The following is a 57671-nucleotide window of genomic DNA, read 5'->3' on the forward strand; positions in this document are numbered from 1 at the left end:
CTGTTTGTAAGCGTTAAACATTCTTGGATTTATAATGAAATGATTCACGATTTCTCACCTCAAACACTCTCTTTGCTTTGGTTTATACCATTGTATTGCCCGCACTACTGATATATGCTACATGTTCACTATTTTTGCGGACTAAGTTAAGAAAAATTACTTTTTTTTGTGAGAAATACGTTAACAGTGACTATTTTGGCGAAAAAAATGACACCTTGTATACAAGGCGTCATTCTTCTCGTTCTAACTCTTCTTCTAACAATTGATGGTGGGGAACCTCTTTCTTACCGGCAATGTAATAATATAAAGTAAATAAAACAAACAATAAAATAATAGCAGTCGACAGAACAAACAAAAATGACACAGTATCCCCTCCTTTTTGTAATATATATTCGAGAATCTCGTCATTTTTCCTTGTTATTGCAACTTTTTTCTCGAAATTGAGTATTTTTATATGGAAATAAAAAAATCAGCTCTCCTAGTGAGAACTGATTTTTTCACTTTCTTATTCTTGTGAAGAAGAACTGTTAGATGATTCTGTAGAACCATTTGTTGATTTTTCTTCTTTCTTCGGTTCTTCTTTTTTGTCACTAGTTGAACCGCTAGTTGATTTCTCATCTTTTTGAGACTTGTCTTCTGTTTTACTTTCTGGTTTCGTGCTCGTTGACTTTTCTTCTTTTTGAGATTTGTCATCAGCTTTTTTACCAGAAGCGTTCGTTGCCTTTGCAGCACCTGCATCAGCTTTAATTTCTGCTACTGACTTATTTAAGTAGCGCTCAGGGTTCACAGCCACATTGTCTTTACGTACTTCAAAGTGAACGTGAGAACCTGCTTCTTTATTCATTGCACTTAGACCGGATTTTCCTAATACTTCACCTTGTACAACTCGTGCACCTTTTTCTACTTTTACACTGCCTAAACTTTGATAAGAAGCTGCTACACCATTTCCGCTATCAACTGTTACAACATAACCAAGAAGTGAATCTTTTTCAGCTTTCGTTACTGTACCACTTAAAGCAGCTGTAACATTAAATTCTTTTCCATTCTTCGCAGCAATGTCAATTCCTTTGTTCGGGGAATATGTGTTGTTATAAAAGACAAGTGCTTTTTCTTGTTCCGCCTCAGTTGCTGCATCTTCATAGAACTTCTTCTGTACAACTACTTCCGCATTAGCAGGAGCTGGCATTTTCACTACTTCTGAAGACTTCGTTACTGGTACTGCTGGATCTTCCGTTTGTGTATACGGCGTTGCTTGATCTTGGTTCGGAGTCTTCTTCGGATTAGCTCCTTGGAACCATAGTGCAACCATTAAAATTACCGCTGCACAAGCAATGTATAGTGCCGGAAATACCCATCTTTTTTGAAATAAATGTACTACCTTTTGCGACTTTTTATTATTTCTTCCTCGCATTCCATCATCACCTCAGCAATCATTTTGAACAATATTCACGCATCCTATACAACCTATAACTAATTACTTTTCGACAAAATCTGTAAAAATATGTATAGGAATTGTAAAATTTCCGAGGAAATGATTGAAAAAAGAAAAAACTGAGCGTTTTGGCTCAGTTTTTAGTCCATTTGTTTCTTTTTGTAAACCACCATACAAAGAATAATGGAAAGGACACACCAAATTATAATATTTATTAAATCACCACTAACAGTTGAAAAACCTTTTCCAGCCAGCATCTTTGGCATTGCATCTGCAAGATGTTTCGTTGGAATAAAATTGATTGCCTTTTTCAAAAAATCACTTTTAATAAATTCTCCTAACATCGGAGCTAGAAGAAAAATAATTAGAACTGGCATACCTATTACCGATGTTGATGCCATTGTTTTAGATATTAATCCAATTGCCGTACCTAGCATAAGGAAGAAAAGTATACTAACAAGTAAAAATAGAACGATTAAAACCATATTTCCCTTTAACACACCTAAAATAGCAAAGTTACTAATACAAATTACAAATGTAATAAGAGCCGTTAATGCACTTTTTCCTAGTAATACTTCTAAAGATGATGCTGGTGATAACATCATCACACGTAGCGTATGCTTTTCTTTTTCTTCCGCAATTAAAGACGCTTGAACAAAACTTCCTACCATCGTTAAAGCCATTAAAGTTAACATACTAGCTATTTGATCTTTCGGCCCATCCATCTGTTGATAAACAAAGGAAAATATAATTGGCATTGCTGCCATTAAGAGCATAGATGAATTTGCTTTAATATCTTGTACCTCTTTGCGAAAAATAGCTGAAAATCTTCTCATTGAAAATGTCATTATAATCCCCTCCCAGTAACTTCAATAAAGATATCGCCTAGCGTTGGTTCGTGTGAATGAATGGATAGTAATTCGCCCTTTTTCATCCATTCTGAAATGCGTTTTGCACCTAATTCATCTTTTTGCACCACTTCTTTTTGCTTATCTTTTAATACGACTTGGATTTGGTCTTTTGCATATTGTAAGCGTAGGTTTTCTGGTGTATCAAGTGCTACAATTTCTCCACCGCATAGAAAGGCGATGCGATTACAGAGCGTCTCTGCTTCTTCCATATTGTGCGTCGTTAAGAAAATTGTCGTTCCTTCTTTATTTAAGTCTTTTAAGATTTTATGAATGTTTTGTACGTTAACTGGATCGAGTGCAGATGTTGGTTCGTCTAAGAAGAGGATATCTGGTTTATGAAGGATTGCTCTTGCTAATGTGACGCGCTGCTTCATTCCTTTTGATAGTTTCTTTACTAATGTTTTTTTATCATCTAATAGATTCACTTGCGCTAGTACTTCTTCGATTCGTTCTTTTTTGCAATCGTATAAGTCACAAAATAATAGTAAGTTATCATAAATGCTAAGTCTTTCATATAAGCCACTATTATCTGTTAAAATACCAATTCGTTTGTAATCGATGCTGCTTGGGTCTGTAATATCTTTTCCTAATACTCTTACCGTTCCGACACTATGAAGTAATTGAGAAGTTAATATTTTTACTGTTGTCGTTTTTCCAGATCCACTCGGTCCGAGGAATCCAAAAATTTCTCCTTGCTTCACCTCAATATTTACATTTCGAAGTGCCGTTTTTTCATTGAAACTTTTCATTACATCTTTCATTTCAATTGCTAATGTCATCTCGTCATCCCCTTTATTTTTTCTTTTATAGATGAAAGTCGCTTTAGCGCTTTTCGTTTATTTGTTTCGCTTTTCTTGACTCAATCATATGAAAAACAAAGGGTTTACGCATTAAAATACCGGTAAAAGGAGTATTTTTACCGGTGAATGAATCGTATTTTGGGCTTATTGGAGCACTTTTTATAGCCCAATCACGCTTTTTAATTCATCCATTCGTCCTTTTGAAAGCGGGATTGAACTTTTTCTTTCATCGTCTAAAATTAAGCTGAAACTGTTACGAGTCCAAGTAATCACTTCTCGCACCCTTTGTAAATTCACAAGGTAAGAGCGATGACATCTAAAGAAACCAAAACCTGTTAATCTCGCTTCTAGTTCACTTAATGTTAATGCGCATACGAAATCACCTTCACGAACGTGAATATGTGTTACTCCGTTTTGTGTTTCAATGAAATGGATTTCCATTGGATCTAATAAAATGATTTTATCGTTTACTTTCGCTGGTATTCTTTCTAACTTCATTTGCGGAATCATTTGAACGACTTTTTCTTCATCGACTTCTTCTGCTTCCTCTTGTTCAATTTCTACTTTTTTCACACCATCATTGTTTAATATGTATACATCTTCTGTTAACGAAAGGGCGTCCGATAGGAAAGATGATGTAATAAAAATCGCCTTTCCTTGCTCTTTCATTTTCATAATTGCTTTTCGAATCATAATCGTACTCTCTGTATCTACATTTTGCTCTGGTTCTTCCAAAATGACTAAATCCGGATTATGAATCATCACTCGCCCAATATGAAGACGACGTTTCTCTGAAAATGATAGTTTTTCTATTTTAACGTTTAATTTATCTAAAAGGCCGACATATTGTACAACTTCTTCTATACTCATATTCGATTCATACAGCCCTATTAAAAAATTAAAGTATTCCTTCACCTTCAAACGATCATATGCTTCATCTTTCAAAAAACAAAAGCCGATGCGAGAATAATTTCTCTTTCCAATCGCTTCACCTTCAAATAGCACATTGCCAGTTGAAGCTTCTTCCTCACCAATAATAATGCGGTGTAACACTTTAGCTGTATGGTTATTACATTGCAAAACAACACATTGCCCCTTCTCAACCTCTAGCTCAATTACCGGTAACTGGTTCGTCTTCCCTAACTGTTTCAACCCCAATAACACCATTTCGTCTCCCCCGAATGCTTTTTATCATATTATACCAAACAATTAATGGAAATTTTTGATATTTTATGAAGTGTCATAAAAAAGAAGGACCGCCCCAACATACCTCTTAGGACGGTCCCTTTTACTCTACTTCTTCACCATCAACTTACCTTCATAATCGTTCATCGTCTTTATTTCAACACCTTTATAGTAATGAGCGACGATATCTGTATATTTCTTGCCTTCTGCTGCCATGCCGTTCGCTCCGTATTGGCTCATACCAACGCCGTGGCCGAAGCCTTTCGTCGTAACGATGATTTTATCCCCTTGTTGTTTCCACGTGAAGTCGGAAGAACGTAAGTCTAACTTTTCACGAACTTCCTTTCCTGTTAATGTTTTCCCTTGAAATGCTACATCCTTTACGCGCTTTCCTTCCGTAAGATCTTTAATATTTCCAACTTTTCCGTCTGCTAGCACTTTCACGCCGAGACGTTTTTGAAAGTCAGCTACGGTAAAGGTTTGCTCGCTCGTAAATTTCGGAGAGGCTTGATCCCACGGGCTATCTACACTCTTTAAGTACGGATAATCATTTCCCCAGTAATCGGCTGCATTTTCTGTCCGGCCATTACTCGTTGAGAAGAATGATGCTGAGATTGGCTTTCCGTCATACGTTAAAACTTGTCCTGCGGTTTTCGAAACAGCTTCTTCGATTTTCTTCAAATTATTTTCGTAGTTATTGCCCCATTGTTTTTTCAATTCTTCTTTGCTTTTGTACACTTGATCTTTCACCGTATCTGTCACGTCCGCATTGTTTTTCTTACCTCCGCTTAGCATACGCTGCACGACAAATGTTCTCGCTGCTAATGCCTGCGCCTTTAGCGCCTCTATTTCAAAACTGGCATTCATCTCAGAAGCTACTACACCGGTCACATACTCCTCCATAGGTAATGACTCTACCTTTTTCTGTTTCTCGCGATATACAGCAACTTGAACCGCTGTATCCACTTTCCCTGGAGCTGGTATACTTTCTATCGCTGGAGGAGTTTTAGAAGCTGCTTTTTCCTCTACTTTTGCTTTCGCAAACGGAATCACAAGAACAGCAGGTACAATGATAACGAGCGCTATGAGAAGCGCTACTGTAATAAAAAGTGGCTTTGAAAATTTCATCTTATTTCCCCCAATATGAAAAAGCTTTACTCCATTCATTCTTATGGAACAACTCTTTCTTTTAGAACATACTTAAGGGGAACCATATAAAACAAAAATTTTCTAAATATTTTTACTGGTACGTGCATAAGTATAGAATTTCTTGACTATAACAGTAATAAGCCCAAAAAAATAGCCTCTATGTCAAAAGACATAGAGACTATTTCAATTAAGCGTGAAGATCAGAAACTTCTTGTTCTTTCACTTCTTCTACTTTTTCGTTTACACGTTCAATAGTTGCACCTAATGCAGCTAATTTCTTATGGAAGTTTACATAGCCACGGTCAAGATGTTTTAACTCAGTTACACGAGTGTAACCTTCTGATACTAAGCCAGCTAAGATTAATGCAGCTGCAGCACGTAAATCAGTTGCTGCTACTTCAGCACCTTGTAAGCTGTTTGGACCGTTCATAATAACAGAACGACCTTCGATTTTAATATCAGCATTCATACGACGGAATTCTTCAACGTGCATAAAGCGGTTTTCAAATACCGTTTCTGTAATCATACTTGTTCCATCAGCTTGTAGTAATAATGCCATCATTTGTGATTGCATGTCTGTTGGGAAACCTGGGTGAGGCATAGTTTTAATATCAACCGCTTTTAACTTATCTGGGCCGATAACACGTACACCTTCATTTTCCTCAATAATTTTAACACCCATTTCTTCCATCTTCGCTGTAATTGAGCGTAAATGTTCAGGCACAGCATTTTCAATTAAGATGTCTCCACCAGTAATTGCCGCTGCAACCATGAATGTTCCCGCTTCAATACGGTCAGGAATAATAGAGTGGTTTGCACCATATAATTTATCAACGCCTTCGATACGAATCGTTCCAGTTCCAGCTCCGCGTACTTTCGCTCCCATCGCATTTAAGAAGTTAGCTAAGTCAACGATTTCTGGTTCTTTCGCTGCGTTTTCAAGGATTGTTGTCCCTTTTGCTAATGTAGCTGCAGACATAATGTTTTCTGTCGCGCCCACGCTTGGGAAGTCTAAATAAATTTTAGCTCCTTTTAGTTCTCCCTCAACGTATGCCTCAACAAAACCGTTACCAACCTGTACTTTTGCTCCCATTGCTTCGAAGCCTTTTAAATGTTGGTCAATTGGACGTGAACCAATTGCACATCCACCAGGAAGTGCAATACGAGCACGACCGTTACGTGCTAATAAAGGTCCCATTACTTGAACAGATGCACGCATTTTACGTACATATTCAAATGGTGCTTCAATGTTTAGCTCTTTAGAAGCATCGATTGTTACTTGGTTATTTTCAAATACGACTTCAGCATTTAAATGACGTAATACCTCATTAATTGTGTATACATCAGACAAAACTGGTACTTCAGATAGTACATTCTTTCCATCACTCGCTAATAGGGCTGCAGCGATTATAGGTAATACAGCATTTTTTGCGCCCTCAACACGCACTGTGCCGTTTAACCGCTTTCCGCCACGGACGATGATCTTTTCCAAATTATTCCCCTCCGTGTCCTTTTTTCAGTATCTATTCACTCAATACTCAGAAGTTATGATCGGTGTGCCAACCACAATTGTATCTTTGTTGTCTGTAGAACGTATTGCTATTTGCACATTTATTTTCTCTCTATTTGTTGAAAGAGCGTCATCCCACTTTTTATTGTATGCGGAGACTGACACAAATGCTCTTTCTTCTATCTGTTCGATCGCTCTTGCTGAAAGATCTTTCAAAACCTGATTGGTTTTATTTTGCAAAACACCTTCAATCTTATCATTCAGTACACCTTGAACACAAGTGTAAATTATAGGTTTTTCACTAAAAATTTTATTCGTTTTCTGAATATACTTCGGGTCCCATTTTGCCCCGCTTACTTCAAAGATAATGAAAGTGTTTTCTTTAGTATTTTCCTTACTCCAAGTTACTACTACTCGTTCTTCATAGGAAGAAAATTTTTTATAGGATGTAGCTTTATATCCATCTGGAGATTGCTCTAATTCCCACTTTTGAATATTCGCCTTATCCTTCACATCGTTTAACAACTTTTGAAACGTATGTATATTAGAAATTGTTTTTGTTTCTCGTGCTAACCATGACCATTTCTCTACTTTAGCATCATTTTTCTCTACAGCTGCGATCATGTTCTCCATCTTCTGTTCATCGCTTATCGGTTTCATCTCTCTATATCCAACCAAAAATAAAACAACACTAAGTGCAACAATAAGAATGGCTTTAAGCTTCAATTTCATCCCCTCCTATCCCCATTGTTAACGGAGATTTGAGGTTCTATACACTTACTTTACTAAATACGTTAAACTCTTTGAATAGCCTAAATAATCAAGGAAAAAGTTACTTACAGATGTCCCAATTGCAATTGTAATTAAGATGAGTAATACTCTCGTCTGCATCACCTTTCCAGGCTTCATTAAACGCTCAATGTGAATACCTTGTAAGGCCCACCACGTAATGGTAATAAACAATAAATGCGAAACGATGGCAATCAGTGCTTGTTGCCCTAAAAGATGTGCCAAAAAACCGACTCCTTTTTACCCAGCTACTACTTACGAAATACTATAAAAACGATACCATAATAAGTAGGAGCCACACTTTTTCAAATACAAATAAGCATCTTACATTTTACATCGTAATTTTCTCTTTAAAAGCGTATACTTATATGCATTTTCAATCGTAGTTCACACAAAATAAAAAGCGCAGAGTAACGACTCCACACCTTTTATTTTCACTATTGTACCACGTTCCCTAAGAAGAAGAAATCTTTCATTAATGGAAAATATTCATAAAAGAAATTGTACCCAACCATCGGCATAATCCCTAGTATTACAATTGAAATTGCGCAAAGGCTCATCACAACCTTTATATTGAGTGGCAAACGAATTTTCTCTTCTACTTCTCCTGTACGGAAAAACATTTGCTGTAAAATACGGAAATAATATACGAATGAAATGACTGTCGTCCCCATCATAATAGAAGCTAGTACGTAATGAGCTGGCTCTACATGAAGGGCCCCTAAAAAGATGTTAATTTTCCCAATGAAACCAGCTGTTCCTGGTATCCCCGCTAGCGATAAAATAAAAATCGTCATCACGATCGCTGTAAATGGCGACCTTTTATATAATCCAGTGAAAATGGTCATATTTTCTTTGTCGCTTTGTAAGATTAAGCCGTGGATAATTGCAAACGCGCCTATATTCATAAGCATATATGCAAGCATGTAAAACCACATGCTATCCATCGTAAATGGCGATAATGCTACAAGCGGTACGAGTAAATATCCTGCATGCGCGATGCCTGAATAAGCAAATAAGCGTTTTACGTTATATTGCTTTAATGCGACTACATTTCCAATAATCATCGTAATACTAGCTAGCACAGCGATGTATATGCTCATACGTCCGTATAAAGATTGCATGTCTCCTTGCACCGATACACTTGCAAAAACCATGAGGAACAGACGGATAATGAGTAAGAACCCAGCAATTTTAGAAATCGTTCCAAGAAAAGCAGTAACAGGTGTAGCCGCTCCCTCATACACATCAGGCGCCCACATATGAAACGGCACTGTAGCAATTTTGAATGAGAGCCCAACGAGTAATAGTAGAAATGCAAGAGCTAGCAATAATTGAATGCCACCAGCCAGTTCCCCAGCAAATACCTTTTGTATATCCACAATATTAGTTGATCCTGTAATGCCGTATAAATAACTCATTCCAAAGAGCGTAATTGCCGTTCCAATTCCTCCATTAATGACATATTTCATTGCTGCCTCATTTGATGCACGGTTCTTTCTTCGTATTCCTACTAAAATGTAGGAAGAAAGTGAAAGCAATTCTAAACCGACGAAAAGTGTAATGAAATCAACGCTAGAAGCCATAAACATCGCCCCAAGAAGCGCCATTAAAAATAAGTAATAATATTCTCCCTTATCTTCAATTGGATTTTTCTTATCATCGCTCATTGCGATACATAAAATGAGGGCCGCCCCGCCTAACAACAACGTTTTAAATCCTTTTGAAAATCCATCTAACACAAATGATCCATTTAAAATATCTCCTGCTGGTTCGCTATATAGCGTAATTAGTGACACGATTGCTAATACGACCGCCGCGATTGCACCAAGTGCTACGTATCTATGGTTCAGCTTAAAAAACAAATCACATATGGAAAGAAGGATGGCAGCCCCGAGAATAATAAATTCTGGCACCATGAGATGCCACGATAAGCTAAGTAACGTATTCATATCCATCCTACTTCACCCCCAATGTTTTCAACGTATTTTGAAGCGGATCCCCTAGTATTTCTGGCATTACGCCAATTGCAATAATGCAGAAGATAAGTAGCAATATAGGAACATACTCCCAACCGTGTATATCTGCTTTCGTTTCCCACTCTTTCTTACCAAATGTTACTTGAAGTGTTGCTCTTAATACGTATACAGCGGTTAAAATGATGCCAAGTACTCCGGCCGCAGCAATAACTGGCTCTCCTTGGAATAAACCGAGAAAGGCAAGAAATTCGCTAACAAATCCGGACATCCCCGGCAATCCAAGCGATGCCATTCCTCCCGCTAAGAAGAATCCGCTAAGTACCGGTACACTTTTTGCAAGTCCGCCAAGTGCTGTAATATCCGACGTTCCAAAGCGCTGTTCTATAACACCAAGTAAAAAAAAGAGTAAAGCTGCAATTAAACCGTGCGAAACAACTTGGAATAGAGCGCCTTGTGTACCTGGTGCATTTAACGCCCCAAGGCCCATTAATACAATACCCATATGTGAAATACTAGAGTAAGCAAGCACCTTCCGGAAGTCCGTTTGAATGAGCGCCAAGAAGGCTCCGTACAATAAATTGATGACTCCTAAAATCGCAATGAGCGTTGCAACCTCGCGAAAGTATTCCGGGAATAGTCCCTGTCCGAAGCGGATTATACCGTATGCTCCAATCTTCAGTAAAACACCTGCATGAAGCATAACAACAGCCGGATGTGCTTCAATATGTACATTGACCATCCAGCGATGTAACGGGAAAACGGGTAGTTTAATCGCAAAAGCGATCATTATGCTAAGAAACAAGCCGAACTGTAAGCTACTTGAGACAGCCATTCCTCCGCCAGTACCTACACTCGTTAATATTTCTTTAAGCTCTGTAATATTGGTTGTACCTGTTTTCGCAAATAAAACCGAGAAAACGATAAGCAAAATAGCGGAGCCAATACCGTTATATATTAAATAACTATAAGCAGCCTTTTCACTCGACAATTTCCCCCACTTCCCAATTAATAAAAACATTGGTGGCAATGTAATTTCAAAGAAGACAAAGAACAACATTAAATTTTGAGCAGCGAAGACACCGAGCATCCCTATTTCTAACGTGAGTAATAGCATATAAAATGCTTTCAAATTCCTTTTAATCGTAAATGCTGCAATTGCTGCAAGCATCGCTAGAAGGGCCGTCAGTACCATCATAACGAGCGATAAACCATCAATACCAAGCTCGTAATAAATGGAAAACCAACTTTTATCCACCGCTGCAAAATCCCCAAATTTAATCCATTTCACTTTTTCATCAAATAGAGACAAACTCTTTCCGGAAGCATATGTACAAGCGAGGACGATAGCCATTCCGAATGGAAGCACCGTTCCAAATAAACCGAGCGCTCGCACTGTACGCGATTCTTTTTTCGGTGTTAATGTAAGTAAGAGAATTCCTAAAAGCGGGGAAAAAATGAAGAACGTTAATAACAAATCATTCATCGTAAATCCCCTCCCGTATAGAGCAAAATAATGAAGAGTACTGCAAGTGAAACAGCTGTTACAGTCCCATACACTTGTACATTTCCGTTTTGGAGTCTAGAGCCAATTGCACTTATCCCTTTCACTAAACTCCCTATTAAAACAGCAATTCCTTCAACTACATACACTTCAAATAGGCGAAGCACATGAGCGATTCCTTTCGTAATAGGAAGCACCGTCATATTGTATAGTTCATCCACATAATATTTTTCTTTCAAAAGTTTATAAAGAGGCGAGTCCTCACCACCAGCCCAATCTCTAGCAATAGATTTCTTGCCATATATGACATATGCAAGAGCAATCCCTGTCAAAGAAACGAGCGTCGCAACAATCATAATCCAAACTGGTCCGTGCACCTCTCGCACTTTAAACGCTACATCTTTCGTAAGCCAATCTCCGAGAAACGTTCCAAACCACGGTGTATTTATATAGCCTGCCACGACTGCGAGAACGCCAAGGACAATCATCGGATACGTCATGATGCGGGGCGATTCATGCACATCTTCCTTCGTCTTCGCTTCCCCCGTAAAGACAAGAAAGTATAGGCGGAACATGTAGAATGCTGTTAAAAACGCTGCAATTACTGCTAATATGAATAAAACGTAATTGCCGTTCATCCAAGCCGCTGCTAAAATTTCATCTTTACTAAAGAAGCCAGAAAGGAGTGGCACACCACTAATTGCAAGTGTACCGATTAAAAATAGTGCACCTGTTACTTTCATCTTCTTCTGTAAACCGCCCATTTTATTAATATTTTGCGTATGCACTGCATGAATGACACTTCCTGCTGCCAAAAATAGTAGCGCTTTAAAAAAGGCATGTGTCGTTAAATGGAACACACCTGCTACATAACCAGCAGATCCTAGTGCAAGCATCATATACCCGAGCTGGCTAACTGTAGAATAAGCAAGTACTCTCTTTATATCCGTTTGTACAAGACCGATGGAAGCTGCAAAGATTGCAGTGAAGGCTCCCACAATTGCTACCGTCTGCATCGCCACCGCACTTGCTGAAAATAACGGAAACATCGTTGCCACTAAATATACGCCAGCTGCTACCATCGTCGCCGCATGAATAAGTGCCGAAACAGGCGTCGGCCCTTCCATCGCATCCGGTAACCACGTATGAAGCGGGAACTGACCTGATTTCCCCATTGCACCAATAAAAATTAATATCGCTGTTATTGTAATCATCGTAGGGGTAAGATCCCCAGTATGAATCGCTCTAAAAATTGCGTCATATTCAAAACTACCTGCATGCCAGAAAATTAAGATCATCCCAATAAATAAACCGACATCGCCAATACGTGTCATAATAAAAGCTTTTTTCGCAGCAGCCTTCGCTTCTTCTTTAAAGAAATAAAAACCGATGAGTAAGAACGAACCAAGGCCGACTAACTCCCAAAATATATAAAGCTGTAATAAATTCGGTGATATAACAAGCCCGAGCATCGCAAATGTAAAGAGCCCTAAATAAGCATAAAAGGTTGGTAATCTTTCCTCACCTTTCATATAACCTTTCGAATACACGTGTACAAGTAAACTCACAAGGGTAACGATAAACAGCATTAAAGCCCCTAATGCTGTCACTTCAAAGCCAAATGATATATCAATATCTCCAGCTCTAAGCCATACCCACTTATGCTTCACTGGTACTGTCGTAAATCTTTCTATTAATACAAGTACCGCAAATATAAAGGAGAGAAAGACGAAGAAAATACTAAGTACACTGCTTCCTTCTCTAATTTTCTTCCCGAATATAATTAATAACAAAAACGAAACAAGCGGGAAAAGCGGTATGAGCCATGCATAATCGATCATTGTTTCCTTCCCCCTTTTCGGTCACAATGTTATCCTTTAAGCGTATCCATTTCATCTACATGAACTGTCGTACGATTACGATATAAAGCAATTAAAATGGCGAGTCCTACCGCCGCCTCCGCTGCTGCTACGGCCATCGTAAACAGAGAGAAAATTTGCCCTGTTAAATTTGGGAACAAACCTAATTTACTAAACGCTACTAAATTTAAATTGGCTGCGTTCAGCATTAATTCAATACAAACTAATACAATCACCGTATTTCGCTTCGTTAAAGCTCCAAACAAACCGATGCAAAATAAAATAATCGCAAGTGTTAAATACGCAGAAGCAGGAACGCTACTCATTGGAATCCTCCTCTTTCTCATCCTTCTTCGCAAGAATAATTGCGCCAACAAGTGCTACAAGTAAAATAACTGAGGTTAGCTCAAATGGAATAATATATTTTGAATAGAGAAGTGTACCGATTTGAAGTGTGTTTTTTTCATGGAGAGGTAAACTTCCTTGTGTGCTTTCATTTGCAAAATCAATATTGTTAACAGCGAAATACATAACTGCCCCAAATGCTACAACCGCAAAGAAGATAATCCATTTTCGAAGAGTAAGACGTGATTCATTTTCTGCATTATGTTTCGTTAACATAATTCCAAAAATCATAATAATGGTGATCGCACCCGAGTAAAGTAAAATTTGTGCAACCCCAATAAATTCAGCTGATAAAAGAAAGTACAAACCTGCAATGCTGAGAAATGTCAGAACGAGAGCTAGCATCATATGCATGACTTTCGTTACATTCAACATAAGAATGCCGCCGATAATTGCAGACAAGGATAGTATGAAGAATGCTATAAACTCGCCATTCATGCTTTATTCTCCTTCCTGACGTTTTCGTCGTTTTCATCGAGCCACTGCAAATTTTTAAATAAGTCATCCCGTGAATATTCCGCGAGTTCAAAGTTATTTGTCATAACGATCGCTTCTGTCGGACAAACTTCTGTACATAAATCACAAAGAATACAAATTTCAAAATTAATATCGTACGTGTCGATAATTTTTCCTTTTTTCGTAGGATCCGGATGTTTTTTCCCCGTTAACTGAATACAGTCTGTCGGACAAATATTGGAGCACTGGTTACAAACGATACACTTTTCTGGATAAAATTTTTGAATCCCTCGAAACCGGTCTGGCAATGGCAACGGTTGATTCGGATAATCATACGTCACTTTCTTTTTACTCAAATTGCTTAATGTATATTTTAGTCCTTTAAATAGTCCTTTCATCTCTTACTGGCACCCCCCTCATAGATTAGAAGAATAACTCCTTAATCAATGCCGTTAAGAAAATATTTGCAAGTGCAATTGGCAATAATACTTTCCAGCCAAACTCCATTAACTGGTCACCTCTTATACGTGGAAACGTAACGCGGAACCAAATTAATAGAAAGACTACACTGCTAAACTTTAAAGCAAACCATACGGCACCTGGGATGAATCCAAGGAACATAACTGGATTCCATCCGCCTAAAAAGAGCACAGTAATTAAAGATGCCATCCCGAAGAAATATACGTACTCTGAAAGCATGAAAAACGCCCAGCGAAACCCTGAGTATTCCGTATGATATCCAGAAACAAGCTCCGACTCAGCTTCTGGTAAATCAAACGGCGTCCTATTTAACTCTGCTACCGCCGCGATTAAAAATACGACGAAACCGATTGGTTGCACGAAAATGTACCAAACATTTTCCTGCGCTGCTACGATTTCATTTAAATTTAGGCTACCAGCTAACAAAACGATCCCAATTACACTCATTACGAGCGGAATTTCATAAGAAATCATTTGCGCCGCCGCACGCATCCCCCCTAAAAGGGAATATTTATTATTCGATGCCCATCCTCCGGTTACGACGCCAATCGTCGTAATGCCAGAAACAGCAATGTAATACAGTAAGCCTACGCCAATATCTGCGAACTGAAATTTATCAGTAAACGGGATGACTGCAAGCACCATAAATGCTGGTGCGAATGCAATGACAGGTGCTAATATAAACAACGGTTTATCTGCCGCCTTCGGAATACTATCTTCTTTCAATAATAGTTTTAAAACATCGGCTACCGTTTGCAACAGACCAAATCGGCCCCCGACTTGGTTTGGCCCAATCCGCCCTTGCATAAAACCCATCACTTTCCGTTCTGCCAAAATACCATATGTAACGAAGCCAAGGACTGCAAATAATAGCAGCACCGCTAATCCGAAAAAAATGAAGAAATTCGCCCAGCTAGAAGGTGATTGTAAGAGCGTTTCAATCATTAGCCATCAACCTCCCCAAGTACAATATCCACTCCGCCTAAAATCGTAATTAAATTGGCGATGTTTTCACCTTTCAATAACTTCGGTAAAATTTGCAAATTGTAAAAAGACGGTCTGCGAAACTTCAAGCGGTATGGCTCTTTCTTTCCGTCACTAGCAATATAGCAACCAATCTCTCCTCGCGGCGACTCTATACGGACGAATGCTTCCCCTTTAGGAACCTTAATAATCTTCGGTACTTTCGCAAGTACTGCTCCTTCTTTCGGGAATTGCTGGACAGCTTGCTCGACAATTTTTAACGACTCCTCAATTTCCTTCATGCGGCAAACGTAGCGATCCCAAGCATCTCCCACGCTCCCAACAGGAATATCGAAATCAAAACGGTCGTAAATGGAGTACGGTTCATCCTTGCGAAGATCCCAATTTACTCCGGTGCACCGCAAATTCGCTCCGCTTAAAGAATACGAAATTGCATCTTCTTCGCTATATATGCCAACGCCTTTTACACGATTTAAGAAAATCTCATTGCCACTAACGAGATCATGGTAACCCGCCAATTGCTCTCTCATATACGGAACAAATTCTTCCACTTTTTCAATCCAACCGTCCGGCGCATCCCACTTTACACCGCCGACTCTCATATAGTTAAAAGTAAGCCGGGCACCGCATAATTCGTTTAATAAATTAATAATCATCTCTCGCTCACGGAACGCGTATAAAAACGGGCTGACCGCTCCTATATCGAGAAGATTTGTCCCCCACCAAACGAGATGACTCGCAATCCTTCCAAGTTCCATTGCAAGTACTCGCAAGTATTCAGCTCGCTCTGGGATTTCAAGCCCCATCATCGTCTCTACAGCGTGGCAAATGACGTAATTATTCGTCATAGCCGATAAATAGTCCATCCGATCTGTATAAGGGATAATTTGCGTATACTGTAAGCTCTCTGCGATCTTTTCGGTCCCGCGATGCAAATATCCAATAACCGGTGTAGCTTCTTTAATAATTTCCCCGTCAATTTTAATAACAAGCCTGAACACACCGTGTGTACTCGGATGCTGAGGACCTACATTCAAAAGCATTTCTTCCGTACGGATCATTTAGCTACACCTCCACATCATACGGTTCATAATCTTTTCTAAGCGGATGTCCTATCCAATCATCGGGCATTAAAATACGCGATAAATTCGGATGTCCCTTAAATACAATGCCGAGCAAATCATACGCTTCCCGCTCTGGCCAGTCTGCCCCTTTCCAAAGCGCTGTCACCGATTCTACTTGCGGCGCTTCCCTATCCAGCTTCACCTTTACCGCTACTGACTGTTTCTTTCCATATGAAAATAAATGAACATACACTTCCATATGTGTCACAAAATCCGTCGCATGTAACTCTGACATATAATCAAATGCAAGTGCCTCATGGGATCGCAGTAACTCCATTACTTCATAATATTTTGATGGCTCCACTACAAGAGTTGGTACATCTTTGGAAAGTTTATTAATGTAGCAATCTACTAAAGCATTCTCTCCTACTTTTCCCTTAATAACTTCAACATACTGATTTAAATACGGTTGATTCACGGATGGCTCTTCCTGCTTCGCTTCCTCTTCCTTCTTATCTTCAGCACCCTTCGTCTTCGCCCTTGCAGCCGCTGCCGCTTTTGCCTTCGCTGCTGCAATTGCCTTCGCCTTTTCATCTCCCGAATCCCCATCACCTTGCGAAGCTTTCTGCTTTGCTAGCGCCGCTGCTTTTGCCTTTGCAGCCGCCACGGCCTTCGCTTTCGCCTTGGCCTTTTCTTCTTCTGTTACTTCTTCCATTCCTTCTCTTTTTTGCTTCGCTAACGCCGCCGCTTTCGCTTTTGCGGCTGCTGCTGCCTTCGCCTTTGCTTTGGCCTTTTCCTCTTCCGGCACTTCTTCCATTCCTTCTCTTTTTTGCTTCGCTAACGCCGCCGCTTTCGCTTTTGCGGCTGCTGCTGCCTTCGCCTTTGCTTTGGCCCTTTCTTCTTCTGTTACTTCTTCCATTCCTTCTCTTTTTTGTTTTGCTAACGCCGCCGCTTTCGCTTTTGCAGCCGCTGCTGCCTTCGCCTTTGCTTTGGCCTTTTCTTCTTCCGTTACCTCTTCTGTTTCTTCCCTTTTTTGCTTCGCTAACGCCGCTGCTTTTGCTTTTGCGGCTGCTGCTGCACGACGTTTCGCTTCTTCCACAGTCATACCATCATTTTTTGGTAGCGCTTTCTCTTTTTCTCGATTTTCTTCTTCAAGTTTACTTATTTCTACATCATGTTTCGCAACGAGACGCTTTCTCGCCTCTTCTTTCGCACGCCTAGCCGCTTCTCTTTTCAAATCCTCTAAATCTTTGTTTGGATCGCTCATTTATTCGTCACCTGCTTCCCAGTCTTTGCCTCGTAACGAATTTTTTCTTTTAATTTATTAATGCCATAAATTAAAGCAGCGGGATTTGGTGGGCAACCAGGGATATACACGTCAACTGGTACAATTTGATCTACACCTTTTACAACAGCATATGAATTTACATACGGGCCCCCTGCTGTCGCACAAGATCCCATTGCAATAACCCATTTTGGTTCAGGCATTTGATCATATAAGCGCCGAACAATAGGAGCCATCTTCTTCGTTACCGTTCCCGATACAATCATAACGTCCGATTGCCTTGGTGAAGTCCGAAAAAATGACCCAAATCGATCTAAATCATAATGTGATGAACCTACTCCCATCATTTCAATTGCGCAACATGCCAGTCCGAATGTCATTGGCCATAAAGAATTACTTCGCGCCCATCCCTTCAACTGTTCCAATGTAGAAAAAAAGATATTTCGTTCTAATTCCGCTCGCTCATTTGGATGTAATTCCTCAAAATTTATAACCATTGTAACACCTTCTTTTTCCAAGCATACGCTAACCCAACTAGCAACATTACAACAAAGATGAGCATTTCAATCAATGCAAATAAACCGAGCTTGTCATATGCAACAGCCCATGGATATAAAAATAAAGTTTCTACATCAAAGATGACAAACAATAAAGCAAAAATATAGTAACGAGCATGAAACCGAATATTTGCATCATGAAAAGGCTCAATCCCACTCTCATACGTCGTCGCTTTCGCTGCACTTGGTTTATTTGGGCGCAGCATCCTTCCTAATGTAAGAGCCACTACCGGAAGCAATATGCCTAATAGCAAGAAAATCAAAACGATCATATAACTATTTTCATATACACTTGCCATTGTGAAACCCTCCCCCCTAAATTAAGAACAAGTTCACTTAGTAAACAATATGTCCTAGTTGCAGCAATTATTATTTTTAAATTTTTCTAAATAATGAAACTATTTTAATCATTATAGCAAACTTCAAATTCCTATGTCGATATGTTGGGGACAGAAACGAGAATTATTAAAATCTATTTTTATAACTGGCTATACCTGTGCAAAATAAGTATAGAAACTATAAAAAATAAAAAGAGGAATTTATATGTATATACCGTGGGTGAGATAAATGAAAAAACAAACACATGTAAGCATTCTTATAAGCATTATATTGTTATCTATAATGATTCATTACGTGACAATGCCTTTTCTATATGAATACTCATTTCCTTTTCAAATATTAATTGGTATGAGTACATTATTCATTGATATTATCGCTTGTAGTTATATACTTTATTTTTCAAACTTGAAAGAAGGGTTACCTCGTTTATTTTGGACCATTTTATGTGTTGGAACCCTCTCTTATTTTATTGGTGATATCGTAGTTGCCTATCAACGTTTAATTTTAAAGGACTACTATACATTCGTTGATCCGTCTGATTTTTTTTATCTACTTTTTTTAATTAGCTTTGCATTTGCCTTTCTGTATGAAATCATTTATAACCGAGATTTATTAGAAAAGCTTTTTATGATATGTGATATTTGCATTATTGTTACAGCACAGTTCACTTTAAGTTACTACTTACTTATTGAACGAACCATTCACGTTTCTTCAACATCCTATATCGACATATTTGTTCAACTTACCTATCCAATGACCGATTTACTCTTTTTTCTCATAGGAATTAACCTTTTATTCAAACCACTTTCCTTATTACCGAAAAAAGTTGGCGCGCTCCTTGGTAGTGCTTTAATTTTGTATGCGACTACAGATGCGATTTATGCTTATATCAAATACTTCACACCCGAATATTCTATGTTTACAATTACTCCTCTCTATCAAGTAACTTTAGTGCTAGTAGCAATCGCCTGTATTCTTCATACAAAAGAACCTGAAAGACAAGAACAAGTGCTATTAACACCTAAACTTGGGGAATCGATCAGATTATCATTACCTTATATTTCTGTCGTAATGCTTATTGTTTTCATATTAGTCGAATATGTTTTCGCGCCTATTGTAGTAATTGGGCTTATGATAACTTTCTCCTTCGTTCTCATACGCCATAGTTTAGTTCGAAAACAAAATAAAATATTATTATTAGCCCAAATGCAATTCAACTCAGAACTCGAAAAACAAATTGAACTGCGTACAGAAGATTTAGTAGAACAAAAAAATGAACTATATCATAACCAACAAATGTTTAAATCTTTATACGAGCATCATCCAGATCCAATCTTCACATTAGATTTATACGGTAATTTTCTTAAAGTGAATAACGCTGGTACGACTTTACTCGGTTATCAAACGAATGAATTATTAAATCAGCCTTACTATTCACTTACGTATGAAGAAGATTTGGAAGAAATCATTAATGCCTTTCATCGCGTAAAAAAGGGGAAATCTATTTCTTTAGAAATACGGGCATATCATAAAAATAGAGATATTTACTACTTGCATGTGACAGCTGTTCCTATCTTTTTAAAGGATCATATTTCTGGAGTGTATTTAATGATTAAAGATATTACGGAAAGCAAACAACAACAAGAACAAATTAACTTTCTAGCATATCATGATACACTAACAGAGCTTGCAAATCGACGTGCATTTCATCAATATGTAGAACAAGCAATTGCGCGATCCAAAATATCAAAAATGCCTTTTGCTGTTATGTTTCTTGACCTAGATCGCTTTAAAGTTATTAACGATACCCTCGGTCATAGGGTAGGAGACCTTCTATTAATTGCAGTAGCAAAAAGACTCGAAAGTATAGCGACACCAAATATGAAGCTTGCCCGATTAGCTGGAGATGAGTTTACAATCCTTATCGAAAATTATAAAAAGAGGCTAGATGTAAAAAAAATAGCTGATACAATTGTAGCAGCCATGAACGAACCATTCGAAATTGAAAATCAACATTTACAAATCTCACCGAGCATCGGGATAGCAATATACCCTGAAGCAGGTGAAGATCCATTATCGATTTTACAGCATGCTGATATGGCCATGTACGAAGCAAAAAATAAAGGAAAAAATGGTAGCTCTCTGTACACGAAAGAATTGTATAAAAAAATGGAACGGAAAGCTCGAATTGAAAAAGATTTACCACTCGCTTTAGTAAACGAAGAATTTTATCTCGTCTATCAACCACAAATTGATATTACGAAGAAAAAGATCATTGGTGCCGAAGCATTGCTACGCTGGAAACATCCACTCCTTGGTGACATTCCGCCATGTGAGTTCATTCCAATTGTAGAGGAGACTCCTCAAGTCATTCCACTTGGTCATTGGGTATTAAATGAATCTTGTCGTCAGCTAAAAATATGGCATACTTTTGGCTACAAAGATTTAAAAATAAGTGTTAACTTATCAGCTAAAGAGTTCCAGCAAAATAATTTAATCGAGAACATTTCACAAATAATAACAGACGTTAAAGTCGATCCAAAAGATGTAACACTTGAATTAACAGAACGAATTGCAATGATCGATGAAAAGGAAACGTTATCCAAGCTAAAACAATTAAAGGAATATGGTATTCAAACGTCCATTGATGACTTCGGAACCGGCTATTCTTCTCTTGCTTATTTATCCATTTTCCCTATTGATACATTAAAAGTACCGAGAGAATTTACACAACTCGCCGATCATCGCCCTGAAGAAAGGGCCATCGTTTCCACTATCCTTTCTCTTGCAAATACGTTAAACCTATCTGTCGTTGCTGAAGGAATTGAAACAGAAAAACAACTTAAGTTTCTACAAAAGAACAACTGTAAATATATGCAAGGTTACTATTTCAGTAAACCACTTACTAGTCATCAATTTATAAAATTTCTACAAAAAACCCCCAGTATGAATCAATAACTCATACTGGGGAGGTTATAAAACGAATCATCCATGTGGGATGCCCCACTTTATAGTGTCGGAATTGTTTTCTCGTAATATTCCTCGGCAATCTCTTCATAAAAGGCTGCTGACGTCGTGTAAAAATATGGAATTAGCCATAAGAATCCAATCCCGAGTGTAATACAACTTAATATAAACCAACCAATAAAGCTCAAACATAAAATGAAATACTCCATCTTATGCCCATCCATCATACGACGGCTTTCTGTAATCGCTTGATTTATAGAATACTCAGGGTGATCATTTATTATAAAGTACGTCATCGCATAAGAAAATGATTTAATAATGCCTGGAATAATAAATAGTAAGAACCATAAGAAAAGATAAATGTTCACTACTATATATAATAAAAATGACTTTATAAACTTACTTCCCTCTGTAAACCATCTGAATATATGCCCAATACGTGCCTCTTTTTCACGAATAATATGCAGCGCTAAACAATAACCACCTAACGTTAGTGGACCTACCATAAAAGTTGTAATAATATCTACTATCGTTGAGTTTTTCGTATCTTCCCAACTAAAAACTTGTGTAAATGAAAAATCAATAATAAAGTTAAAAGCCATTATTAGAACAGAAATAAGTAGTGTAGCCCCAACAGCTAATCCCCATTTCCCTTCTAATGAATCCAGTGCTTCTCCTTTTAAATCACTAATCATCTTTAGCCTCACCTCCTATACACAATAATTCTATTAGTATAGCATACTCCTACTGCAATTCACCCTTTGAAATGTAGCGATAAAAATGCGCTGTCGTTGTACTCACATACGGACTAAGCCATAGAAAACCTATTCCAAGTGTAAAAATCGCTAAAATAGCCCACCCTATAAAGCTTAACCATAAAAGAAATAGATCTAATTTGTGCCCCTTCATCAGATTTTTACTTTCTTTCATTGCCTGCGAAACACTATATTCTGGTTTTTCAACCATCACATAATATGTCATCGAATATGAAAAATACAAAATAGCCATTACAACAAACGAAATAGCTAATAAAACAAAGAAAACGATGATGAATGATGGGTTTGCATTCTCATCAAAGAATCCTAATATCCCACATACAATCGTTCCTAGCATTGGAACCCATGTACCTGTATATAACAAAATTGCAAGCATAGCCCACATTGTTTTCATCATTCTTTTAAAACCACGAAATCCTTCAAATAAATAATCTACTCTAGCATCTTCTCGTTTACTTATTTGTAGAAACAAATTTGTATAACCGTATGAGGTAATGCCATAAGCCGCATAACTTAAAATTATCATAAGGCAGTAAAAAAGCCCAAACGTAATAGCAGCTCCAATTGCCATCGTGTCTTCTTCAATGGAACCAGTTGAAATAGACAATAAAAAAACTATTATAACTACTGGAATTAATAGGATAAGCATTACAGCCATTGAAACGACGTAACTTATAATATGATATAAAATCGTTGATCCAACACCTAGTCCCCATTTTCCTTTTAAAGAGTGCAATGCTTCTCGTTTCATTTCACCGATCATTTCTTCATCCCCTTTATAAATTGTTGTACATTCTCTACTTATACGAGCACTGATGTAATTATACCATTTTTGTAAAATTATCCATAAAAAAACCGTAAAGGCAAAGCCTTTACGGTTTTTTTATTTCATATCGGAAACGTTTAAACGGTTCACAGCACGTTGTAATGCCATTTCTGCACGTTTAAAGTCAACATGTGCTTGTTTATCTTGCAAACGTTGCTCCGCACGACGCTTCGCTTCATTTGCACGATGGATATCGATATGGTTTGCTTCTTCAGCAGATGATGATAATACAGTTACTTTATCTGGACGAACTTCGATAAAGCCACCACTTACTGCTACATAATCAGTGTGTCCACCATTTTTCAGACGAACTGCACTAATTTTTAATGGTGCAACAGTTGGAATGTGACCTGGTAAAATCCCCATTTCCCCACTCTCTGCTTTTACACTTACCATTTCTACTTCTTTTTCGTAAACCGGTCCATCAGGAGTTACAATACTGACTGGAAATGTCTTCATACTTCGTCCCTCCTAAGGCCTTACGCCATCATTTTCTTCGCGTTTTCAATAACTTCTTCAATGCCACCAACTAAGCGGAATGCATCTTCTGGAAGGTCATCATATTTTCCTTCTAGAATTTCTTTGAAACCACGAACTGTGTCTTTTACAGGTACGTAAGAACCTTTTTGACCTGTAAACTGCTCCGCTACGTGGAAGTTTTGAGATAAGAAGAATTGAATACGACGAGCACGATGTACAACTAACTTATCTTCTTCAGATAACTCATCCATACCTAAGATAGCAATGATATCTTGAAGCTCTTTGTAACGTTGTAAAGTTTGCTGTACTTGACGAGCCACTTCATAATGCTCTTCTCCTACGATTTCTGGAGAAAGTGCACGAGATGTAGATGCTAATGGATCTACGGCTGGGTAAATACCCATTTGTGTTAAACGACGCTCTAAGTTTGTTGTTGCATCTAAGTGAGCGAACGTTGTAGCTGGTGCTGGGTCAGTATAGTCATCGGCTGGTACATATACCGCTTGGATAGACGTGATAGACCCTTTATTTGTAGATGTAATACGCTCTTGTAATTGACCCATTTCTGTTGCAAGTGTTGGTTGGTAACCTACCGCAGATGGCATACGGCCAAGAAGGGCAGATACTTCAGAACCTGCTTGCGTGAAACGGAAGATATTATCGATGAACAGAAGTACGTCTTGTCCTTGCTCATCACGGAAATATTCAGCCATTGTTAAGCCTGTTAATGCAACACGTTGACGTGCTCCAGGTGGCTCGTTCATTTGTCCGAATACCATCGCAGTTTTCTTAATTACGCCAGAATCGCTCATTTCGTGGTATAAGTCATTACCCTCACGAGTACGCTCACCTACACCAGCGAATACAGAGATACCACCGTGCTCTTGTGCGATGTTGTTGATTAACTCCTGAATTAATACTGTTTTACCTACACCGGCACCACCGAATAGACCGATCTTACCACCCTTAATGTAAGGAGCAAGTAAGTCTACTACTTTAATACCAGTTTCAAGAATTTCTACTTTAGTAGATAATTCTTCGAATGCAGGTGCTTGACGGTGAATTGGATCACGGCGTACATCCGAAGGAACCTCACCATCTAAGTCAATAGCATCACCTAATACGTTAAATACGCGACCAAGTGTTGCATCACCAACTGGTACAGAGATTGCTTTACCAGTATCTTCTACTTCTGTGCCACGAACAAGTCCATCTGTGGAAGACATCGCAACTGTACGAACTGTATCATCACCTAAATGAAGTGCAACTTCAAATGTTAAGTTAAGTTCACCGTTTTCGTTGCTCTGTTTTACCGTAAGGGCGTTGTAGATTTCTGGTAGCTTTCCGCCATCAAACTTAACGTCTACAACCGGACCCATGATTTGCGTAACGCGCCCTTTATTCATCGGGTTCCCTCCTAGCTTTCTTTTAATTAGCCAACTTTCTACGAGCAGCTAGCTTTTAATTTTTTATTGGTTTATAAGCTTACGCGGCTCTTTTGAATGAGCCGCTTCCGCTTTTTATTAAATCGAGCTCCGGTGGCTAGAAGGGTCGGCCATTTCACTCCTTCCTACGAGGCAAAGAACGCCTCTTTGTCAGGAGTTCCAATGCCCTCCCCTTCTGGACAAGCCACCTACGCTTTTTATTACTACTCTAACGCTGCTGCTCCACCAACGATTTCCGTAATTTCTTGCGTAATCGCTGCCTGACGCGCACGGTTGAATGAAAGTGTAAGTGAATCGATAACTTCCATTGCGTTGTCTGTAGCACTCTTCATTGCTGTCATACGCGCTGCGTGCTCACTTGCTTTACCGTCTAGTAATGCACCGTACACTAAGCTTTCTGCGTATTGTGGCAATAGTACTTTTAAAATTTCTTCTTCAGAAGGTTCGAATTCATAAGCTGTCGTCGGTTTATCAGACGCCACATCAGTAAGCGGTAAAATTTTATTTTCCGTTACTTCTTGTGAAATTTTACTTACGTAATGGTTGTAGTAAATATACAGCTCATCATAAGCACCATCTGCGAACATCGCAATTGCTCGAGAAGCAAGGTCTTTAATATCAGTGAATGATGGGTGATCAGATAATCCAACTACTTCATCAATGATGTTAAAGCCGCGACGTTTTAAATAATCACGTCCTAGTCGTCCAAGCACAATAATTGAATATTGGTTTGAATCCATATTATGACGTTCACGAATTACGTTACTTACTGTACGTAATACGTTACTGTTATAACCACCTGCTAGTCCGCGATCAGATGTAATAACGATGTATCCTGTACGCTTTACAGGGCGCGCATTTAGCATTGGATGATTAATTCCTTTACTTCCTTGCGCAATGCTCGCTACTACTTCTTGAATCTTTTCCATATACGGAACGAAAGATTTAGCATTTTGCTCTGCACGGTTTAACTTAGATGCAGATACCATCTCCATCGCTTTCGTAATTTGACTCGTTTTCTTTGTCGAGTTAATCTTCGCTTTTATATCGCGTAAAGATGCCACAGGTTTTCACCACCTTTTTTCCGGAAGTTGGCACGATTAGTAAGAATTCTCTTCCTAATCTACGTTGCAAGATATTCTTGCTCATGATTGAAGGAAAAGAATAGGTGCACCTACTCTTTTCCTTTACATAACCGTCAGCAATCTCAGAAATTGAGATGCCTTATATATACTATCTAGCTCCAGCGGCTTGAATGTTCGGTGGCTTCACTTCTTCCCCCTCACGTTCAGGACGAGCCGCTTCCACTTTTATTAATCTAGTTCCGCCTCCTAGCCCCTTTCGTCTAAGAACCTTCTCCACAAGAAGGTAAAAAGCACCTTCTGTGAGAAAGAACCTTAGCCGATGGGGCTGAACAGTCGGCTTCACTTTTTATTATTATTCAGAAGCTACGAATACTTTTTTAAATCCGTTAATTGCTGCTGCAAATTTGTCGTCATCCGCAAGTTTCTTAGTTGTGCGGATTTCTTCTAATAAGTCAGTTGCATTAGAATCTAACCAAGCATGGAATTCTTCTTCGAAACGAGTGATATCTACTACTGGGATATCATCTAGGAATCCACGTGTTAAAGCGTAAAGAATGATAACTTGTTTCTCTACACGTAACGGTTTGTGTAATCCTTGTTTTAATACCTCAACAGTACGAGCACCACGGTTTAGTTTCGCTTGAGTTGCTTTATCTAGGTCAGAACCGAACTGAGCGAACGCTTCTAACTCACGGTAAGATGCAAGGTCAAGACGAAGTGTACCTGATACTTTACTCATTGCTTTAATCTGAGCAGATCCACCTACACGAGATACAGAAGTACCCGCATCGATCGCTGGACGTACGCCAGAGAAGAATAGGTCAGATTGTAAGAAGATTTGTCCATCCGTAATTGAGATTACGTTTGTTGGGATGTAAGCTGATACGTCCCCTGCTTGTGTTTCGATGAAAGGTAGTGCAGTTAAAGAACCGCCGCCTTTTGCATCACTTAATTTTGCTGCACGCTCTAATAAGCGAGAATGTAAGTAGAATACATCCCCTGGGTAAGCTTCACGACCTGGAGGACGACGTAATAGTAATGACAGCTCACGGTAAGCTGCTGCTTGTTTTGATAAGTCATCATATACTACTAATACGTGTTTACCATTGTACATGAACTCTTCACCCATTGTTACACCAGCGTAAGGAGCTAGGTATAATAATGGAGCTGGTTGAGAAGCAGATGCAGTTACAACGATTGTGTACTCTAATGCACCATGCTTACGTAGTGTTTCTACTACGTTACGTACAGTTGATTCTTTTTGTCCGATAGCTACGTAAATACAAATCATATCTTCATCTTTTTGGTTAATGATTGTATCTAGTGCAACTGCTGTTTTACCTGTTTGACGGTCACCGATGATTAACTCACGTTGACCACGGCCAATTGGTACAAGAGCGTCGATCGCTTTAATACCTGTTTGAAGTGGCTCATGAACAGATTTACGATCCATTACACCTGGTGCTGGACTTTCGATTGGACGAGTGTTTGTTGTATTGATTGGGCCTAAACCATCAACTGGTTGACCTAATGGGTTTACAACACGACCAATTAGTTCTTTTCCTACTGGTACTTGCATGATGCGACCAGTACGACGAACTTCGTCACCTTCACGGATTTCTGTGTAAGGTCCTAAAATGATAATACCTACGTTGTTTTCCTCTAAATTTTGTGCTAGCCCCATAACGCCGTTAGAGAACTCTACAAGTTCACCAGCCATAACGTTATCAAGACCATGAGCACGTGCGATACCGTCACCAACTTGGATAACTGTACCAACATCACTAACTTCGATTTCAGACTGATAGTTCTCAATTTGTTGCTTTATCAGTGCGCTAATTTCTTCAGCTCTGATGCTCATGTGCTTCACCCCTATCTATTCTTCATTAATTCACGCTGAATACGTGCTAATTTTCCTTGTAAACTTCCGTCATAAATGCGATTTCCAATACGTACTTTAATGCCGCCTAGTAAATCTTCATCTACAACATTTTTTACGCGAATTGCATCTTTTCCTGTTCTCTTTGCAAATGCTTCTGCAATGTTAAGCTTCTCTTCTTCCGATAGAAGACGAGTAGAATATACTGTTGCATCCGCTACGTTACGTTCTTCATTCGCAAGAACTACGTATTCATTTGCAATTTCAGATAAGATATCAATGCGTTTGTTATCAATTAAAATATATAACGTATTTAAAATCGATTCAGAAACAGATCCGAATACGTTTGCAAGAAACGTCTTCTTCTGCTCTTTTGAAATGTTCGGTTGTGTTAAAAAGCTATGTAGTTCTCCGTTCTTCTCATAAACGTTTTGTACAAGGCGTAATTCCTCTTCAAACATTTCTAATACGTGTTTTTCTTTTGCAATTTTAAAAAGAGCGACAGCATAACGTTTTGCTACAATTCCATTGCTCATCGCGCTTCTCCTACTTCTTTAATATAATCGCGAATTAACTTCACTTGATCTTCTTCTTTTAATTCTTTTTCAATTACTTTAGAAGCAATTTGAACAGATAAAGAAGCAACTTGTTCTTGTAAAGCAGCAATTGCTTGCTCTTTTTCGCGTTGAATTTCTTGTACAGCAGATGCTTTAATTGATTCTGCTTCTTCTTTCGCAGCAGCAACAATTGCATCCTTTTGATCATCGGCTTGCTTTTTCGCTCTTTCGATTAACTCTTGTGCTTCAACACGTGATTGTTTTAACATCTCACGTTGTTCTTCTACTAATTTCTTCGCTTCAGCATTATTCTTTTCTGCAGCGTCGATTTCATTATTAACGTGCTCTTCACGTTCTTTCATAATTCCCATCAAAGGACCCCACGCGAATTTGCGTAGCATTACTAATAAAACTAAGAACACAAATAGTGTATAAGCAATCGTTCCAAATGGAATGGCAGCTCCTAATAATAAAGTTGGCACAAGGATTCACTCCCTTCGAGATTTCTAAATTGACTATATGAAAAAAAAAGACATATATTTTGTTCATAAAGCAATGGCGAAGAAAGTTCGGAAAAACACTCTTCGCCATCTATGTAAGGGGAGTCTCCCTTATTTGTTCATTACGATGAATGCAATAACTACACCGATAATTGGAAGTGCCTCAACTAATGCAACCCCGATGAACATAATTGTTTGAAGTGCGCCTTTTAGTTCTGGTTGACGAGCAACACCTTCGATTGTACGTGATACGATAAGACCGTTACCAATACCTGCACCTAATGCTGATAAACCAATTGCAATTGCAGCTGCGATTACACCTAAACTCATTTAATTTGTCCTCCTTTTTATTATAAAAAAATAAATTTTTTCTTACTTAAATTATATTAATGGTCATGACTTACTTTATGAGCCATATAAACCATCGTTAACATTACGAAAATAAATGCCTGGATTGAACCAACGAATACACTGAATCCCATCCATGCTAACATCGGTACAAGTGCACCTAATGCTCCAAGGAATGATGCTCCGCCTAATTTAGCAAGTAATCCTAATAGAATCTCACCTGCATAAATGTTACCGAATAAACGAAGACCTAACGTTAATGTGTTAGCAAATTCCTCAATAACCTTTAATGGGAATAAGAATTTCATAGGTTGGAAATAACCTTTAATGTATTCTTTCGTACCCTTCATCTTAATTCCATAGTAATGGGTGAGGGTAACTACCATCACGGCTAATGTTAATGTAACTGCTGGATCAGACGTTGGTGATCTCCACCATGCAATATGTTCACCAGCCTCAGTTGCTGAGTACATGAATGGTAAACCGAGCATATTTGATACGAAGATAAACATAATAAGCGTAACGCCAAGCGTTAAGAAGCGCCCACCTGTTTTCCAATCCATTGTGCTATTAATAATTCCTCTCACGAAGTCCAGAACCCACTCAAAGAAATTTTGCATTCCTGTTGGGCGAAGAGCTAAGCTTCGAGTTCCAATAACAGCGATTAAGAAAACAATAACTGCTGCTACAGTAACCATCATAACTGATGACAAATCGAACGTTAAACCTAGAAATTCAACTAATTTACCGTGTTCCACTAGTAATTCACCTCTCTTCCCTGCTCTTATACTCTAAATAAAGAAAATCTATGATCATGACAAGGTATCCTGTCAGCAATCCTACACCTAAGCCCCACATCGCAATTAACTCTTGATATTTGGCTGCAAATAAAATTAATAACCCAATCGTGGCGAATCTTGAATATGTACTTACCGCTGTCGCCTTAAACTTCACGTTTTCTCCATTTGTCACGCGATCCAACAGCTTGTCTGTCCTACGTGCAATGATGCGCAAACTAAGAAAACTGAAAATCGTCCCGATAATCAGTCCAAGAAATACATCCTTGTAAGAGGTGAATCCCCATCCTAGCACTAGAAGCGCAAGCAAGTAGTACATATATTTCTTTTGTCTTTGGACAAGTCCATGTACGTCTATCATCATTGCTCTCCCGAATAGTAATGTCGAATGAGTCGAATCATTGCGTATACCCCTGTTCCTAATCCGAGTAATAACCCTATAATAAGAAACAATGGAAACGTTCCAACCTTATTATCAATCCACTGCCCACCAAAGATCCCAACAAGAATAGAACCGACTAACTGAGCAAGAATACCTGACATTAAAGCATAAGCTTTTATATGGCTGCGATCGTTTTTTTGCAAGGATTCATCCCTCCAATATGTAACCCTCATTCACGATGTGTTAATAATAACTCATTTTTTTGCATAAATCCTATACAAAATAAAAAGTTTACATTTTCGTCACGGAATAGATGTATTTTTGTCACTGAAAGCCCTACCATCTATCCCCGTTGTTAGCATACAATAGGGTATTAACAGTGTCAACGAGAAATCGTAAAAAATCAAAAAATTTGAGTATTAGTCATTTCCTCCCAAAAATGAAAACGTTCCCCTTCTAAATACTGGTTAGAGATATGCAATTTCTAACAGTTTTCTCTTTATAATAGAAGGAAATGTTCACAAGTTTGTCACTATTATATTTTTACGATATAACGCTTTCCTTCCATAATATAGTGCTCTTTAGACGTAAGACTTCTATATTATATGTGATGTGTATGCAACTTATGTTGTATATACTATGTATATTTATCCTCTCCCCTCCCCTACTTGCTTACATCAAAAAAAGACGAGCTGAGGAATCCCCCTGCTCGTCAGTTGTCTTACTTCGTTCCGAATAAACGGTCACCAGCATCACCAAGACCTGGTACTACATATCCGTGGTCATTTAATTTCTCATCTAATGCTGCTACATAAATATCAACATCAGGATGTTCTTCTTGTACTACTTTTACTCCTTCTGGAGCTGCAACGATACACATTAATTTAATTTGTTTTGCACCGCGCTTTTTCAGAGAGTTAATTGCTTCAGCTGCAGAACCACCTGTTGCTAGCATCGGATCTAGTACGATAAAGTCACGCTCTTCTACATCCGTTGGAAGTTTCACATAGTATTCTACCGGTTGCAATGTTTTAGGGTCGCGGTATAAGCCAACGTGTCCTACTTTTGCTGCTGGAATTAATTTCAGAATTCCATCAACCATTCCTAAACCTGCACGTAAAATCGGAATTAAACCAAGTTTTTTACCAGCGATCACTTTTGTTGTCGCTTTGCTTACAGGAGTCTCAATTTCAATGTCTTTAAGTGGAAGGTCGCGAGTAATTTCAAAAGCCATTAAGCTTGCTACTTCGTCCACTAATTCACGAAAATCTTTCGTACCTGTATTCTTGTCGCGAATATATGTAATCTTATGTTGAATTAACGGGTGATCAAATACATACAGTTTTCCCATGTGAATCTCTCCTTTAGATGATATTCATGCGTTTGCACGCTTTTTTACACTATTTACGATTGTAAAGAAAACGCTACTAATATTCAAGGGCAAATTTGGAAAAGTCATGATTTCCGATGATTCTATCTAGTATCTTTACCAATTATGGGAGCTGTATCCTTCATTATATCGCCAAAATTTATTCATCATTTGTATACATACTTAAAGAACAATATATGTCCACAAAAAAGACTGCTAAAACAATTATGTCTCAGCAGCCTTCTTCAATCTATTATAGATCTGTGTACATTGGGAATTTGCTCGTTAACGCTTCTACACGCTTACGCGCTTCTTCTAATGCAGCTTCATTTTCATGATTTTTTAATGTGTAAGCAATAAGTGACGCAATTTCATCCATTTCTTCTAAACCGAAACCACGAGATGTTACAGCTGCTGTACCGATACGTACACCACTTGTTACAAATGGGCTTGCTGTTTCAAATGGAATTGTATTTTTGTTCACTGTAATACCAACTTCGTCTAATACGTGCTCTGCTACTTTACCTGTGATTTCTAGGTTACGAACATCAATTAGGATTAAGTGATTGTCTGTTCCACCAGAAACAAGTGTAAGTCCTTCTTTTTGAAGACCTTTAGCTAAGCGGTTCGCATTGTTAATGATATTTTGTGCATATGTTTTGAAATCATCTTGAAGTGCCTCACCAAACGCAACAGCTTTTGCAGCGATTACGTGCATAAGTGGACCACCTTGAATACCAGGGAAGATTGATTTATCAATTTGTTTTGCAAATTGCTCTTCACATAAAATCATACCACCACGTGGACCACGTAATGTTTTATGTGTTGTTGTTGTAACGAAATGTGCATGTGGCACTGGATTTGGATGTAAACCAGCCGCTACTAAACCTGCGATATGTGCCATATCAACCATTAAGTATGCGCCCACTTCATCTGCAATCTCACGGAATCGTTTGAAATCGATAACACGAGGGTACGCACTTGCACCTGCAACGATTAATTTTGGTTTATGTTCTTTCGCTTTTGCTAATACATCATCGTAATTAATACGGTGAGATTCAGCATCCACGCCATATTCTACGAAATTATATTGTACTCCACTGAAGTTAACAGGGCTTCCGTGTGTTAAGTGACCACCATGAGATAAATTCATACCAAGTACTGTATCGCCTTGCTCTAAAATCGTGAAGTATACTGCCATGTTCGCTTGTGCACCAGAATGCGGTTGAACATTTACGTGCTCTGCACCGAAAATTTCTTTTACGCGATCACGTGCGATATCTTCTACTACGTCTACATGTTCACAACCACCATAGTAACGTTTCCCAGGATATCCTTCAGCATACTTATTCGTTAAAACAGAACCTTGCGCCTCCATTACTGCTTCACTTACGAAGTTTTCCGAAGCAATTAACTCAATCTTCGAACGCTGTCTTCCTAGTTCTGCCTCAATTGCAGCAAATACCTTTTCATCTTGACGTTTTAAATGATCCACCAAAATCCCCCTTTTCTGAACGAATTACATCGATTCCCAACAGTTTTTTCTTATTTATTCAGAAAAAACGAAAATTCAGGTTGTAATTCTTTCGAACCTTCATGTTTTCAACTACATTCTAACATGACTTTCTATATCATAAAAGAAAAAAAAGACCGAAAATCGGTCTTTTCTTTCTTCTATAATAAAGTCAGACAACATACCTTATTCATAACTTTAACGGCAAGTGATAGTCTCTTCCTTCGCCGCATAAACAGCACGTGCTCCACCAATTAGCTTTCCACGTGTTGTTGCCATCGTTACATGTGCACTTCCAATTTCCTTCACACTAGTACGAACCGGGACAGCTACGTGCTTTAAATGCATACCGATAAATGTATCACCAATATCCATTCCCGCATCTGCTTTAATAAACTCAATTACTACCGGATCTTTCAAATTGTGATAAGCATATGTTGCTAATGCACCACCTGCTGATCTAACAGGCGTAACTGTTACAATTTCAAATTGATATTTCATCGCCAACTCTTTCTCAACTACTAAAGCACGGTTTAAATGCTCACAACATTGAAACGCCAACTCAATACCTGTTTGTTCTTGAAATTGTTTTAACTCAGAAAAAATCGCCTCTGCTACTTCCATCGTTCCTGATGTCCCAATTCTTTCTCCTAGCACTTCGCTCGTACTACACCCCACTACAAAAATTTGACCACTTTGTAATGAAGCTTGTTCTTGGAAATCAGAAAGCGAAATTTGTAGCTGTTCTCTTACCTTTACGATTTCTGTCATTACGCCTCTTCCTTTCACAGGTTGGTTCACCAAATTATATTTCCTACTGCTTCTAGTTAGAATCTATTACTTTGCTTCGTATGTTTTAATTTTTCCTACGCGGTTTTCGTGACGGCCGCCTTCAAATTCAGTTGTTAACCAAATTTTTGCGATGTCACGTGCTAGACCAGCACCAATTACACGCTCGCCCATTGCTAACATGTTTGTATCGTTATGCTCTCTCGTTGCTCTCGCACTGAAAGTATCATGAACTAACGCACAACGAATACCATTTACTTTGTTTGCAGCAATTGACATACCGATGCCTGTCCCACAAACTAAAATACCACGATCTACTTCGCCATTTGCTACCATTTCCGCTGCTGGAAACGCAAAATCAGGGTAATCAACAGAACCAGCTTCACATTCACAACCTAAATCAATATATTCAATATTTAACTCTTCTAATAAACTTACAAGTTCTTTACGGATATTCATACCGCCGTGATCAGATGCTACTACTACTTTCATTTTTACCCCTCCAAAGTTTCAATCCATTATCTTCATTCTCACTTAATCCTTTAATGGGACGAAGTGATCTCCAATATCGTATTATACACGAAACATCAACCTTCTGAATGTTTTTTCAGTAAAGTTTGTACAAGTTTTTCCATCTCTTCTAATGTTTCTTTATAAATAGAGAGAGATCCGCCGAACGGATCTGAAATATCCTTACTCATCCCCTCAGTTACTCCATATAATGTATCTACTTTCCCTTCAACACTTGGATAATGCCCAAGGATAATTTCCTTATGTTTTTCCGTCATTGTTACTACAATATCTGCCCAATCAATTAAGGCTTCGTTTACCTGCTGCGAAGCATGATCGATTGCAATTCCCTTTTCAGCTAAAGCTTCCTTTGCATGTACCGACGCATCACTTCCAGGATAGGCGAAAACACCAGCAGATTGCACTTCAAACTTACCTTCTCCATAATGGCGCAGTAACGCCTCAGCCATCGGACTACGGCATGTATTTCCAGTGCAAACAAATAATACTCGTTTCATCTAAACCCACCCCTTTTCTCTATTTCCTTCCTTTTATCATAGCGTACATTACAATAGAACAAAAGAAATGTGAATATACGAAAGGCGCATTTCTCTTATATTTTTTCTAAGAAAAATGCGCCTTATCCACATATATGTGAAACCCTATTTCCAAGTGCCCAAAGTATTTTACCATATATAAGGAACAGACTACAAAACAAAATAAGGAATCCATTTCATACGAAACGGATTCCTTTCATGTGATAATTATTTCATTGTAACTTTCATTACTTCTGTTGAACCTTTTGTAGCAGTTACACCTACAGTTGTCTTAATAGACTCAGCTGCATCTGTGTTTGTAATAACGATTGGAGTAATTGTGCTTTTCGCTTTTTCACGAATTAATTCTAAGTCGAATGAGATTAATTTATCTCCAGCTTTTACAGCTTGTCCTTCAGAAACGTGAGCTTCAAAACCTTCGCCTTCCATTTTTACAGTTTCTAATCCAACGTGGATTAAAATTTCTGTACCGTTTTTCGCTTTAATTCCAATTGCATGTTTCGTGTGGAATAATTGTACGATTTCGCCATCAACTGGAGATACAACTACACCTTCAGTAGGATCGATTGCAACACCGTCACCCATCATACGACCAGCGAATACTGGATCTGGTACTTCTTCAATATTTTTCACTGCTCCAGTTAATGGAGCTACAATTGTTTCTTCATTTGTTTTTGAACCAAGACCGAATAATTTTTTAAACATAGGATAGTCCTCCTTATAATTTACCTAAAAGTTTATAGGGCAATCTCTATTAAAGATCAGAATAAACGTAAGACTTCATACTTCGAATATTATACTGTAAAAACGCTTTCGAAATAAATTACGTCATTACTACTAGACTCTTATTGTAGCGTCTCACAAAATTCCAGTCAATTCTGATTGTCTGAATAACAATAAGAAGTTAACTTCTACTTATATTTTCTCTTTTTTCACCTAGCTTGTCTAGAGGTCTTTACTACATTTTATTTTTTGTTGTTAATTTGTAAAATTTTTTTCAAACTTTTTTCGAAATCCGCTTGACTAAAGTAAGTAACTATTTTATTATTACTTACGTAAGGTAAGTTAATAACTTTTAGGAGGTTTTCAAAAATGATGGATTTCGGTCTTCTTATTATTCGTCTTATTATAGGTATTACATTCATGGGTCATGGTGCTCAAAAATTATTTGGTTGGTTCGGCGGTTATGGTTTAAAAGGAACAGGCGGCTGGATGGAATCAATCGGTTTACGCCCTGGTGTATTCATGGCATTTATGGCTGGTGCAACTGAATTATTAGGTGGTTTCTTATTCGCATCAGGTATTTTCACTGCAATCGGTTCATTATTTATCGTTGGAACAATGTTAATGGCAATCTTCACTGTTCATGGGAAAAATGGTTACTGGGTAACCCAAAACGGATATGAATACAACTTAATGTTAATCGCTGTTGCTATTGGTGTAGCTTTAATCGGACCTGGTGCATACGTTTTACTATAATTTTTATCTTGAATTCAAGATTATTTAGATGGAACTTACTTCAACCACAATGAAGTAAGTTCTTTTTATGTAATAAAAATATTATTTTCAGCAGGAGTTTTCCACTAACATCTTGTAAACAAACAATAAGTCGTCATATTTAGAAAGGGGATTTCAATCATGTTATCCATTAATCCAAATGAACAATCGGAAAAAGAGAATTACAAATTACTTACAGGAAGTATTATTCCACGCCCTGTCGCATTCGTTACTTCTGTAACAAAAGACGGCGTATTAAATGGAGCACCATATAGTTATTTCAATATTGTTGCTGCTAATCCGCCACTTATCTCAGTTTCTGTACAACGAAAAGCTGGAGAAAGAAAAGACACTTCTCGAAACGCAATTGAAAAAGGAGAATTTGTCGTACATATCTCTGATGAATCATATGTAGCGGCAATTAACGAAACAGCAGCAAATCTCCCGCCAAATGAAAGTGAAATTGAATTAGCAAAATTAACACCAATTGAAAGTGATGTCATCTCCGTTCCAGGTGTAAAAGAAGCAAATATTCGAATGGAATGCGTGCTAGAACGCGCAATCCCCCTTGGCGGAACAGAAGACTCACCAGCTTGCGATTTACTAATTGGACGCGTCGTTCGTTTCCACGTCGCAGAACACCTATACGAAAATGGACGCATTCATGCAGAAGGACTAAAACCAGTAAGCCGCCTAGCAGGACACAACTACGCAAAACTAGGAGAACAATTTGAATTAGTGAGGCCAATCTAAAAGCGGAAGCGGCTCACTCAGAATCGCAGGGCATTGGAGCTCTCGACCTTGAAGCGTTCTTTGCTTCGAGCGAGAGAGCGAAATGACCGGAGATTCTAGCCGCTGGAGCTGGATAACACCTAAAAGCGAAAACAGCTCGTTCAGAATAGAAGTAACAATAATATAAAAGGGTGTACCAAATTAATTTGGTACACCCTTTTCATAGAAGAAGAAAAATAATTTTTCATTATTGGTCATCGACCTCTTTTCCCATTATTGGTCATCGGTAAAAAGTAACAGTGTGATTGGTTATTGGATGATTGGTTGTCCTTTGGCCATCACAAATCTCATTTTTACAAAAGTGCTCTTCTTCTATGCCTTGAAGCGGAGTCTCACCACTTCAAGGTTTAAAAGTATTTTTCACCATCAAAGTCTAGTTCAATGGCGTAGTTTTTCGCATTAATTAAGTTAGATAACCTATTAGCTTGTCTCTCTAACTCTAAACCTTTTACACGATATACTTCAGGATCAAACATGGCTACTTTTACAAGCGATGATGTTTCACCGTAAGAATATACATGTTCTTCTTTCTTACTCACGCCAAACTCTTTACACTTTCGAGCTTTTGCACGTAACTGCGTTGCAAGTTCTATCGCTTCAACAATCGTTATATTCTCTCCGTTGAAATTCACTTCATTTCGGATATTTGCTTCATACATTAATTTATCTAAAAGACGAAAATCAGCGCGAACTTCATCTAGTTCCTGTTCAACTTGTACCAATGTACGCGTCTGTTTTGGAAGTGTATCACCTTTTTCAATTTCAACAAATCCAATTTGGTTCATCTCTTCTTCTAATTCATGTATTCTTTTCGATAATACACTTTTTAATTTTACAGCTTCTGCCAAAGAAATGTTAGACATAGTATCCCCCTTATATCTCTTCTTTCTGCTCCTCTAAAGTAGGTACTTTCTCTTTTTTCGGTTTCCCAAGCTTAATTACGAAGAAGTAAAGGGAAAGCAATGTAATAAGAAAAACAATTAAAAACGGGTATGGAGAATAAAAAGCACGCGCCGCCTCCGTTTTTCCCGCAACAAACTTCAATGACTCAATATCTAAAAACTCAGCAAACATTTGTACACCGAGCATACTAAACCAAAAAACAAAAAAACTAATAATAATACCAAAAACTTGCTTCAATCTCGTCATCCATCTCATCCTTTCTATATTGTAATTTTTTAGCGTAATCAGTATAGTACAAACAAAACTATGCACAGAAAGGAACTATCTTACCATTCACGAATTAATTTAATCCAACCTAAAATTGAAATTTGTAAAATAATACCCCAAATAATAAGTAGTCGTAACCACCTCGGAAAAAAGGTTACAAATCGAATATACCATTCCAATAACTTGTTCATAACGCCCTCCCCCCTAAAATTATATAGGAAAAAGGAGATATAATCCAAATCCAACCAAAATGATACCACCTACTATCTCGCCATATGTACCGAGCATATCTTTCGCATGTCTCCCAATGAATAAACCAATCCACGCTAATAACATACTAACAAATCCAAAAAGTAATATCGTAATGATCGTCTGTGCCCCGTAAATACCAAGACTAAGACCTACTGAAAAACTGTCTATACTAACCCCAAATGCAAATACAAATAAACTAATTCCAATAGGGGCCGTTCGAGTCTCTTCATTTTCCAAGATAGATGAATATACAATATAAAATCCTAATCCGATTAATAAAATAGCACCTGCAAAATGTGCAATGTCTCCATACTGCTCTGATAAAAAACGACCTAATACCATCCCTATAAATGGCATGATAATATGAAATATCCCTATCGTCACACCGATATACAGGATTTGTCTTATCTTTAAGGTCATCATTCCCATACCAAGACTTACCGAGAACGCATCCATCCCTAAGGCGAACGCCATAATTATTAAAGGTATTATCTGTTCAAACGTCATTCATGTCCCTCCTCGGACGTGCTACTTCAAAATATGCTTATCCGAGGAGAAATATTCTGTTTGCTAATCGTACCTTATCATTCAGTAATAATTTGATGTCCTGCCGCTTTTGTTAAACGATTCATAATGGCATTCCCTATTCCTTCATTCGGGAATGATTCACTAAAAATAACATCCACTTCACTTGCATCAAATGTTCTAAGTACATCATATAATTTAGTCGCAACGCTAGCTAAATCGCTTCGGACACCACATGATAATACAACATCCGCGTTATATACGTGCTGATACTCTTCTGTCGTTAATACACCGACTTTGAATCCTTCTTCCTTCTTCTCATCCACAAGGCGTTGAATAAATTCACGTGAACCTTCAACAATACTTAGCGGCGCTTTCGGTGCATAATGTGTATATTTCATTCCAGGTGATTTCGGTTTTTCCTTCTCATCCTTTAAAGCTGGATCTAACGAAACCGTACCAATCACTGCTTCCAATTGTTCTTTCGTAATCCCACCTGGGCGTAATATCGTTGGAACAGCGCTCGTACAATCAATTACAGTCGATTCAACACCTACTCCGGTTGCACCACCATCTACAATACCTGCGATTTTCTCATTTAAATCTTCATATACGTGAGATGCTAACGTCGGACTTGGACGACCTGAACGATTTGCACTTGGTGCTGCAACAGGTACATTTGCCTCTTCAATAAGAGCAAGAGCTACCGGATGATCAGGCATTCTTACTCCAACCGTATTAAGTCCTGCCGTTACCTTCTCTGAAATCCCTTCTTTTCTAGGTAAAATAATTGTTAAAGGGCCCGGCCAAAAATGCTCCATTAACTGTTCTGCAACTGGCGGAATTTCCTTCACAATACCATCTAACTGCGATTTTGTACCGATGTGGACAATAAGTGGATTATCACTCGGTCTTCCTTTCGCCTCAAAAATTTTCGCAATCGCTTCATCATTCATCGCGTTTGCACCTAGTCCATATACCGTTTCTGTAGGGAAGGCAATCGCCTCATTTTCCCTTAATAATTTTGCTGCTTCTTGTAACTGTGGATAATATTTTTTTCTTTCCACAACATTATCCACAACCCACATATTTGTATGCATTTTTTCCCACGTCCTTTTCTACCCTGAAATACTTGTCTATTTTTAGTTTACTATGAGATTTATCCAAAAGACAAACAAGGTTTATCCACAAAATGTGGATAAACCTAATTAATCCGTGGATAACTTTGTGAATAGCTGACAATTTAGTATTATTGCATTTGGCTCTTTTATATTTTTACAAAAGTGTTCTAACTGTCGAATTCCCTCTGGTACGTTCTCTTTCTCTATCTTAACAAAGTCAAAAAACTGAAAGATCGTTATAGATTGTGGATGATTTGTTAGTAAGTACAATTGTCGAATATTTTTTTCTTTCATATACTGCAAAAACATTTCAAAAAAATATAAGAAAGTCTGTTTATCCACATTAGGTGTGAATAAACAAGAACGAATAAGTGCGTTTTCTTCACTTTGTTCATATCCAATGACTGCCCGTATTTCTTCCGCCTCTTCCAAAATCATAAACTGTGCGTACAACTCATTTATTTTATCATCTTTTTTATTAGCTTGTCCGAAAAAAGAATGCAATCTTTCCACATCTGCCTTCGTCGCAAAATATACCTTCTTCATAATAAATCCCTCCTCTTTTTTATATATGAGGAGGGATTTACGAATAGTACTATTTAGAGAATAAAGATGTAAAAGCTTCTACAATAAATAACTTAACTTCCGGCTTTTCTTCTTCCTCCTCTACTTTTACATACTCATTTCGCTTTTCTTGTTTTTGTTCCACAGGTTTCTCCACTTTTTCCACAGTTTTTGTTTCCTCTTTACTTGCAGGTTGTTCTTCTACTTTCGTTTCATTTTTTACTACTTTCTTTTCAGAAGTTGTTACTTTTTTTACAACTTCCTGCTTTACAACTTTCTTTTCCTTCACCTCATCCCCTTTTTTCTCTTCTGCATTTACTACTTCTTCATCATCTATTTGTTTCACTTGCTCCTCTTCAGGAGATTCAGCCTTCACAACATGTTCTTCTTTCCTTACAGCTGTACCACTTGAAAAATCTAAGAAACACATCGGTGGAAATAGTACACACCACCAGTTTGCCCCTTCACCTTCCCCAATTGTAATTAAGACTGCTTCATATTCCCCTGCCGGATAAATAAAATTCCCATATACCTTTGTAGGAAACTTTACATTTTTACTGAAATTCACTTGGAATGAATCTTTGCTTCCTTCTTTTTTCAACGTATTTGCTACTGTTTTTTCGATTTCTGGAATATGACTTTGAATGACTTTGCGTGCCTCTTCAAATGAAGTTAAATCAGCTACCCATCCATCAATTTGTGCTTTTACTTCATCACGCACTTTGCGCTTTAACGCCTGATCTTTATCTGAATCACTATTTGCTAAAATCCGTAATCGAACGGCCTCTTTCGGAATAACTGAAGGCCCTTTCGCATCAGCTTTCATATATCCAAACTGCACAAGTAACTGTGCACCAATTAATAATAGAAGAAGATAAGCAATAACTTGTTTTTTCATTTCCTCCACCGTCCCTTCTACAAACAGTGTGGACAGACTTTCATCTTTCTAAACTATTAAATTCAAAATCTATATGAATTTTTCCACAAAAAAATAGAGTAAGGTGTAACCCTTACTCCATTTCTGCAAATACCATACGATCTTTTCCATTAATATCAAAAACAACCTCAACATGAGCATGTGGAAAAGCTTGTTGTAACAGCCCTTTCACGTCCTCACCTTGCCCTACTCCAATTTCAAATGCGACAATTGCTTTCTTCTGCAACACATTCGGCAACTCTTCCATAAAGCGGCGATAGAAATCTAATCCGTCTTCACCACCAACAAGCGCTCTCTTTGGCTCATGCTCTTTCACCACGGGAGAAAGACCACGCCAATCTTCTTCCGGTATATATGGAGGATTTGAAACAACAACATCTAACTTTTGACCCGTTTCATAAAATGGTGATAATAAATCACCATGATAGAACGTTACTTCTGCGCCCAAAGTTTTCGCATTTTCTTTTGCAACTTCAATCGACTCCTGCGCAATATCTACCGTATACACATGAAGATTTTTATTTTCTAAAGCAAGCGTAATCGAAATTGCTCCGCTACCTGTACCAATATCTGCTACATGTATTTTCTCATCACCAAAATGACGCTCAATTCTTTCTAACACTCCTACTATAAGCTCTTCTGTTTCTGGTCTTGGTATTAATACTTCTTCATTCACAAAGAACGATCTTCCATAAAACATTTCATGACCAATCATATATTGAATCGGAATACCTTCTACATGTTTGTGGATAAACTCTGTAAAACTTTTTTCTTGTTCCGCAGTTATTTCTTCACGCATGTTCATCAATAATCCTGTTCTATTCGTCTTTAATACATGACAAAGGACAATTTCTCCCGCATTTTCATCTCGTCCATTCTCCTGTAAAAAAGAAGAAGCCCATTTCAGGGCTTCATAGACACGCATTACTCAGCTGCCTCCATCCTTTGAGCCTGATCTTCCATTACTAAGGCATTGATGAAATCATCTAACTTACCTTGTAAGATTTGATCTAACTTTTGAATCGTTAAACCGATTCGATGGTCTGTAACACGGTTTTGCGGGAAGTTATACGTACGAATACGCTCTGAACGATCACCCGTACCAACAGCTTGTTTACGGTTTTGATCATACTCAGCTTGCGCTTCTTGTCTAAACTTATCATAAACACGTGCGCGTAATACTTTCATCGCTTTTTCTTTATTCTTAATTTGTGATTTCTCATCCTGACATGATACAACTACACCAGTCGGTAAATGCGTTAAACGTACCGCTGACATCGTTGTATTAACGCTCTGTCCACCAGGTCCACTAGAAGCGAATGTATCAACACGAACATCTTTCTCATGAATATCAATTTCTACTTCTTCTGCCTCTGGTAATACAGCTACAGTTGCTGTAGATGTATGAATACGTCCACCAGATTCCGTTTCAGGAACACGTTGTACACGGTGAGCGCCATTCTCGAATTTCAGCTTCGCGAAAGCACCTTTACCGTTAATCATAAAGATAATCTCTTTATATCCACCTAACTCTGTATAGCTAGCCTCGATAATCTCCGTTTTCCAACCTTGCACCTCAGCGTAACGGCTATACATACGGTATAAGTCACCAGCAAATAAAGCGGCCTCGTCGCCACCAGCAGCTCCACGAACCTCAACGATAACGTTCTTATCATCGTTAGGGTCTTTTGGTACAAGTAAAATTTTCAGACGCTCTGATAATGTTTTTTCTTGTGATTCTAACTCAGAAACCTCTTCTTTTACCATTTCACGCATTTCTGCGTCTAACTTATCTTCTAACATTGCTTTCGCATCTTTTAATTGCTCACGAACATCCTTATACTCACGATACACCTCTACCGTTTCCTGTATATCAGACTGTTCCTTTGAATATTCACGAAGCTTATTTGAATCACTAATAATTGCTGGGTCGCTTAGCAATTCATTTAACTTCTCATAACGATTTTCTACAGCTTGCAAACGATCTAACACATCATTCACCTCTACATCCTAGTATCTAATACAAATAGTATATGGTACTTACTCAAAAAAACGCAAATTATATTTAAAAGCACAAGCGGCTCGTTCAGAATCGCAGGCTATTTGGAACTCTCGATCTTGAAGCGCTCTTTGCTTCGAGCGAGAGAGTGAAATGGCCGGAGATTCTAGCCGCTGGAGCTAGATAATATATTTAAAAGTGGCGGTGGCTCGTTCAGCTCTGACCAGCTAAGGTTCTTTCGACCTAAAGGTGCTTTTTACCTTTCGGGCGGAAGGTTCTTAGATGCGAAGAGCTAGCCACCAGAACTAGATATCACAACTTAAAGCGTAGGCAGCTCATACCACTCACACTCTCTATTCTGAAAAAAACCCGCCTTGCGCAGCGAGTTTTACTTATCTTGGTTTGTAGGAACTGCATGACAATGACGACAGCGTGGTTCATACGATTCTGAAGCACCAACTAAAATAATCGGATCATCAAATGCCGCTGGTTCTCCATCAATTAATCGTTGTGTACGACTTGCCGGAGATCCACATGCAGAACATACTGCTTGTAGTTTTGTTACATGTTCAGCAATCGCCATCAGCTGAGGAACTTGTCCAAATGGTAGACCACGGAAATCTTGGTCTAAACCAGCTACAATGACACGATAGCCACGATTTGCCAATACTTGCACCACTTCCACAATGTCCCCATCAAAGAATTGCACCTCATCGATTGCAATTACATCCATTTCTTCAGTGATATGTTCAAATATATCTTTTGAAGCTGAAACAGGAACTGCTTTTACCTTTAATCCGTTATGTGATACAACGTCTTCTTCACTATAGCGATTATCAATACATGGTTTAAATACAATTGCATGTTGTTTCGCAAATTGCGTACGACGCACACGGCGGATAAGCTCTTCTGATTTACCAGAAAACATACTACCGCAAATCACTTCAATCCAACCGTTCTGATTTATTAAGTACATGAAGCTCTCCTTTCATCTACTTTTTAATTAAAAGTAGGGTAAAGGTATAATATTTTCGCAAAAAAAACAGACAAGCGAATAGATACACTTGCCTGTTTTATGTTTTTATTACTTAAGACCGTATTTCTTATTGAAGCGGTCAACGCGTCCGTCTGCAGTAGCAAACTTCTGACGTCCAGTGTAGAATGGGTGAGAATCAGAACTGATCTCAACTTTTAGTAATGGATAAGTGTTACCATCTTCCCACTCAACAGTTTCGTTAGATCCTCTAGTAGATCCGCTTAAGAATTTGAAGCCTGTGTTTGTGTCCATGAATACAACTTTCTTGTAATCTGGGTGAATTCCTGCTTTCATTCTTTTCATCTCCTTCCGCCCTGAATCATTTTCGAAACAGAGTTTTTCATCTTCAGCTGCATACACAACTATATTGATGAAACACATATGATGAAATTATAACAAGGCTAACTTCATTTTGCAACTACCTGTTTTTGTCTTTTTAAATTAAAAGTGGAGACGGCTCGTTCAGCTCTGACTGGCTAAGGTTCTCTTGCACAAAAGGTGCTTTTTACCTTTCGTGCGGGAGGTTCTTAGACACGAAGAGCTAGCCGTCGGAACTAGATACAATTTAAAAGCAGAAGCGGCTCGCTCAGAATCGCAGGGCATTGGAACTCTCGACCTTGAAGCGCTTTTTGCTTCGAGCGAGAGAGTGAAATGACCGGAGATTCTAGCCGCTGGAGCTGGATAACACCTTAAAGTGGAGGGGGCTCGCTCAGCTCTGACCAGCTAAGGTTCTTTCGACCTAAAGGTGCTTTTTACCTTTCGGGCGGAAGGTTCTTAGATGCGAAGAGCTAGCCACCGGAACTGGATATCATTTAAAAGCGCAAGCGGCTCGTTCAGAATGGGAGGGGGATGAAGCTGGATATTATCTTAAAATGGAGGCCGCTCATCCAACTAGAACCAACTAATGCCCTTCCACTCATCTCTCTTTAAGATCACCTAAAAGACATAAAAAACTCGCTTACCATAAAATAAGCGAGTCCCAATCTTTTCCCTTTACTTCGTTGTTACATATCTTTTCGAATCTGCAACAATGTTTTGTAAAAATTCTTCATTTGTCTTTGTTTGACGAAGTTTACGTAAGAAACCTTCAACAAAGTCTGGTGTATCACGCATTGTTTTACGAATACCCCATAGCTTGTCTAAATGTTCTTTCGGAATTAATAGATCCTCTTTACGTGTACCAGAACGGCGAATATCAATTGCCGGGAAGATACGACGCTCAGCTAATGAACGATCTAAATGAAGTTCCATATTTCCAGTTCCTTTAAATTCTTCGTAAATTACATCGTCCATACGAGATCCTGTATCAACAAGAGCTGTTGCTAAAATTGTTAAGCTACCGCCTTCTTCGATATTACGTGCAGCTCCAAAGAAACGCTTCGGTCTATGGAAGGCAGCTGGGTCGATACCACCCGATAATGTTCTACCACTTGGCGGAATAACAAGGTTGTAAGCTCGCGCTAAACGGGTAATACTATCCATTAAAATGATAACATCTTTTTTGTGCTCTACAAGACGCATTGCACGTTCTAACACAAGTTCTGCTACTTTAATATGATTTTCTGGTACTTCATCAAAAGTAGAGCTTACAACATCTCCTTTAACAGAACGTTCAATATCTGTTACTTCCTCTGGACGCTCATCAATTAAAAGGACAATTAATTCAGCTTCCGGATGATTTGTTGTAACACTGTGTGCGATTTCTTTTAATAGACTAGTTTTACCAGCCTTTGGAGGCGCGACAATTAAACCACGTTGTCCAAATCCAACTGGTGCAATTAAATCCATGATGCGTGTCGGTAACTTTTTCGGTTCCGTTTCCAATTTCATTTGGCGATCTGGGTATAATGGTGTTAATGCAGGGAAATGCACACGCTCTTTTGCTGACTCTGGATCATCTCCGTTTACAGCTTCCACTTGTAATAATCCAAAGTAGCGTTCATTTTCTTTCGGAGGTCGTACTTTACCAGAAACTTTATCTCCATTACGTAAATCGAAACGACGAATTTGCGAAGCTGAGATATAAATATCTTCTGAGCTTGGAGAGTAGTTGATAGGACGTAGGAATCCAAATCCTTCTGATTGAATAATTTCTAATACGCCTTCCATGAAGAAGAAACCTTCTTTTTCTGCTCGAGCTTTTAAAATGGCGAAGATTAACTCTTTTTTCGTTAATTTGCTATAATACGAAATCTTAAATTCTTTCGCAAGCTCGTATAACTCTTTTAATTTCATGTTTTCTAATGCTGCAATTGACAAATTCATTCAGACACCACACTTTAACGTTATTCTCTTTTCACATGGGTAAAGGGAAAAAATACGGAAGGCAAATAATTAATAATGAAAGGCAATAAGTTCAAGTAGGGTAATATTCACTATTGTAACCCTTTTATCTAGTTTTAATCAATACGTTGAAACACAAATACAAGAAGCGAAGACAAGAAAATTTGTCTTCGCTTTTTATTTAATCCAGCTTCAGCAGCTAGAAGGGTCGATGGCTTCACTTCTTCCTACGAGGCAAAAAGCGCCTCTACGTCAGAAGCTCCATCCTCCTCCCATTCTGAACGAGCTGCTTACGCTTTTTATTTAATCCAGCTCCGGTGGCTAGAAGGGTCAGTCATTTCACCCCTTCCTGCGAGGCACAAAACGCCTCTTCGTCAGGAGTTCCAATGCCTTCCCCTTCTGAGCAAGATGCTTACGCTTTTTACTCAATCCAGTTCCAGCGGCTAGAATCTCCGGTCATTTCACTCTCTCACTCGAAGCAAAGAGCGCTTCAAGGTCGAGAGTTCCAATGCCCTGCGATTCTGAACGAGCCGCTTACACTTTTTATTTAATAACCAAGTTCGGTTTTTTATTTAAGCTGTGACGTCCGTCTACAAAGCGTACTGTGCCTGATTTTGCTCGCATAACAAGGGATTGTGTTGTTCCTACGCTACCTTTAAATTGAACGCCGCGTAATAGTTCTCCGTCTGTTACACCTGTTGCTGCGAAGATTGCATCGTCACCTTTTACTAAGTCCTCCATGCGAAGGATGCGGTTGATGTCGTCTATGCCCATCTTTTTGCAACGCGCCAATTCAGCGTCGTTTTGTGGTAATAATTTCCCGTGAATTTCTCCACCTAAACATTTTAATGCAACTGCTGCTAACACACCCTCAGGCGCGCCACCAGAGCCGAATAAAATATCTACACCTGTACGATCAAATGCGGTGTTGATTGCGCCAGCTACGTCTCCATCATTAATCAATTTAATGCGAGCACCAGCTTTACGAATTTCTTCAATAATTGCTTGATGACGTGGACGGTTTAAAACTGTCGCTACAACATCTTCAATATCTTTGTTTTTCGCTTTCGCAACTGCACGTAAGTTATCGATAATAGGCGCATCAATATCGACCGCCCCAACTGCTTCTGGGCCAACCGCGATTTTATCCATGTACATGTCAGGAGCATGTAACAAATTACCATGATCTGCAATTGCAATAACAGCAAGAGCATTCCATCCACCAGCTGCTACAATGTTTGTCCCTTCTAAAGGATCAACTGCAACGTCTACACGCGGACCGTATCCTGTACCTAATTTTTCTCCGATATATAGCATTGGTGCTTCATCCATTTCACCTTCACCAATTACAACTGTACCTTTCATCGGAATTGTATCAAATACATCACGCATAGCTGATGTTGCTGCACCGTCTGCCTCATCCTTTTTCCCGCGTCCCATCCAACGCGCTGATGATAAAGCTGCAGCCTCTGTTACACGTACTAACTCCATAGATAAACTTCTTTCCACGATAATCCCTCTCCTTTAAGTCTTTATATTTCTGCCGTATTTTGTGAACCGTGTTTTTCTATAAAGTGTACTTCCGCAAGTAGTGATGCTTCGCTTCCCCCTCGCGGAAGTATCACTTATGCGTTCTTCATTTCTTCAATTTCTTGCTTTGTCATTTGTTCTCGCCAAATGTTTGCACCAAGCCCTTTAAGCTTGTCTACTATATTTTCATAGCCACGATCAATATGCTCAAGTCCGGTTACTTCTGTAATTCCATCCGCCATCAATCCTGCAATAACAAGGGCTGCTCCAGCTCGCAAATCACTCGCTTTCACTTTTGCACCTTGTAATAAAACAGGACCAGTTACGATAGCTGACCGACCTTCTACTTTAATTTGCGCATTCATGCGACGTAATTCATCAATATGTTTAAAACGTGCGCCATAAATCGTATCCGTTACAACACCCGTTCCATGCGCCTTTGTTAAAAGTGTTGTAAATGGCTGTTGTAAATCTGTTGGGAAACCTGGATATACAAGCGTTTTTATATCAACTACTTTTAATCTTCTATCACCGTTCACTGTAATCTGGTCATCATTCGTTTCAACTTGGACACCAGCTTCTCTTAATTTTGCAGTAACTGACTCCAAATGCTGAGGAATAACATTATCAACTGTTACTTCTCCTCCTGACGCAGCACCTAAAATCATATACGTACCCGCTTCAATACGATCTGGAATGATCGTATGATGACAACCGTGCAATGAATCCACACCATCAATTCGGATTACATCTGTACCAGCACCTTTAATGCGTGCTCCCATGCTAGTTAACAGTGTAGCTACATCAATAATCTCTGGTTCTTTCGCTGCGTTTTCAATAACAGTTCTACCTTTCGCGCGTACAGCTGCTAGCATAATATTAATCGTAGCTCCTACACTAACAACATCTAAATAAATACGTGCCCCTCGTAGTTCATCTGCTCTTAAATAGATAGCACCTTGTTCATTCGTAACATGTGCACCTAACGCTTCAAATCCTTTAATGTGCTGATCAATCGGCCTCGGTCCTAAGTGACATCCACCTGGAAGCCCAATAACAGCTTTTTTAAAACGGCCAAGCATCGCACCCATTAAATAATAAGAAGCACGCAATTTTTTCACTTTTCCATTGGGTAAAGGCATTGCAACCATGTTAGAAGGATCGACTACCATCTCTTCCTCCTGTCCATAAGTCACTCTCCCTCCAATTTCCTCTAGTAAGTCTCCTAACATTTTCACGTCCGAAATATTAGGGACACCACCAATAGTTACTGGAGTATCTGCTAAAATTGTCGCTGGAATTAGTGCAACGGCGCTGTTCTTTGCACCACTCACGCGAATTGTTCCATTTAAAGCTCTTCCGCCTTCAATTAGCAATTTTTCCATATTGAGCTCCCTTCTTGTGAATGTATTTACTTTCTATATTTTTATAGAAAGCTCCCCCTTAAGAATCTCAATTACTTTTCCATCCCAAAACTCAATAAATAGGAAACCATTATCTTCATTTCTCCTGTCATACAAAAAGATAAAGATTAACTATTTATCGAATTTACTTTATCAATTTAGATACGTTATCACATTTATTAATAGGACTATGCACATTATTTTCTATTTCAAAAACAAAATGATAAAATCTTTAGACTTGTTCACGCTTTCATTATACAACGAAAGGAAACCGTCTAAAAGAGTAGACGGTTTCCAAAACGGAATTTTATTCTTACGCTTTACCGTTAGAACCGAATTCGCGAATTTTACCAATAACAGTTGCTTTGATAGCGTCGCGGCCAGGTCCGATAAATTTACGAGGATCGTAAACTTCTTGGTCTTTGTTTAATACTTCACGAACAGCTTTTGTAAACTCAATTTGGTTCTCAGTGTTTACGTTGATTTTTGAAGTACCTAAAGAGATAGCTTTTTCGATATCAGCAGTTGGGATACCAGTACCACCGTGTAATACTAAAGGTACGCCAGTGAAGTCACGAACTTGTTCCATTTCAGCGAATCCTAAGTTAGGCTCACCTTTGTAAGGACCGTGTACAGAACCTAAAGCTGGAGCTAGGCAATCGATACCTGTTGCTTCAACAAGGTGCTTACACTCAGCTGGGTCAGCGTAAATTACGCCTTCAGCGATTACGTCGTCTTCTTGTCCGCCAACTGTTCCAAGCTCAGCTTCAACAGATACGTTACGAGCGTGTGCGTATTCTACTACTTTTTTAGTAGTTTCTACGTTTTCTTCGAATGGGTGGTGAGAAGCGTCGATCATTACAGATGTGAAACCTGCATCGATTGCTTCTTTACATTTTTCGAAGCTTGAACCATGGTCAAGGTGAATCGCTACAGGAACAGTGATGTTCATTTCTTCGATTAAAGCTTTAACCATAGCTACAACTGTTTTGAAACCAGTCATATGACGAGCTGCACCCTCAGATACACCTAGGATTACAGGAGATTTTTCTTCTTCCGCAGCAGCTAAAATAGCTTGAGTCCACTCTAAGTTGTTCATGTTGAATTGACCAACTGCGTATTTTCCTTCTAGTGCTTTGTTTAGCATTTCTTTCATAGAAACTAAAGGCATGGTGAATCCTCCTAAAAAACGTTTTTTGTATCCGATAAGTTCTTATCGCTGGTAGTATGACCAGAATAAGGTAAAATATGTATATCTACATACCGGACTTTTTTCTACACTCAATAGGATAACAACTTGTACTCAAAAACTCAACCGTATTCACCTGCACAATAGTCCATGTAAACGCTTTTTTCCATATTTTTTATAAAAAATTCATTTTTAAGCCTCTACAGCGAGCTCATTTCTCACCGCTTGACGAATTTCATCAATATCAAATGGTTTAGCAAAATGCATTAAAGCACCTAAATCTTTTGCTTCTTGGATCATATCAAGCTCTCCGTAAGCAGTCATTAAAATCACTTTAATACTCTCATCAATTTCTTTTACATGCTTTAAAATCTCTATACCATCCATACCTGGAATTTTCATATCTAACACAACTAAATCTGGATTATCTTTTTTCACGATATCTAAAGCTTGAAATCCATTCGCTGCTTGGAATGTCTGATAACCTTCTTTTTGGAACACTTCATGTAATAACACACGAATGCCATATTGATCATCAACGATTAAAATTTTCCCTTCCATAACTCCCAACCTTTCTGTGTAAGTACAAGATTTAAAGCTTCTTATATCTTAACGATTAATTTTCGCTATTCTTTACCAAATTCCTTCCTATTTCTTTCTTATTTTACCGTTTCCTATTTTGTTATGCCACCTTCGATTTCACCTTTCTAAAAAAATAAACTATAATGAAAGCCGGTAAACACGTACGAAGGGAGTAACATTATGTTAAAAATTTTTTCAACCCAATTAAGCGGTTATTTCTCCAGAGTTTCTCAAAAAGAGGAAATGAATATAGAAGATAGCGCCCGTCTACTTGCTCAAGCATTAGTTGGCGAAGGTTTCATTTATTTACATGGTACAAATGAAATGGAGGGCGTTGTTGCTGAAGCGCTATTCGGTACTGAACCAATGAAACAAGCAAAACGATTATTTGAAAATGGTAAGGAAGTAGAAGTAACTTCTGCAGATCGTGTACTTCTTATTAGCCGTTTTTCAACAGATGAAGAAGTTGTAGCAATAGCAAAAAAACTTCAAGCAGATGGACACTCTATTGTCGGCATTTCTGCTATTCAAGAAGGCAATGAATCACTAGAACAATATACAGATGTACATATTGATACAAAACTGTTAAAAGGGCTTATTCCAGACGATGAAGGTAATCGCTACGGATTCCCAAGCTTAATGATAGCTTTATTTGCATATCACGGAATCAAATTTACAATCGATGAAATGTTAAATGAATATTAAAAAAAGCGCCCTATTTCAGGCGCTTTTTTATTACTTGCTCTCTTTATTCGTAATAGACGCTCTTACGAAGTCATGGAACAATGGTTGTGGACGGTTTGGACGAGAAACAAGTTCTGGGTGGAACTGTGCTGCTACGAACCAAGGGTGATCTTTTAATTCAACGATTTCAACTAAACGACCGTCTGGGCTTGTACCAGAGAATACAAATCCTGCTTTTTCCATATCCGGACGGAATTGATTGTTGAACTCATAACGATGACGATGACGCTCATATACAACCGGCTCATTGTAAGCGTTGTAAGCATTTGTTTCTTCAGCAAGCTTACATGGGTATAGACCAAGACGAAGTGTACCACCTAAGTCTTCTACATCTTTTTGTTCTGGTAATAAGTCGATGATTGCATAAGGTGTGTCAGGATTGATTTCAGAAGAGTTAGCTCCTTCTAATCCTAATACGTTACGTGCGAATTCGATTGATGCAAGTTGCATACCTAAGCAAATTCCTAGGAATGGAACTTTGTTTTCACGAGCATATTGAATTGCAACGATTTTACCTTCTACACCACGATCACCGAAGCCACCTGGTACAAGGATACCATCTGTGTCTCCTACTAATTCTTGTACGTTCTCTGCTGTTACGTGCTCAGCATTTACCCATTTCACTTCTACATCTGTGTCGAAAGAGTAACCCGCATGACGAAGTGCTTCTACAACAGAAATGTATGCATCTTGAAGCTCTACGTATTTACCAACAAGAGCGATTTTTGTTTTCTTAGAAAGGTTACGCACTTTTTCAACTAGCGCAGTCCACTCTGTCATATCTGCAGCTGGATTGTCTAATTTTAAGTGATCGCAAACGATTTGATCCATATTTTGCTCTTGAAGAGATAATGGAACTGCATATAAAGTATCTGCATCGCGTGCTTCAATAACTGCTTTTGTATCAATGTCACAGAATAATGCAAGCTTGTCTTTCATATCTTGAGAAACAGGCATTTCTGTACGAACAACGATAATATTTGGTTGAATACCTAAACTGCGAAGCTCTTTAACGCTATGTTGCGTTGGTTTTGTTTTCATTTCACCCGCTGCTTTTAAGTACGGGATTAACGTACAGTGAATGTACATTACATTGTCACGACCGATGTCGCTCTTAATTTGACGGATTGCTTCTAAGAATGGTAGAGACTCGATGTCACCAACAGTTCCACCGATTTCTGTAATAACAACGTCCGCGTTTGTTTCGCGACCAGAACGGTATACGCGCTCTTTAATTTCGTTAGTAATGTGAGGAATAACTTGAACTGTTCCTCCTAGGTATTCACCACGACGCTCTTTTTGAAGAACTGAAGAGTAAATTTTACCTGTTGTTACGTTGCTGTATTTGTTTAAGTTGATGTCGATGAAACGCTCATAGTGACCAAGGTCTAAGTCAGTTTCTGCACCATCATCTGTTACGAATACCTCACCGTGTTGGTATGGGCTCATAGTCCCTGGGTCTACGTTAATGTATGGATCAAACTTTTGAATCGTTACGTTTAAACCACGATTTTTTAAAAGTCTTCCAAGAGATGCTGCTGTAATACCTTTTCCTAGAGACGATACTACACCGCCTGTTACAAAAATATACTTAGTCATGAAAAAGCTCCCTTCTATTTTGCTGTTATATAATCACCGTTGCAAAGCGCAACGTATGTAGATAACACTGTATCCATCTTATTGTTAGACTCTTTTTATTTTCTAAACAAAAAACAAAAAAGAAAATTGCTCCCCTCATCACATAAAGTAATAAGTAGGGAGCAATTTTCTTTTATATTTACACTTTAAAAGTATTATCGTCCTTTTTTAAAGAGCCCAAAAATGATTCTACATGGACGATAATGAAAAGTCAAGAACTACAGTTCTTCCTCTTCTTCTTCTTCAGTTTCATCATACTCAAGTTCTTCTTCAGCGAAGTCATCTTCATCTTCGTCTAAATCATCAAGATCATCGTCGTCTCCGTCTTCGTCTTCAAGAACCTTGTCCAAATCTTCTACATCATCATCTTCGTCTTCATTTCCGTCTACATCATCAAAGTCATCTTCATCTTCGTCAATGTAGTCGTCAAAACCGTCTTCTTCAACTTTACGTTTCTTCTTCGGTTTTGGTTGAGGCAAGATTTCTTCATCAATTTGCTCGTATGGGTACCAGCTGCGTAGCCCCCAACGATTTTCTCCTAAATTAATGAAACGTCCATCGATGTTTAAGTCTGTATAAAATTGTGCGATTTTCGCATTAACTTGCTCTTGAGATAGTCCCAGCACTTGAGCGATTTCTTGAACCAACTCGTTGAATGTCGTTGCTTGTTTTTTATCCCCTAAAACGCTATGTACAACTTCAATCATTGAACATTCTTTTAGCTCTTCTGGTGAATATTGCTTAAAATCCACTTATGCGGCACTTCCTTTCATCAAATATAACCTTATATATAACGGCCTGCTTAAAAAAATCCATACTATTCATTATAAACAAAAGTCGCACAAATATGCTACAAAAAAAAACGGGAAACTTTTATGGGGTAGTAAAATTATAATTTGTGCATTCCTTATTTCGGAAGCATATGGGCCCCTTGTAATACATACCTAATTTGCATGTCTGTATATTCTTCGAGCGTATATAGCTTTTGCAGCGCCCAACGTCGAAATCCCCACATCTGTCCTTGTATAAAAATATTATGCGCAAGAAGCTGTATTTCTTTTTTATTTAATGTAAATGTTCCGTTTTCCGTACACTGTTCTAAAATATTCTCAAACATTCCTACCATTTGAAACTCCTTTTCTAATACGTATGGGAGTGATTCTTTCGGTAAAAAGCGTACCTCTTGATACATTATTAATACTTCTTCCTGCAATTCGTCCATCACTTTAAAATAATTCGTTATTGCTATCTTTAAACTTTCTACACTTCCTTTTTCCGTACAAACTACTTCCTCTAATCTTTCTTTTACATGTTCATAAATACTATCACAAACTAAATACAAAACATCATCTTTTGTACGAATGTATTCATAAAGCGTTCCAATACTAAATCCAGCTGCCTTTGCAATCTCTCTCGTTGTTGTACGCGGAAATCCTTTTTGTTTAAACAGTTGCACTGCACCTTTAATCATTTGTTCACGCCTTAACGCGACTAATTTTTCATCTTTCACTGATGCATGCACATTATGTTTAACCATCCCCTTCACCTCTCTATTATTTTTTGGAAGGAAAAAGCGTAGGAAAATACCTACGCCTTTGATCCTACTTCGTTAACATACGAGAAATTACGAGCCTTTGAATCTCTTGTGTTCCTTCATATATCTGTGTAATCTTTGCATCTCGCATGTATCGCTCTACTGGATAATCTTTCGTATAACCGTAACCACCAAATACTTGTACCGCTTCCGTCGTCACCTTCATCGCTGCATCACCTGCAAATACTTTTGACATCGCTGACTCTTTCCCATACGGAAGCCCTTCCGATTCCAGCCAAGCTGCTTGATATGTTAGAAGACGCGCCGCCTCCACATCCGTTGCCATATCTGCAAGTTTAAAGCCAATCCCTTGCTGCGCAGCAATCGGCTTCCCAAACTGATGACGCTCTCTTGCATATTCTACGGAAGCATCTAAAGCCCCTTGTGCAATACCAACCGCTTGCGCCGCAATACCGTTACGGCCACCATCTAATGTTTGCATCGCTATCTTAAACCCTTGTCCTTCTTCCCCTAGTAAATTCTCTACAGGAATACGACAATCTTCGAACATAATTTCAGTTGTTGGTGAAGAGCGAATCCCTAATTTACTCTCCTTCTTCCCAACTGAAAATCCTGGTGTATCACTTTCCACTATAAATGCACTCGTGCCACGCTGCTTCGATTCAGGATCAGTTAATGCGAAAACAACATAAATATCAGCAATACCACCATTAGTGATAAATATTTTTGATCCATTTAATACATAATGGTCTCCATCTCTTTTGGCGATCGTCTTCATTCCACCAGCATCCGATCCAGACCCTGGCTCCGTTAAGCCGTACGCACCAATTTTCTTCCCTTCAGCCATCGGTCGTAAAAATGTTTGCTTTTGCTCTTCTGTTCCAAATTTAAAAATTGGCCAACCAGCAAGTGAAGTATGTGCAGACAATGTTACACCTGTAGAAGCACATACGCGTGATAATTCTTCAATAGCAATTACATACGCCAAGTAATCGCTTCCAATTCCGCCGTATTCTTCAGGCCACGGAATTCCGGTTAAACCAAGCTCTGCCATTTGATCAAATAGCGCTCGATCAAACCTCTCTTCTTCATCACGTTCAGCTGCTGTCGGTGCTACTTCGTTCTTAGCAAAGTCCCGAACCATTTTTCTTATCATTTCATGTTCTTCTGATAGTTTAAAATGCATGCCCGTCTCCCCCTTGTGCTTTTATAAAGCCCGGCTAATAACAAGTTTCTGTATTTCACTCGTCCCTTCATATATTTGCGTGATTTTCGCATCACGGAAAAATCTTTCTACTGGATAATCTTTCGTATAACCGTAGCCACCAAATACTTGCACTGCTTCAATCGCAACTTCAACAGCCGTTTTAGAAGCGAATAATTTCGCAA

General features: G+C 38.5%; 65 protein-coding genes (1 of these 65 running past the window's edge). 4 read left to right on the plus strand and 61 right to left on the minus strand.

What is annotated here, in order from left to right:
- Positions 1 to 229 precede the first annotated feature (229 nt).
- From MR070_RS16240 to nuoA, 20 genes are all read right to left on the minus strand, one after another.
- Complete coding sequence (locus MR070_RS16240) at positions 230 to 364, minus strand: hypothetical protein (protein ID WP_000008903.1); 135 nt, start codon at positions 362 to 364, stop codon at positions 230 to 232.
- Positions 365 to 505: 141 nt separating this feature from the next.
- Positions 506 to 1411, minus strand: a complete 906-nt coding sequence (locus MR070_RS16245; RefSeq protein WP_001214939.1) for a stage II sporulation protein SpoIIQ — start codon at positions 1409 to 1411, stop codon at positions 506 to 508.
- A gap of 161 nt (positions 1412 to 1572) precedes the next feature.
- Positions 1573 to 2280 (minus strand): ABC transporter permease, encoded by a 708-nt coding sequence (locus MR070_RS16250; RefSeq protein WP_070807217.1) that lies wholly within the window; start codon positions 2278 to 2280, stop codon positions 1573 to 1575.
- Entirely contained in the window at positions 2280 to 3122 is an 843-nt protein-coding gene (locus MR070_RS16255; protein ID WP_070807218.1) for an ABC transporter ATP-binding protein, read from the minus strand. Before MR070_RS16255 ends, MR070_RS16250 begins: the two co-directional genes overlap by 1 nt.
- A gap of 180 nt (positions 3123 to 3302) precedes the next feature.
- Positions 3303 to 4310 carry a LytTR family transcriptional regulator DNA-binding domain-containing protein gene (locus tag MR070_RS16260; RefSeq protein ID WP_070807219.1) on the minus strand — a complete coding sequence of 336 codons (1008 nt, stop codon included), beginning with the start codon at positions 4308 to 4310 and terminating at the stop codon, positions 3303 to 3305.
- 126 nt (positions 4311 to 4436) lie between these two features.
- A complete protein-coding gene (gene spoIID / locus MR070_RS16265; RefSeq protein ID WP_070807220.1) occupies positions 4437 to 5456 on the minus strand; it encodes a stage II sporulation protein D in 1020 nt (339 codons plus the stop codon).
- Positions 5457 to 5664: 208 nt separating this feature from the next.
- Complete coding sequence (gene murA / locus MR070_RS16270) at positions 5665 to 6969, minus strand: UDP-N-acetylglucosamine 1-carboxyvinyltransferase (protein ID WP_000411263.1); 1305 nt, start codon at positions 6967 to 6969, stop codon at positions 5665 to 5667.
- Positions 6970 to 7008: 39 nt separating this feature from the next.
- A complete protein-coding gene (locus MR070_RS16275) occupies positions 7009 to 7713 on the minus strand; it encodes a YwmB family TATA-box binding protein (RefSeq protein ID WP_000767902.1) in 705 nt (234 codons plus the stop codon).
- A gap of 51 nt (positions 7714 to 7764) precedes the next feature.
- On the minus strand, positions 7765 to 8001 hold the full coding sequence (locus MR070_RS16280) for a DUF1146 family protein (RefSeq protein ID WP_000940742.1): 237 nt from the start codon (positions 7999 to 8001) through the stop codon (positions 7765 to 7767).
- 212 nt (positions 8002 to 8213) lie between these two features.
- Positions 8214 to 9728 carry an NADH-quinone oxidoreductase subunit NuoN gene (gene nuoN / locus MR070_RS16285; RefSeq protein WP_396021598.1) on the minus strand — a complete coding sequence of 505 codons (1515 nt, stop codon included), beginning with the start codon at positions 9726 to 9728 and terminating at the stop codon, positions 8214 to 8216.
- A gap of 7 nt (positions 9729 to 9735) precedes the next feature.
- Complete coding sequence (locus MR070_RS16290; protein WP_242261633.1) at positions 9736 to 11238, minus strand: NADH-quinone oxidoreductase subunit M; 1503 nt, start codon at positions 11236 to 11238, stop codon at positions 9736 to 9738.
- Positions 11235 to 13097 carry an NADH-quinone oxidoreductase subunit L gene (gene nuoL, locus MR070_RS16295; protein WP_242261634.1) on the minus strand — a complete coding sequence of 621 codons (1863 nt, stop codon included), beginning with the start codon at positions 13095 to 13097 and terminating at the stop codon, positions 11235 to 11237. Before nuoL ends, MR070_RS16290 begins: the two co-directional genes overlap by 4 nt.
- A 29-nt stretch (positions 13098 to 13126) precedes the next feature.
- Positions 13127 to 13441, minus strand: a complete 315-nt coding sequence (gene nuoK, locus MR070_RS16300) for an NADH-quinone oxidoreductase subunit NuoK (protein ID WP_000100078.1) — start codon at positions 13439 to 13441, stop codon at positions 13127 to 13129.
- The gene (locus MR070_RS16305; protein WP_001012800.1) at positions 13434 to 13958 is read right to left on the minus strand and encodes an NADH-quinone oxidoreductase subunit J; all 525 of its coding nucleotides are present in this window, start codon (positions 13956 to 13958) and stop codon (positions 13434 to 13436) included. The genes nuoK and MR070_RS16305 overlap by 8 nt, the downstream gene beginning before the upstream one ends.
- Complete coding sequence (gene nuoI / locus MR070_RS16310) at positions 13955 to 14374, minus strand: NADH-quinone oxidoreductase subunit NuoI (RefSeq protein WP_000677191.1); 420 nt, start codon at positions 14372 to 14374, stop codon at positions 13955 to 13957. Before nuoI ends, MR070_RS16305 begins: the two co-directional genes overlap by 4 nt.
- Positions 14375 to 14399: 25 nt before the next feature.
- A complete protein-coding gene (gene nuoH, locus MR070_RS16315) occupies positions 14400 to 15401 on the minus strand; it encodes an NADH-quinone oxidoreductase subunit NuoH (protein WP_000573418.1) in 1002 nt (333 codons plus the stop codon).
- On the minus strand, positions 15401 to 16501 hold the full coding sequence (gene nuoD / locus MR070_RS16320; RefSeq protein WP_197225832.1) for an NADH-quinone oxidoreductase subunit NuoD: 1101 nt from the start codon (positions 16499 to 16501) through the stop codon (positions 15401 to 15403). Before nuoD ends, nuoH begins: the two co-directional genes overlap by 1 nt.
- A gap of 4 nt (positions 16502 to 16505) precedes the next feature.
- Positions 16506 to 17771 carry an NADH-quinone oxidoreductase subunit C gene (locus tag MR070_RS16325; protein ID WP_242261635.1) on the minus strand — a complete coding sequence of 422 codons (1266 nt, stop codon included), beginning with the start codon at positions 17769 to 17771 and terminating at the stop codon, positions 16506 to 16508.
- The gene (gene nuoB, locus MR070_RS16330; RefSeq protein WP_000236331.1) at positions 17768 to 18286 is read right to left on the minus strand and encodes an NADH-quinone oxidoreductase subunit NuoB; all 519 of its coding nucleotides are present in this window, start codon (positions 18284 to 18286) and stop codon (positions 17768 to 17770) included. Before nuoB ends, MR070_RS16325 begins: the two co-directional genes overlap by 4 nt.
- Complete coding sequence (nuoA, locus tag MR070_RS16335) at positions 18277 to 18645, minus strand: NADH-quinone oxidoreductase subunit NuoA (protein ID WP_000179273.1); 369 nt, start codon at positions 18643 to 18645, stop codon at positions 18277 to 18279. The genes nuoB and nuoA overlap by 10 nt, the downstream gene beginning before the upstream one ends.
- A gap of 268 nt (positions 18646 to 18913) precedes the next feature.
- On the opposite strand from nuoA, the gene MR070_RS16340 reads away from it, so the two are divergent.
- On the plus strand, positions 18914 to 21643 hold the full coding sequence (locus MR070_RS16340) for a putative bifunctional diguanylate cyclase/phosphodiesterase (protein ID WP_242261636.1): 2730 nt from the start codon (positions 18914 to 18916) through the stop codon (positions 21641 to 21643).
- 50 nt (positions 21644 to 21693) lie between these two features.
- On the opposite strand, the gene MR070_RS16345 is transcribed toward MR070_RS16340, so the two are convergent.
- The 20 genes from MR070_RS16345 to MR070_RS16435 all read right to left on the minus strand — a co-directional run bounded on the left by MR070_RS16345 (position 21694) and on the right by MR070_RS16435 (position 36170).
- Complete coding sequence (locus tag MR070_RS16345) at positions 21694 to 22347, minus strand: DUF975 family protein (RefSeq protein WP_242261637.1); 654 nt, start codon at positions 22345 to 22347, stop codon at positions 21694 to 21696.
- Positions 22348 to 22396: 49 nt separating this feature from the next.
- Positions 22397 to 23191, minus strand: coding sequence for a DUF975 family protein (locus tag MR070_RS16350; protein WP_000578787.1), 795 nt, complete (start codon positions 23189 to 23191; stop codon positions 22397 to 22399).
- A 120-nt stretch (positions 23192 to 23311) separates the two neighbouring features.
- The gene (gene atpC / locus MR070_RS16355; protein ID WP_000847211.1) at positions 23312 to 23713 is read right to left on the minus strand and encodes a F0F1 ATP synthase subunit epsilon; all 402 of its coding nucleotides are present in this window, start codon (positions 23711 to 23713) and stop codon (positions 23312 to 23314) included.
- A gap of 20 nt (positions 23714 to 23733) precedes the next feature.
- Positions 23734 to 25140: a F0F1 ATP synthase subunit beta gene (atpD, locus tag MR070_RS16360; protein ID WP_001032592.1), complete on the minus strand. Its 1407-nt coding sequence runs from the start codon at positions 25138 to 25140 to the stop codon at positions 23734 to 23736.
- 242 nt (positions 25141 to 25382) lie between these two features.
- The gene (gene atpG, locus MR070_RS16365) at positions 25383 to 26243 is read right to left on the minus strand and encodes a F0F1 ATP synthase subunit gamma (RefSeq protein WP_000157696.1); all 861 of its coding nucleotides are present in this window, start codon (positions 26241 to 26243) and stop codon (positions 25383 to 25385) included.
- A 169-nt stretch (positions 26244 to 26412) separates the two neighbouring features.
- Complete coding sequence (locus MR070_RS27070; protein ID WP_256932408.1) at positions 26413 to 26541, minus strand: hypothetical protein; 129 nt, start codon at positions 26539 to 26541, stop codon at positions 26413 to 26415.
- 75 nt (positions 26542 to 26616) lie between these two features.
- Positions 26617 to 28125, minus strand: coding sequence for a F0F1 ATP synthase subunit alpha (gene atpA, locus MR070_RS16370; protein ID WP_000027518.1), 1509 nt, complete (start codon positions 28123 to 28125; stop codon positions 26617 to 26619).
- A gap of 11 nt (positions 28126 to 28136) precedes the next feature.
- Entirely contained in the window at positions 28137 to 28679 is a 543-nt protein-coding gene (gene atpH, locus MR070_RS16375; protein WP_000064679.1) for a F0F1 ATP synthase subunit delta, read from the minus strand.
- On the minus strand, positions 28676 to 29182 hold the full coding sequence (atpF, locus tag MR070_RS16380; RefSeq protein WP_001142620.1) for a F0F1 ATP synthase subunit B: 507 nt from the start codon (positions 29180 to 29182) through the stop codon (positions 28676 to 28678). The genes atpH and atpF overlap by 4 nt, the downstream gene beginning before the upstream one ends.
- Positions 29183 to 29311: 129 nt before the next feature.
- The gene (gene atpE, locus MR070_RS16385; RefSeq protein WP_000052064.1) at positions 29312 to 29530 is read right to left on the minus strand and encodes a F0F1 ATP synthase subunit C; all 219 of its coding nucleotides are present in this window, start codon (positions 29528 to 29530) and stop codon (positions 29312 to 29314) included.
- A gap of 56 nt (positions 29531 to 29586) precedes the next feature.
- Positions 29587 to 30306: a F0F1 ATP synthase subunit A gene (gene atpB / locus MR070_RS16390; RefSeq protein ID WP_000399869.1), complete on the minus strand. Its 720-nt coding sequence runs from the start codon at positions 30304 to 30306 to the stop codon at positions 29587 to 29589.
- Positions 30307 to 30313: 7 nt separating this feature from the next.
- Positions 30314 to 30706 (minus strand): ATP synthase subunit I, encoded by a 393-nt coding sequence (locus MR070_RS16395; RefSeq protein ID WP_000567600.1) that lies wholly within the window; start codon positions 30704 to 30706, stop codon positions 30314 to 30316.
- Positions 30706 to 30930, minus strand: coding sequence for an AtpZ/AtpI family protein (locus MR070_RS16400; protein ID WP_001171223.1), 225 nt, complete (start codon positions 30928 to 30930; stop codon positions 30706 to 30708). Before MR070_RS16400 ends, MR070_RS16395 begins: the two co-directional genes overlap by 1 nt.
- Positions 30931 to 30956: 26 nt before the next feature.
- Positions 30957 to 31070, minus strand: a complete 114-nt coding sequence (locus MR070_RS16405; RefSeq protein ID WP_000232961.1) for a DUF4024 domain-containing protein — start codon at positions 31068 to 31070, stop codon at positions 30957 to 30959.
- Positions 31071 to 31448: 378 nt separating this feature from the next.
- On the minus strand, positions 31449 to 32078 hold the full coding sequence (gene upp, locus MR070_RS16410; RefSeq protein WP_000517539.1) for a uracil phosphoribosyltransferase: 630 nt from the start codon (positions 32076 to 32078) through the stop codon (positions 31449 to 31451).
- A 271-nt stretch (positions 32079 to 32349) separates the two neighbouring features.
- A complete protein-coding gene (glyA, locus tag MR070_RS16415; RefSeq protein ID WP_139896049.1) occupies positions 32350 to 33591 on the minus strand; it encodes a serine hydroxymethyltransferase in 1242 nt (413 codons plus the stop codon).
- A 216-nt stretch (positions 33592 to 33807) separates the two neighbouring features.
- On the minus strand, positions 33808 to 34380 hold the full coding sequence (locus MR070_RS16420; protein WP_000136362.1) for a TIGR01440 family protein: 573 nt from the start codon (positions 34378 to 34380) through the stop codon (positions 33808 to 33810).
- Positions 34381 to 34446: 66 nt separating this feature from the next.
- On the minus strand, positions 34447 to 34890 hold the full coding sequence (gene rpiB, locus MR070_RS16425) for a ribose 5-phosphate isomerase B (protein ID WP_000869919.1): 444 nt from the start codon (positions 34888 to 34890) through the stop codon (positions 34447 to 34449).
- Positions 34891 to 34985: 95 nt separating this feature from the next.
- On the minus strand, positions 34986 to 35426 hold the full coding sequence (locus MR070_RS16430; RefSeq protein WP_000832383.1) for a low molecular weight protein arginine phosphatase: 441 nt from the start codon (positions 35424 to 35426) through the stop codon (positions 34986 to 34988).
- 246 nt (positions 35427 to 35672) lie between these two features.
- The gene (locus MR070_RS16435; protein WP_000473666.1) at positions 35673 to 36170 is read right to left on the minus strand and encodes a PTS sugar transporter subunit IIA; all 498 of its coding nucleotides are present in this window, start codon (positions 36168 to 36170) and stop codon (positions 35673 to 35675) included.
- A gap of 387 nt (positions 36171 to 36557) precedes the next feature.
- Between MR070_RS16435 and MR070_RS16440 the strand changes: the two genes are divergently transcribed.
- On the plus strand, positions 36558 to 36944 hold the full coding sequence (locus tag MR070_RS16440; protein WP_000968618.1) for a DoxX family protein: 387 nt from the start codon (positions 36558 to 36560) through the stop codon (positions 36942 to 36944).
- A gap of 159 nt (positions 36945 to 37103) precedes the next feature.
- The gene (locus MR070_RS16445) at positions 37104 to 37715 is read left to right on the plus strand and encodes a flavin reductase family protein (protein ID WP_000949040.1); all 612 of its coding nucleotides are present in this window, start codon (positions 37104 to 37106) and stop codon (positions 37713 to 37715) included.
- 386 nt (positions 37716 to 38101) lie between these two features.
- Here the strand turns inward: MR070_RS16445 and MR070_RS16450 are convergent, their stop codons facing one another.
- The 16 genes from MR070_RS16450 to spo0F all read right to left on the minus strand — a co-directional run bounded on the left by MR070_RS16450 (position 38102) and on the right by spo0F (position 52324).
- Positions 38102 to 38617, minus strand: a complete 516-nt coding sequence (locus tag MR070_RS16450; RefSeq protein WP_000065590.1) for a hypothetical protein — start codon at positions 38615 to 38617, stop codon at positions 38102 to 38104.
- A gap of 10 nt (positions 38618 to 38627) precedes the next feature.
- Positions 38628 to 38903, minus strand: coding sequence for a DUF3935 domain-containing protein (locus MR070_RS16455; RefSeq protein ID WP_000197474.1), 276 nt, complete (start codon positions 38901 to 38903; stop codon positions 38628 to 38630).
- A gap of 80 nt (positions 38904 to 38983) precedes the next feature.
- Complete coding sequence (locus MR070_RS27075; protein ID WP_001037626.1) at positions 38984 to 39115, minus strand: hypothetical protein; 132 nt, start codon at positions 39113 to 39115, stop codon at positions 38984 to 38986.
- A 19-nt stretch (positions 39116 to 39134) separates the two neighbouring features.
- The gene (locus MR070_RS16460) at positions 39135 to 39683 is read right to left on the minus strand and encodes a manganese efflux pump MntP (RefSeq protein WP_000142416.1); all 549 of its coding nucleotides are present in this window, start codon (positions 39681 to 39683) and stop codon (positions 39135 to 39137) included.
- Between the two features lie 77 nt (positions 39684 to 39760).
- A complete protein-coding gene (locus MR070_RS16465; protein ID WP_242261638.1) occupies positions 39761 to 40801 on the minus strand; it encodes an L-threonylcarbamoyladenylate synthase in 1041 nt (346 codons plus the stop codon).
- A gap of 108 nt (positions 40802 to 40909) precedes the next feature.
- Positions 40910 to 41368 carry a GNAT family N-acetyltransferase gene (locus MR070_RS16470; RefSeq protein WP_242261639.1) on the minus strand — a complete coding sequence of 153 codons (459 nt, stop codon included), beginning with the start codon at positions 41366 to 41368 and terminating at the stop codon, positions 40910 to 40912.
- A 49-nt stretch (positions 41369 to 41417) separates the two neighbouring features.
- Positions 41418 to 42284 (minus strand): stage II sporulation protein R, encoded by an 867-nt coding sequence (spoIIR, locus tag MR070_RS16475; RefSeq protein WP_242261640.1) that lies wholly within the window; start codon positions 42282 to 42284, stop codon positions 41418 to 41420.
- 112 nt (positions 42285 to 42396) lie between these two features.
- Positions 42397 to 43248: a peptide chain release factor N(5)-glutamine methyltransferase gene (gene prmC / locus MR070_RS16480; protein WP_001267033.1), complete on the minus strand. Its 852-nt coding sequence runs from the start codon at positions 43246 to 43248 to the stop codon at positions 42397 to 42399.
- Complete coding sequence (gene prfA, locus MR070_RS16485) at positions 43248 to 44315, minus strand: peptide chain release factor 1 (protein WP_000887065.1); 1068 nt, start codon at positions 44313 to 44315, stop codon at positions 43248 to 43250. The genes prmC and prfA overlap by 1 nt, the downstream gene beginning before the upstream one ends.
- Positions 44316 to 44710: 395 nt before the next feature.
- Positions 44711 to 45298: a thymidine kinase gene (locus tag MR070_RS16490; RefSeq protein WP_000280863.1), complete on the minus strand. Its 588-nt coding sequence runs from the start codon at positions 45296 to 45298 to the stop codon at positions 44711 to 44713.
- 108 nt (positions 45299 to 45406) lie between these two features.
- On the minus strand, positions 45407 to 45652 hold the full coding sequence (locus tag MR070_RS16495) for a type B 50S ribosomal protein L31 (RefSeq protein WP_000643437.1): 246 nt from the start codon (positions 45650 to 45652) through the stop codon (positions 45407 to 45409).
- 699 nt (positions 45653 to 46351) lie between these two features.
- On the minus strand, positions 46352 to 47623 hold the full coding sequence (gene rho, locus MR070_RS16500) for a transcription termination factor Rho (RefSeq protein ID WP_001053898.1): 1272 nt from the start codon (positions 47621 to 47623) through the stop codon (positions 46352 to 46354).
- A 561-nt stretch (positions 47624 to 48184) separates the two neighbouring features.
- Positions 48185 to 49150 (minus strand): class II fructose-bisphosphatase, encoded by a 966-nt coding sequence (gene glpX, locus MR070_RS16505; RefSeq protein WP_000442333.1) that lies wholly within the window; start codon positions 49148 to 49150, stop codon positions 48185 to 48187.
- 116 nt (positions 49151 to 49266) lie between these two features.
- Complete coding sequence (gene murA / locus MR070_RS16510) at positions 49267 to 50556, minus strand: UDP-N-acetylglucosamine 1-carboxyvinyltransferase (protein ID WP_000413260.1); 1290 nt, start codon at positions 50554 to 50556, stop codon at positions 49267 to 49269.
- Positions 50557 to 50887: 331 nt separating this feature from the next.
- Positions 50888 to 51745: a class II fructose-bisphosphate aldolase gene (locus MR070_RS16515; protein ID WP_001131850.1), complete on the minus strand. Its 858-nt coding sequence runs from the start codon at positions 51743 to 51745 to the stop codon at positions 50888 to 50890.
- 210 nt (positions 51746 to 51955) lie between these two features.
- On the minus strand, positions 51956 to 52324 hold the full coding sequence (gene spo0F / locus MR070_RS16520) for a sporulation initiation phosphotransferase Spo0F (RefSeq protein WP_000398594.1): 369 nt from the start codon (positions 52322 to 52324) through the stop codon (positions 51956 to 51958).
- Positions 52325 to 52525: 201 nt separating this feature from the next.
- On the opposite strand from spo0F, the gene MR070_RS16525 reads away from it, so the two are divergent.
- On the plus strand, positions 52526 to 53050 hold the full coding sequence (locus MR070_RS16525; protein ID WP_000912424.1) for a DUF2529 domain-containing protein: 525 nt from the start codon (positions 52526 to 52528) through the stop codon (positions 53048 to 53050).
- 30 nt (positions 53051 to 53080) lie between these two features.
- On the opposite strand, the gene pyrG is transcribed toward MR070_RS16525, so the two are convergent.
- The 5 genes from pyrG to MR070_RS16550 form a co-directional block, all read right to left on the minus strand.
- Positions 53081 to 54688: a CTP synthase gene (pyrG, locus tag MR070_RS16530; protein WP_000170453.1), complete on the minus strand. Its 1608-nt coding sequence runs from the start codon at positions 54686 to 54688 to the stop codon at positions 53081 to 53083.
- Positions 54689 to 54945: 257 nt separating this feature from the next.
- Positions 54946 to 55479 carry a DNA-directed RNA polymerase subunit delta gene (rpoE, locus tag MR070_RS16535; RefSeq protein WP_000346275.1) on the minus strand — a complete coding sequence of 178 codons (534 nt, stop codon included), beginning with the start codon at positions 55477 to 55479 and terminating at the stop codon, positions 54946 to 54948.
- A gap of 155 nt (positions 55480 to 55634) precedes the next feature.
- The gene (locus MR070_RS16540; RefSeq protein ID WP_000238604.1) at positions 55635 to 56264 is read right to left on the minus strand and encodes a TetR/AcrR family transcriptional regulator; all 630 of its coding nucleotides are present in this window, start codon (positions 56262 to 56264) and stop codon (positions 55635 to 55637) included.
- 64 nt (positions 56265 to 56328) lie between these two features.
- Positions 56329 to 57468 carry an acyl-CoA dehydrogenase AcdA gene (acdA, locus tag MR070_RS16545; protein ID WP_000545533.1) on the minus strand — a complete coding sequence of 380 codons (1140 nt, stop codon included), beginning with the start codon at positions 57466 to 57468 and terminating at the stop codon, positions 56329 to 56331.
- A 21-nt stretch (positions 57469 to 57489) separates the two neighbouring features.
- A protein-coding gene (locus MR070_RS16550) for an acyl-CoA dehydrogenase (RefSeq protein WP_001011168.1) crosses the window boundary here: on the minus strand, positions 57490 to 57671 show its 3' end. The gene runs 949 nt beyond the window's last position; only the last 182 of its 1131 coding nucleotides appear in the window; its start codon lies beyond the right edge, outside the window; the stop codon is at positions 57490 to 57492.

It is taken from the genome of Bacillus cereus group sp. BfR-BA-01453 (assembly GCF_022662915.1).
Taxonomy (GTDB): domain Bacteria; phylum Bacillota; class Bacilli; order Bacillales; family Bacillaceae_G; genus Bacillus_A; species Bacillus_A paranthracis.

Coding starts and splice junctions, on each gene's coding strand:
- MR070_RS16245 (WP_001214939.1), bottom strand. CDS start 1,411: ATGCGAGGAAGAAATAATAAAAAGTCGCAAAAGGTAGTACATTTATTT.
- MR070_RS16250 (WP_070807217.1), bottom strand. CDS start 2,280: ATGACATTTTCAATGAGAAGATTTTCAGCTATTTTTCGCAAAGAGGTA.
- MR070_RS16255 (WP_070807218.1), bottom strand. CDS start 3,122: ATGACATTAGCAATTGAAATGAAAGATGTAATGAAAAGTTTCAATGAA.
- MR070_RS16260 (WP_070807219.1), bottom strand. CDS start 4,310: ATGGTGTTATTGGGGTTGAAACAGTTAGGGAAGACGAACCAGTTACCG.
- spoIID (WP_070807220.1), bottom strand. CDS start 5,456: ATGAAATTTTCAAAGCCACTTTTTATTACAGTAGCGCTTCTCATAGCG.
- nuoN (WP_396021598.1), bottom strand. CDS start 9,728: ATGAATACGTTACTTAGCTTATCGTGGCATCTCATGGTGCCAGAATTT.
- MR070_RS16290 (WP_242261633.1), bottom strand. CDS start 11,238: ATGAATGATTTGTTATTAACGTTCTTCATTTTTTCCCCGCTTTTAGGA.
- nuoL (WP_242261634.1), bottom strand. CDS start 13,097: ATGATCGATTATGCATGGCTCATACCGCTTTTCCCGCTTGTTTCGTTT.
- nuoK (WP_000100078.1), bottom strand. CDS start 13,441: ATGAGTAGCGTTCCTGCTTCTGCGTATTTAACACTTGCGATTATTTTA.
- MR070_RS16305 (WP_001012800.1), bottom strand. CDS start 13,958: ATGAATGGCGAGTTTATAGCATTCTTCATACTATCCTTGTCTGCAATT.
- nuoI (WP_000677191.1), bottom strand. CDS start 14,374: ATGAAAGGACTATTTAAAGGACTAAAATATACATTAAGCAATTTGAGT.
- nuoH (WP_000573418.1), bottom strand. CDS start 15,401: ATGATTGAAACGCTCTTACAATCACCTTCTAGCTGGGCGAATTTCTTC.
- nuoD (WP_197225832.1), bottom strand. CDS start 16,501: ATGATCCGTACGGAAGAAATGCTTTTGAATGTAGGTCCTCAGCATCCG.
- MR070_RS16325 (WP_242261635.1), bottom strand. CDS start 17,771: ATGAGCGATCCAAACAAAGATTTAGAGGATTTGAAAAGAGAAGCGGCT.
- nuoB (WP_000236331.1), bottom strand. CDS start 18,286: ATGGTTATAAATTTTGAGGAATTACATCCAAATGAGCGAGCGGAATTA.
- nuoA (WP_000179273.1), bottom strand. CDS start 18,645: ATGGCAAGTGTATATGAAAATAGTTATATGATCGTTTTGATTTTCTTG.
- MR070_RS16340 (WP_242261636.1), top strand. CDS start 18,914: ATGAAAAAACAAACACATGTAAGCATTCTTATAAGCATTATATTGTTA.
- MR070_RS16345 (WP_242261637.1), bottom strand. CDS start 22,347: ATGATTAGTGATTTAAAAGGAGAAGCACTGGATTCATTAGAAGGGAAA.
- MR070_RS16350 (WP_000578787.1), bottom strand. CDS start 23,191: ATGATCGGTGAAATGAAACGAGAAGCATTGCACTCTTTAAAAGGAAAA.
- atpC (WP_000847211.1), bottom strand. CDS start 23,713: ATGAAGACATTTCCAGTCAGTATTGTAACTCCTGATGGACCGGTTTAC.
- atpD (WP_001032592.1), bottom strand. CDS start 25,140: ATGAATAAAGGGCGCGTTACGCAAATCATGGGTCCGGTTGTAGACGTT.
- atpA (WP_000027518.1), bottom strand. CDS start 28,125: ATGAGCATCAGAGCTGAAGAAATTAGCGCACTGATAAAGCAACAAATT.
- atpH (WP_000064679.1), bottom strand. CDS start 28,679: ATGAGCAATGGAATTGTAGCAAAACGTTATGCTGTCGCTCTTTTTAAA.
- atpE (WP_000052064.1), bottom strand. CDS start 29,530: ATGAGTTTAGGTGTAATCGCAGCTGCAATTGCAATTGGTTTATCAGCA.
- MR070_RS16395 (WP_000567600.1), bottom strand. CDS start 30,706: ATGATAGACGTACATGGACTTGTCCAAAGACAAAAGAAATATATGTAC.
- MR070_RS16405 (WP_000232961.1), bottom strand. CDS start 31,070: ATGGTAGGGCTTTCAGTGACAAAAATACATCTATTCCGTGACGAAAAT.
- upp (WP_000517539.1), bottom strand. CDS start 32,078: ATGGGAAAACTGTATGTATTTGATCACCCGTTAATTCAACATAAGATT.
- MR070_RS16420 (WP_000136362.1), bottom strand. CDS start 34,380: ATGACAGAAATCGTAAAGGTAAGAGAACAGCTACAAATTTCGCTTTCT.
- rpiB (WP_000869919.1), bottom strand. CDS start 34,890: ATGAAAGTAGTAGTAGCATCTGATCACGGCGGTATGAATATCCGTAAA.
- MR070_RS16430 (WP_000832383.1), bottom strand. CDS start 35,426: ATGAAACGAGTATTATTTGTTTGCACTGGAAATACATGCCGTAGTCCG.
- MR070_RS16435 (WP_000473666.1), bottom strand. CDS start 36,170: ATGTTTAAAAAATTATTCGGTCTTGGTTCAAAAACAAATGAAGAAACA.
- MR070_RS16440 (WP_000968618.1), top strand. CDS start 36,558: ATGATGGATTTCGGTCTTCTTATTATTCGTCTTATTATAGGTATTACA.
- MR070_RS16445 (WP_000949040.1), top strand. CDS start 37,104: ATGTTATCCATTAATCCAAATGAACAATCGGAAAAAGAGAATTACAAA.
- MR070_RS16450 (WP_000065590.1), bottom strand. CDS start 38,617: ATGTCTAACATTTCTTTGGCAGAAGCTGTAAAATTAAAAAGTGTATTA.
- MR070_RS16455 (WP_000197474.1), bottom strand. CDS start 38,903: ATGACGAGATTGAAGCAAGTTTTTGGTATTATTATTAGTTTTTTTGTT.
- MR070_RS27075 (WP_001037626.1), bottom strand. CDS start 39,115: ATGAACAAGTTATTGGAATGGTATATTCGATTTGTAACCTTTTTTCCG.
- MR070_RS16460 (WP_000142416.1), bottom strand. CDS start 39,683: ATGACGTTTGAACAGATAATACCTTTAATAATTATGGCGTTCGCCTTA.
- MR070_RS16465 (WP_242261638.1), bottom strand. CDS start 40,801: ATGCATACAAATATGTGGGTTGTGGATAATGTTGTGGAAAGAAAAAAA.
- MR070_RS16470 (WP_242261639.1), bottom strand. CDS start 41,368: ATGAAGAAGGTATATTTTGCGACGAAGGCAGATGTGGAAAGATTGCAT.
- spoIIR (WP_242261640.1), bottom strand. CDS start 42,284: ATGAAAAAACAAGTTATTGCTTATCTTCTTCTATTATTAATTGGTGCA.
- prmC (WP_001267033.1), bottom strand. CDS start 43,248: ATGCGTGTCTATGAAGCCCTGAAATGGGCTTCTTCTTTTTTACAGGAG.
- MR070_RS16490 (WP_000280863.1), bottom strand. CDS start 45,298: ATGTACTTAATAAATCAGAACGGTTGGATTGAAGTGATTTGCGGTAGT.
- MR070_RS16495 (WP_000643437.1), bottom strand. CDS start 45,652: ATGAAAGCAGGAATTCACCCAGATTACAAGAAAGTTGTATTCATGGAC.
- rho (WP_001053898.1), bottom strand. CDS start 47,623: ATGAATTTGTCAATTGCAGCATTAGAAAACATGAAATTAAAAGAGTTA.
- murA (WP_000413260.1), bottom strand. CDS start 50,556: ATGGAAAAATTGCTAATTGAAGGCGGAAGAGCTTTAAATGGAACAATT.
- MR070_RS16515 (WP_001131850.1), bottom strand. CDS start 51,745: ATGCCTTTAGTTTCTATGAAAGAAATGCTAAACAAAGCACTAGAAGGA.
- spo0F (WP_000398594.1), bottom strand. CDS start 52,324: ATGGAAGGGAAAATTTTAATCGTTGATGATCAATATGGCATTCGTGTG.
- MR070_RS16525 (WP_000912424.1), top strand. CDS start 52,526: ATGTTAAAAATTTTTTCAACCCAATTAAGCGGTTATTTCTCCAGAGTT.
- pyrG (WP_000170453.1), bottom strand. CDS start 54,688: ATGACTAAGTATATTTTTGTAACAGGCGGTGTAGTATCGTCTCTAGGA.
- MR070_RS16540 (WP_000238604.1), bottom strand. CDS start 56,264: ATGGTTAAACATAATGTGCATGCATCAGTGAAAGATGAAAAATTAGTC.
- acdA (WP_000545533.1), bottom strand. CDS start 57,468: ATGCATTTTAAACTATCAGAAGAACATGAAATGATAAGAAAAATGGTT.